The sequence below is a fragment of the Streptomyces sp. WM6386 genome, assembly GCF_000972385.1.
Taxonomy (GTDB): domain Bacteria; phylum Actinomycetota; class Actinomycetes; order Streptomycetales; family Streptomycetaceae; genus Streptomyces.
The window spans coordinates 1-56378 of record NZ_JXTE01000071.1 but is presented as its reverse complement, the minus strand read 5'-3'; the positions used below and the strand labels follow the sequence as shown (position 1 = coordinate 56378).

The following is a 56378-nucleotide window of genomic DNA, read 5'->3' as shown; positions in this document are numbered from 1 at the left end:
CGTCAGCGACCTCCGCATACCCCCCCCGCGGCAGCCCCCGCCCCATCTCCGGCCCCTCCTCCCGCCCCATGGCGATCCGCCCCGCCCGAGCCCCCGCCTCCGCCAACGGCAACCGCACCGTCGTCAACGCAGGCACCGCATCAATACTGAACGGCAGATCATCGAACCCGGCGACGGACACATCATCCGGAATCCGCAGCCCGGAGTCCCGCAGGGCAGCACACGCCCCCAGCGCGACGGAGTCGTTCGCCGCCACCACCGCCGTAAGAGACGGATCCCGCCGCAACAACTCCAGCGTCGCCTCGTACCCCGACCGCCGGTCGTAGCGCCCGTGCACAGTCCACCGCGGATCCTCGGAGATCCCCGCGTCCGCGAGCGCGGCCCGATGCCCCTCCAGCCGATCCCGGGTGGTCGTCCGCTCCTCCGGCCCCGCGATGTACCCGAGCCGCCGATGACCGAGCCCGAGCAGATGCTCCGTCAGCTCCCGCCCACCCCCACGGTTGTCGAAGGTCAGCGCGATCGCCCCGGTCTCCGGCGCCGGCGGCCGCCCGCACAGCACCACCCGCGTCCCGGCATCCTCCAGCCTCCGCAGCTTCGCGGCGACCGCCGCCGCGTGCGGCGCGTTCTCCACCGCACCGCCCGTCAGCACCACGGCCGCCGCCCGCTGTCTCTGCAGCAGGGTCAGATACGTCAGCTCACGCTCCGGAGAACCCCCGGTGTTGCAGGTCACCGCCAGCCGTTCACCGCCCGCGCGTCCGCCCGGACCGCCGATCTCGGACTGGATCGCGCTCGCCATGATCCCGAAGAAGGGGTCCGCGATGTCGTTGACGAGAATCCCGACGAGGTCGGACGTCGCCGCGGCCAGCGCACTCGCCGGCCCGTTCAGTACGTAGTCCAGTTCGTCCACGGCCCGCAGCACCCGCTCACGGGTGGTTGCGGCCACGGGATAGTTCCCGTTCAGCACGCGCGACACCGTCGCGGGCGAGACCTGCGCGCGCGCCGCCACGTCCGCCAGGGTCACCGTCATCTCGTCGTCCTCCGGTCGCGCATCGTCGTACCTCGTCGTACCCGGGCTCCGCGCCCGTCCCCGCTCAGTCAGCCACGCAGGACTGTGCGGCTGCACAGACGCAGCACAGTCAGTCATGGTTCCGAGCAGACCTTAAGGCCCCCACACCCCGTTGTTCGTCCCCTCGAACAACTCGAAGCGGTCACGGTCTTGTCCGAACCGCTGCTCAGAGGCTAGCTTCTCATCAGATAGAAAGCGCTTGCTGTGACGCTCATCAGTGGAGGCGTACGCGGCGCGCACAACCGCGTACGGAATGTGCAGGGAATGCTGCGCACGACGCCTACGAAGGGATCGACGTGACACGCAAGACGGTGCGTATCGCCATGAACGGTGTGACCGGGCGCATGGGCTACCGCCAGCACCTGGTCCGCTCCATCCTCGCGCTCCGCGAGCAGGGTGGCCTCGACCTCGGCGACGGCACCGTGCTGTGGCCGGAGCCGATCCTGGTCGGCCGCCGCGAGCACGCGCTGAAGGCGATGGCCGAGCAGCACGGCCTGGAGCACTGGGCCACGGACGTGGACGAGGTCCTCGCCGACGAGACCGTGGACATCTACTTCGACGCCCAGGTGACCTCGGCCCGCGAGGAGGCGCTCAAGAAGGCGATCGCGGCGGGCAAGCACATCTACACCGAGAAGCCGACCGCCACCGGCCTGGACGGCGCCCTGGAGCTGGCCAGGCTCGCCAGCGCCGCCGGCATCAAGCACGGCGTCGTCCAGGACAAGCTCTTCCTGCCCGGCCTGCTCAAGCTGAAGCGACTCATCGACGGCGGCTTCTTCGGCCGGATCCTCTCGATCCGCGGCGAGTTCGGCTACTGGGTCTTCGAGGGCGACTGGCAGAGCGCCCAGCGCCCCTCGTGGAACTACCGGGCCGAGGACGGCGGTGGCATCGTCGTCGACATGTTCCCGCACTGGGAGTACGTCCTGCACGAGCTGTTCGGCCGGGTGAAGTCCGTCCAGGCCCTCACCGCCACCCACATCCCGCAGCGCTGGGACGAGAACGACAAGCCGTACGACGCGACGGCCGACGACGCCGCCTACGGCATCTTCGAGCTCGACGGCGGCGCGATCGCCCAGATCAACTCCTCCTGGACCGTCCGCGTCAACCGCGACGAGCTCGTGGAGTTCCAGGTGGACGGCACCGAGGGCTCGGCCGTCGCCGGTCTGCGCAACTGTCGCGCCCAGCACCGCTCGGCCACCCCGAAGCCGGTCTGGAACCCGGACATCCCCGCCACCGAGGTCTTCCGCGACCAGTGGCAGGAGGTCCCGGACAACGCCGAGTTCGACAACGGCTTCAAGGCCCAGTGGGAGCTGTTCCTCCGGCACGTCTACGCCGACGCCCCCTACCACTGGGACCTCCTCGCCGGTGCCCGTGGCGTCCAGCTCGCCGAGCTGGGTCTGAAGTCCTCGGCCGAGGGCCGTCGCCTCGATGTCCCGGAGATCGCGCTGTGACCATCCAACTCCCCGACACCAGTGGGAGCTTGAGGGCGTACGAGCCCCGCCGGGAGCCGCTCGCCCTCACCACGGGTTCCCCCCTCACCTCTCGTACGGTGTTCTCGGCGGCCCATGTCGTCGCCGACCCGTTCGCCGACACCACCCCCGACTCGCCCGCCGCGATCGACTGGGACGCCACCCTCGCCTTCCGCCGCCACCTGTGGTCCCACGGGCTCGGCGTCGCCGAGGCGATGGACACCGCCCAGCGCGGGATGGGCCTGGACTGGGCGGGCGCGGCGGAGCTGATCCGCCGCAGCGCCGCCGAGGCCAAGGCGGTCGGCGGCCGGATCGCGTGCGGCGTCGGGACCGACCAGATCGCGGCCGGTTCCCTGGCCGAGGTCCGTGCGGCCTACGAGGAGCAGCTCGCCCTCGTGGAGGAGTCCGGCGCGCAGTCGATCCTCATGGCCTCCCGCGCCCTCGCCGCCGCGGCCCAGGGCCCCGAGGACTACCTCGAGGTCTACGGCCATCTGCTCCGCCAGGCCTCCGAGCCGGTCGTCCTGCACTGGCTGGGCCCGATGTTCGACCCGGCGCTGGAGGGCTACTGGGGCTCGTCCGACCTGGACACGGCGACCGACACCTTCCTGGAGGTCATCGCGGCCCACCCGGACAAGGTCGACGGCATCAAGGTCTCGCTGCTGGACGCCCAGCGCGAGATCGACATCCGCCGGCGCCTGCCGCAGGGCGTCCGCTGCTACACCGGCGACGACTTCAACTACCCCGAGCTGATCGCGGGCGACGAGAAGGGCTTCAGTCACGCCCTGCTCGGCATCTTCGACCCACTGGGCCCGCTGGCGGCCGAGGCGGTGCGCGTCCTGGACACCGGCGACACGGCGGGCTTCCGTGAACTGCTCGACCCCACCGTCGAGTTGTCCCGCCACCTCTTCCAGACGCCGACCCGCTTCTACAAGACCGGCGTGGTGTTCCTGGCCTGGCTCGCGGGCCACCAGAGCCACTTCACCATGGTCGGCGGACTCCAGTCGGCGCGCTCGCTGCCGCACTTCGCCCGCGCCTACGAACTCGCCGACGGACTGGGCCTGTTCCCGGACCCGAAGCTGGCGGAGGAGCGGATGAAGAACCTGCTGTCCCTGTACGGAGTGAACCAGTGACCGGCGACCTCTCCCGCTTCTCCATCAACCAGATGACGGTCAAGCAGCTGTCGATGCCGGAACTGGCCGACGCCTGCGGCCGGTTGGGCATCGTCAACGTCGGCCTGTGGCGGGAGCCCGTCCAGACGTACGGCCTGGAGGCGACGGCCAAGCTGGTCCGCGACGCGGGTCTGACCGTCACCACACTGTGCCGCGGCGGCTTCTTCACGGCCATCGACGCGGGGGAGCGCGCCGCGGCCCTGGACGACAACCGCCGTGCCGTCGACGAGGCGGCGACGCTCGGCACCGACACCCTGGTCCTGGTCTCCGGTGGCCTGCCGGCCGGTTCCAAGGACCTGCACGGCGCCCGTGAACGCATCGCGGACGCCCTCGCGGTCCTGGGCCCGTACGCGCAGGAGCGCGGCGTGAAGCTGGCCATCGAGCCGCTCCACCCGATGTACGCCTCCGACCGCTGCGTGGTCTCCACGCTCACGCAGGCGCTGGACCTCGCGGAACGCTTCCCCGCGCACCAGGTCGGCGTCACGGTCGACACGTACCACATCTGGTGGGACGACAACGCGCCCGCGCAGATCGCCCGCGCGGGCGCCTCCGGCCGTATCCACACCTTCCAGCTCGCCGACTGGACCACCCCGCTGCCCGAGGGTGTCCTCAACGGCCGCGGCCAGATCGGCGACGGCGCGATCGACATGCGCGAGTGGCAGGGCTACGTCGAGGCGGCCGGCTACACCGGCGCCATCGAGGTGGAGCTCTTCAACGACGAGCTGTGGGCACGGGACGGGCGAGAGGTGCTGGCGGAGACGGCGGCCCGGTTCGTGGAGCACACGGCCTGAGACCCGCCGGGGCGGCCCGGTAAAAATTTCTTGAGAAACCGTGCAACCCTTCCCGCACCTCGCGGGTCGTACTTGGCATCAGGACTTCTGGGGGAGGGATCTGGGGGGATCGCGGGGGTTCTGATACGGAGGGGAAAACCCGAGGGGGCCTGGTCGACGGACCAGGCCCCCTCGAAGTTTGTACGGCTAGAACGAAGCTTGTACGGCTAGAAGAACACCCCGCAGCGCAGCAGCACGTTCGCGTACGGCCGTGCTTCGCCGGTCCTCACGACCAGCCGGGCACCCGCCGACAGCTCCTTCAGCCGCTCATGCGAGACGAACTCCAGGCCGTCCTCGCCGAAGTGCCCGTCCAGCAGCTTCGCCGCCGCCGGATTGGCATCCCGCACCTCGGCCGCGGCCGTGGCGCCTTCCACGACCAGCTCCTCCAGCAGCCCCTGCACCACCTCGGCGAAGGACGGCACCCCGGCCCGGAAGGCGAGGTCGACGACCCTGGGGCCGTTCGGTATCGGCATACCGGCATCACAGACCAGCACCCCGTCGCCGTGCCCCAGCTCGGCGAGCGCGCCGCAGAGATGACGGTTCAGGATTCCCGTCTTCTTCACGGGGCGTCGACCTCCGCCGCGGTCGGGAAGGACGCCTGGGCGCCCTCCTTCGTGACGGCGGCCGCTCCCACCCGCGCCGCGTACGCCGCGGCCTCGGCCAGGGAGGCACCGGCACCGAGCCGGTACGCCAGCGCCGCCGTGAACGCGTCGCCCGCGCCGGTCGTGTCCACCGCGTCCACTTTGACCGGCGCCACCCGGGCCACGCCCTCCCTGGAGGCCACCAGCGCACCCCGCGACCCCAGCGTCACCACTACCGACCGCGGCCCCTTCGCCAGCAGGATCCGCGCCCAGTCCTCCGGCTCGTCCCCGACCCGGGAGTCACCGAGGATGACCTTCGCCTCGTGCTCGTTGACGATCAGCGGATCGCAGGCGGCCAGCAGCTCCGTCGGCAGTGGCCGCGGCGGCGACGGATTCAGCACGAAACGGCTGTCCGGCGCCAGATTCCGTACGACCTCCACGACCGTCTCCAGCGGGATCTCCAGCTGCACGGAGACCACCCGCGAGGCGTGGAAGAGGCTGCCCGCGGCCCGCACGTCCCCCGGCGTCAGCCGCCCGTTGGCACCCGGCGACACCACGATGCTGTTGTCCCCCGACGGATCCACCGTGATCAGCGCGACCCCGGTCGGCGCACCGCCGACGAGAACGCCCACCGTGTCGACCCCGGACGAGCGCTGCGAGTCCAGCAGCAGCCGGCCGTACGCGTCGTCGCCGACCCGGGCCAGCAGGGCCGTACGCGCGCCGAGGCGGGCGGCCGCGACCGCCTGGTTGGCGCCCTTGCCGCCCGGGTGGACGGCCAGGTCGGAGCCGAGCACGGTCTCGCCGGCGCCCGGCCTCCGCTCGACGCCGATGACCAGATCGGCATTGGCGGATCCCACGACCAGCAGGTCGTAGTCGTACATGAAAACGCTCCCCTATGAAGTGACGTGAGGCGGGTGGGTCCCCGTCAGGACGACCCACCCGCCTTGCGGTCTCAGCCCGTGAACCCGGCCACGTTCTCCTTCGTGACCACCTTCACCGGCACCATCACCGACTTCGCGACCTTCTCACCCTCGGCGGCCTTCACCGCGTTCTGCACGGCGATCCTGCCGAGTTCGGACGGCTGCTGCGCCACGGATGCGTACAGCGTGCCTGCCTTGACGGCCTTGAGACCGTCGTCGGTTCCGTCGAAGCCGATGACCTGGACGGACTTTCCAGCCTTGGAACCCAGCGCCTTGATCGCGCCGAGTGCCATCTCGTCGTTCTCCGCGAAGACACCGGAGACGCCGGGGTTGGCCTGCAGCAGGTTGGTCATGACGTCCAGGCCCTTGGTGCGGTCCCAGTCCGCCGGCTGCTTGGCGACGACCTCGATACCCGGGTAGGACTTCAGCCCCTCGGCGAAACCGGCGCCGCGCTCCCGGCTGGCGGAGGTGCCGGCCTGCCCCTGGAGGATCACGATCTTTCCCTTGCCGCCCAGCTTCTCGGCGAGCGACTTGGCGGCGAGCTTGCCGCCGGTGGTGTTGTCGGAGGCGACGAGCGCGGCGGTGGTCGCGTTGTTGACCGCGCGGTCGACGGCCACCAGCGGGATGTCCGCCTTGTTCACGGACTTCGCCGCCGGGGTCACCGCGTCGGAGTCCACCGGGTTGACGATGATCGTGCCGAGCCCCGAACTGGTGAAGTTCTCCAGCTGGTTGGCCTGCTGCGAGGCGTCGTTCTGCGCGTCCGTGACGGTCAGGTCCACGCCCAGCTTCTTCGCCTCGGCCTGCGCGCCGGCGCGGATCGACACGAAGAACGGGTTGTTGAGCGTCGAGAGGGAGAGCCCGATCTTCTGCGACTTCCCCGCGTCCGAGGAGCCGCTGTGCAGGAAGGACGTGGCACCGACGATCGCCGCCGCGACCACGGCGGCGAGAAGGTAGGTCGCCGCCTGCTTGCCCTTGTTGCCGGTGCCGCTCGCCGTGACCGGGGTCGCCCCGGCCTTGCGCCGCACGGTGTCCAGCAAGACGGCGAGCGCGATGACGACACCGATGACGACCTGCTGCCAGAAGGCGGACACGGAGAGCAGGTTGAGGCCGTTCCTGAGCACCGCAAGGATCAGCGCACCGATCAGCGTGCCGGACGCCTTGCCCGTACCACCGGCCAGCGAGGCACCGCCGATGACGACGGCGGCGATCGCGTCCAGCTCGTAGCCCTGCGCGGCCTGCGGCTGCGCGGAGGAGAGCCGGGAGGCGAGCACGATGCCCGCGGCGGCGGCGAACAGACCGGAGAGGGCGTAGATCGCGAGCTTCTGCTTCTTCACCCGCAGACCGGAGAGCCGGGCCGCCTCCTCGTTGCCGCCGATCGCGTACATCGAGCGTCCGATGTACGTCCGGCCCAGCACGAACGCGGTGATGAGACCCATGCCGACCATCACGAGCACCGGCACCGGCAGCCAGCCGCCGAGCGTGTCACCGAGGTGCGAGACCGAGTCGGGGAAGGCGATGGGGGAGCCCTGCGAGATCACCAGGGACAGACCGCGGGCCACCGACAGCATGGCGAGCGTCGCGATGAACGGCGGCAGTTTCCCGTACGAGATGAGGAAGCCGTTGACCAGGCCGCTCGCTATGCCGGTCGCGACGGCGAGCAGCACCGCCAGGAAGACCGGCACGCCCTGCGAGGTCGCGCTCCAGGCGAGGACGGTGGCGGAGAGGGCGGCGACGGACCCGACCGACAGGTCGATGCCGGCCGAGACGATCACGAAGGTCACACCGAAGGCGAGGATGGCGGTCACGGCCGCCTGGACGCCGACGTTGAGCAGGTTGTCCGTCGTCAGGAAGTCGCCGGACAGTGCCGACATCGCGATGACGAGGACGATCAGCGCGGTGAGCGCGCCGTTGTCGAGGAGCAGGCGGCGAAGCCCCGAGGCGCCACTCGCGCCCGTCGTGCTCTTGAGCGTGTCAGTGGCCACGGGTGGCCTCCGTTTCGGTCTTCTCGTTCGTGGGGTTGCTGACGGCGAGGGCCATCACGGCGTCCTGCGAGGCCTCGTCGGCGGAGAGTTCGCCGGCGATCCGGCCCTGGGCCATGACCAGGACCCGGTCGCTCATGCCGAGCACCTCGGGCAGATCGCTGGAGATCATGAGGACGGCGGCACCCGCGGCCGTCAGTTCGTTGATGAGCTGGTAGATCTCGACCTTGGCGCCGACGTCGATCCCGCGCGTCGGCTCGTCGAGGATCAGCACCTTGGTGTCGGCGAGCAGCCACTTGCCGATGACGACCTTCTGCTGGTTGCCGCCGGAGAGCGTGCGCACATGCTGCTGGAGCCCGGCCATCCGTACGCCCAGCTGCTCGGCGATCCGGGCGGCGGCCTCCCGCTGGCCCTTGAGATCGACGATCCCCGCGCGCGTGGCCGAACGCAGCGTCACCAGCCCGAGGTTCTCCTCCACGGAGGCGTCCAGGACGAGTCCCTGGCCCTTGCGGTCCTCGGGGATCAGCCCGATGCCGGCCGCCATGGCGGAGTTGACGTCGTGCCCCTTCAGGGGCGCTCCGGAGACCTTCACGGTGCCCTTGTCGTACGGGTCCGCGCCGAACACGGCCCGCACGACCTCGGTACGACCGGCGCCGACGAGCCCGGCGATGCCGACGACCTCACCGGCGTGCACCTCGAAGGTGACGTCGCGGAAGACCCCGTCGCGGGTGAGCCCTTCGACGGTGAGCAGCGCGGCGCCCTTCTCCGGCTGTTCGCGCGGGTACTGCTGCTCGATGGAGCGCCCCACCATGAGGCGTACGAGCTCGTCCTCGGGCGTGGAGGCGGGGACCTGCCCGACCGACCTGCCGTCGCGGATGACGGTGACACGGTCACCGAGGGCGGCGATCTCCTCGAGATGGTGGGTGATGAACACGATGCCCACGCCGTCCTCGCGCAGCTTCCGCACGATGGCGAAGAGCTTCTCGACCTCTTCCGAGGTGAGCACGGCGGTCGGCTCGTCCATGATCAGCACGCGTGTGTTCAGGCTCAGCGCCTTGGCGATCTCGACCATCTGGAGGCGAGCGATACCGAGTTCGCGGACACGCGCGCGTGGAGAGACGCTGACCCCGACGCGCTTCAGCAGCACCTCGGCGTCGGCCTCCATCCTCTTGCGGTCGATCATGCCGAGGCGGCGCGGCTGGCGGCCCAGGAAGATGTTCTCGGCGACCGTGAGGTCGGGCACGAGGTTGAACTCCTGGTAGATGGTGGCGATCCCGAGGCGCTCGGAGTCCTGCGCACCATGGATGCGCACCTCCTTGCCGCCGGCCAGGATCCGCCCGCCATCAGGAGTGTAGGCGCCGGAGAGCATCTTGATGAGGGTGCTCTTGCCCGCGCCGTTCTCACCGAGGAGGACGTGCACCTCGCCGCGGCGCAGATCGAAGTCGACGCCGTCGAGCGCGACCACGCCGGGGAAGGTCTTCCTGATGCCCTCGATGCGCAGCAACTCGTCCTGGTTGCTCACGACTGGCTCCTGTTCTGTACGGGTGCCGACTCGGGGGAAGCCGGCTGCTCGCCGCACGAGCGGCGTACGACGAGACGGGCGGGGAGGGTGACGGACCGCGGGGGCCGTCCCTCGATGCGGTCGACGAGTGCGCGCACGGCGGCGCGGCCCAGCTCGCCCGTGGGCTGGGCGACCGCGGTGATCGGCGGATCGGTGTGCACGAACCACGGGATGTCGTCGAACGCGGCGAGCGCGATGTCCTCGGGAACCCGCAGCCCGCGCGCGCGTACGGCGTCCAGGGCGCCGAGCGCCATCAGGTTGTCGGCCGCGAAGACGACCTCGGGCGGCTCGGGCAGATCGAGGAAACCCTCGGTGACCCGCCGTCCGCTTTCGGCCTGGAAGTCGCCCTGCCCTCTGTAGACGTCGGGGAGTTCGAGACCGTACGCCTGGAGTGCCTCCCTGAAGGCCTCCACACGCTCGCGACCGGTGGTGGTGGCGGCAGGCCCCGCGATGATGGCGAGCCGTCGGTGCCCGAGCGCGTGCAGATGCGCGACGAGATCGCGCACGGCGTCCCGCCCGTCGGATCGGACGACGGGCACATCGACGCCGGGGATCCACCGGTCCACGAAGACCATCGGTGTCCCCGCGCGCGCGGCGTCCAGCATCAGCGGGGAACCGCCGTCGGTGGGGGAGACGAGGAGGCCGTCGATACGGCGGTCCAGCAGGGTCCGTACGTGGTGATCCTGCAGGTCGGGCCGCTCGTCGGCGTTGCCGATGATGACGCTGTACCCCAGCGCGCGGGCCTCCTCCTCGACGGAGCGGGCCAGCTCGGTGAAGTACGGGTTCATCACGTCGCTGATGACCAGGCCGAGGGTGCGGGTCTGGTCGGTGCGCAGCGAACGGGCGACGGCGTTCGGGCGGTAGCCCAGCGCCTCGACAGCGGCCAGCACACGGGTGCGTGCGTCCTCGCTGACCGACGGATGGTCGTTCAGGACGCGCGACACCGTGGCGACGGAGACCCCTGCCTCGGCAGCGACATCCTTGATGCTCGCCATCGCCGCTCCACCTCCTCGTGGAATCGATTACATCGTCGTGTAGAGAGGATTGGAATCGATTACACGCAGGTTAATCAAGACCCTGCCGGCATCCCGAGATCCGATCGTGATGATCGGCGCTCAGATGTTGCGGCGGCCGCGGGGGTGTCACGCTGGAGGTACGGAGTGATCTCACCGGGCCCTCGCGAGGGCCGGAGACGGAGGAGTCATGACGTCGGCGACACGCAACGACGTCCCCGTGGCCGTGGAAGGCAACGGGGTCGAACTGCGCACGATGCCCATCGGCGGCGGCATGTCCGTCGGCTACATCCACCTTCCCCAGGGCACGGACATGGGCCCCGCCTTCAAGGGCCTGACCGACGACGCCTGCCAGTGCCCCCACTGGGGCTACCTCCTCAAGGGAAAGCTCCGGATGCGCACGGCCAAGGGCTCGCAGACCTACGAGGCGGGCCAGGCGTACTACTGGGCCCCCGGCCACATCCCGGAGGCGCTGGAGGACTGCGACTTCGTGGAGTTCTCCCCGACGGAGGACTTCGAGACGGTGCTGGCCCACGTGAGGTCCCAGTCGCCGTAGCCCTCGCCGCCAGCCGCCGCCGAGGAGATCGGTGATTGGCAGATGTGTACCAGGCCGGGGGCCGGCGACCTGCGCTTTTGCCGACCGGGGATGGGACGGATCTGCCAATCACCGCGGCGCACCGCGCGCCGGTGCGGCGGCGCCCGCCCCCACTGTCACAGGCCCCCGGTACCGTCGGATCATGGCTCAGGGGCTCGCCGTACTCGAAGGCGTACTGGAACGGATCACGTACGCCAACGAGGAGAACGGCTACACGGTCGCCCGTGTCGACACGGGCAGGGGCGGCGGCGACCTCCTCACCGTCGTCGGCGCGCTGCTCGGTGCCCAGGTCGGTGAGTCCCTCCGGATGGAGGGGCATTGGGGTTCGCACCCCCAGTACGGCAAGCAGTTCACCGTGGAGAACTACACGACCGTCCTGCCGGCCACCGTCCAGGGCATCCGCCGCTACCTCGGCTCGGGCCTCGTCAAAGGCATCGGGCCCGTCTTCGCCGACCGCATCACCCAGCACTTCGGCCTGGACACCCTGCAGATCATCGAGGAGGAGCCCAAGCGGCTCATCGAGGTCCCCGGCCTCGGCCCGAAGCGGACCAGGAAGATCGCCGACGCCTGGGAGGAACAGAAGGCGATCAAGGAGGTGATGCTCTTCCTCCAGACCGTGGAAGTCTCCACGTCCATCGCCGTGCGGATCTACAAGAAGTACGGCGACGCCTCCATCTCCGTCGTCAAGAACCAGCCCTACCGCCTCGCCTCCGACGTCTGGGGCATCGGCTTCCTCACCGCCGACAAGATCGCCCAGTCCGTCGGCATCCCGCACGACAGCCCGGAGCGCGTCAAGGCGGGCCTGCAGTACGCCCTTTCGCAGGCCACCGACCAGGGCAACTGCTACCTCCCCGAGGAGAAGCTGATCGCCGACGCGGTGAAGCTCCTCCAGGTCGACACCGGTCTCGTCATCGAGTGCCTCGCCGAACTGGCCGAGCCCTCCGAGGAAGGCGAGGACCCCGGTGTCGTACGGGAGAAGGTGCCCGGCGAACACGGCGAGCCGGTCACCGCGATCTACCTGGTCCCCTTCCACCGAGCCGAACTCTCCCTCTCCGCCCAGCTGCTGCGCCTCCTGCGCACCGACGAGGACCGCATGCCGGGCTTCCACGACGTGGCCTGGGACAAGGCGCTCGGCTGGCTGAAGGGCCGTACGGGCGCCGACCTCGCCCCCGAGCAGGAGGCCGCCGTCAAGCTCGCGCTCACCGAGAAGGTCGCCGTCCTCACCGGCGGCCCCGGCTGCGGCAAGTCCTTCACGGTCCGCTCGATCGTGGAGCTGGCCCGCGCCAGGAAGGCCAGGGTCGTCCTCGCCGCCCCCACGGGGCGTGCCGCCAAGCGCCTCGCCGAACTCACCGGCGCCGAGGCCTCCACCGTCCACCGCCTCCTGGAGCTGAAGCCGGGCGGGGACGCGGCGTACGACAAGGACCGTCCCCTCCAGGCGGACCTGGTGGTGGTGGACGAGGCGTCGATGCTGGACCTGCTGCTCGCCAACAAGCTGGTGAAGGCGGTACCCCCCGGCGCGCACCTCCTCTTCGTCGGAGACGTCGACCAACTCCCCAGCGTCGGAGCGGGGGAGGTCCTGCGCGACCTGCTCGCCGACGGCAGTCCCCTCCCCGCCGTACGCCTCACGCGCGTGTTCCGTCAGGCCCAGCAGTCCGGTGTGGTCACCAACGCCCACCGGATCAACTCCGGGCAGCACCCCGTCACCGACGGCATGAAGGACTTCTTCCTCTTCGTCGAGGACGACACGGAGGAGGCGGGCCGGCTCACGGTCGACGTCGCGGCCCGGCGAATTCCGGCCAAATTCGGACTCGACCCGCGCCGCGACGTCCAGGTCCTCGCCCCCATGCACCGGGGCCCCGCCGGCGCCGGAAACCTCAACGCCCTGTTGCAGCAGGCCATCACGCCAGGCCGCCCCGACGTGGCGGAGAAGCGGTTCGGCGGGAGGGTCTTCCGCGTCGGCGACAAGGTCACCCAGATTCGCAACAATTACGAGAAGGGCGAGAACGGTGTCTTCAACGGCACCGTGGGCGTCGTCACCTCGCTCGACCCGGTCGAACAGCGCCTCACGGTGCTGACGGACGAGGATGAGGAGGTTCCGTACGAATTCGATGAACTGGACGAACTGGCCCATGCGTACGCGGTGACCATTCACCGTTCCCAGGGCAGTGAATATCCCGCCGTGGTGATCCCCGTCACCACGGGAGCATGGATGATGCTTCAACGGAATCTGCTCTACACGGCGGTCACCCGGGCCAAGAAGCTGGTCGTCCTCGTCGGTTCGCGCAAGGCGATCGGTCAGGCGGTGCGCACGGTGTCGGCGGGGCGGCGTTGTACGGCCCTCGATTTCCGCCTCTCACCGGGCCCCTTCCGGGAGTGAGGCGGGACAGCGGGTGACGCACCGCGAAAAATGATCGATCAAATGAGTCACGAAGGTCACAGAGCCCTTCCGGAACCTTGCGAGGAGGGGCAGGATGGGCAAGCTGGCGGCACTGAGTGCCGCCAATTAGCCCAATGGCCGACCCCGAGTGCACTCTCCTGCGCCAAATGGGGGATGGTAGAGACAGTCAGGGCAACCTCGAAGATGAGGCACAACGTCGGGTGAGGGAAGACGTGAGCGACAACTCTGTAGTACTGCGGTACGGCGACGGCGAGTACACCTACCCGGTGATCGACAGCACCGTCGGCGACAAGGGCTTCGACATCGGCAAGCTCCGCGCCCAGACCGGTCTGGTGACACTGGACAGTGGTTACGGGAACACCGCGGCCTATAAATCCGCCGTCACCTACCTCGACGGCGAGGCGGGCATCCTCCGCTACCGCGGCTACCCGATCGAGCAGCTGGCCGAGCGCTCCACCTTCCTGGAGGTGGCCTACCTGCTGATCAACGGCGAGCTGCCGACCGTCGACGAGCTCTCCGTGTTCAAGAACGAGATCACGCAGCACACCCTGCTGCACGAGGACGTCAAGAACTTCTACCGTGGCTTTCCGCGCGACGCCCATCCGATGGCCATGCTGTCGTCGGTCGTCAGCGCCCTGTCGACGTTCTACCAGGACAGCCACAACCCCTTCGACGAGAACCAGCGCAACCTCTCGACGATCCGCCTCCTCGCCAAGCTTCCGACGATCGCGGCGTACGCGTACAAGAAGTCGATCGGTCACCCGTTCGTCTACCCGCGCAACGACCTCGGTTACGTCGAGAACTTCCTGCGGATGACCTTCTCGGTCCCGGCGCAGGAGTACGAGCTCGACCCGGTCGTCGTCTCGGCCCTGGACAAGCTCCTCATCCTGCACGCCGACCACGAGCAGAACTGTTCGACGTCGACGGTCCGCCTGGTCGGTTCCTCGCAGGCGAACATGTTCGCGTCGATCTCCGCCGGCATCTCCGCCCTGTGGGGCCCGCTGCACGGTGGCGCCAACCAGTCCGTCCTGGAGATGCTCGAGGGCATCCAGGCTTCCGGCGGCGATGTCGACTCCTTCATCCGCAAGGTGAAGAACAAGGAGGACGGCGTCCGCCTGATGGGCTTCGGCCACCGGGTGTACAAGAACTTCGACCCGCGCGCCAAGATCATCAAGGCCGCGGCCCACGACGTTCTCTCGGCGCTGGGCAAGTCCGACGAACTGCTGGACATCGCCCTGAAGCTGGAGGAGCACGCGCTCTCCGACGACTACTTCGTCTCGCGCAGCCTCTACCCGAACGTCGACTTCTACACGGGCCTCATCTACCGCGCCATGGGCTTCCCGACCGAGATGTTCACGGTCCTCTTCGCCCTCGGCCGCCTCCCCGGCTGGATCGCCCAGTGGCACGAAATGATCAAGGAGCCCGGCTCCCGCATCGGCCGCCCCCGCCAGATCTACACCGGCGTCGTCGAGCGCGACTTCGTCCCGGTCGAGGAGCGCTGACACCTGCCGGTGGGGGCGCCGCTTCGGTGAGCGCCCCCGTCGCTGGAGTCGTATCCGTCGGCTGTGCAGTCACCGCCTGGGCCCGTTGACATTCAGGGCCGGGTGAGTGCCCCGCTGTGCTGAGACGTGACGTCGCAGGGCCCCGTACGCCTGAGGGTGTGCGGGGCCTTCGTGTGTGCGGTGTCCGTGTGTGAGCGCACATAGGAGAAGGCGCCCCAGCGCCAGTCCCCCCACGGGCCGACGACCAGGGCGCCTTCCCATGTCCCGGTGCGGATTCCCCCCACGGGATCCGGCCGGGCGTCTGAGAGACCAGCGCCTGAATTCGCTGTCTTTCGGTATTGCCAGGTACTGCCGTTGAGCAGAACGAGCAAAACTCGCCGTACTACTCCAGTGTGCGATCTGCCGGGACAGCGCACGGTCGGGAGGGCCGCTCAAAGCTTCCCGAAGTGCGTGCCCCGGCAACGCATCTCTGAGGAAGTCCCCCAAGACATCCTCAGATGCCAGGATGCGCCCCCCAAGACGCGGCCTGACATCGTCAACTTAGACCTTCGAACCCCTTCGATGGTTACCTTCACATCACTGTGATCTGCGTCTCTTGCATATGTCCGTTAGGTACGCAAGAGGGCCGATACGTCGATCGAGGCCCAAGCGTAAGGATGATGCGCGAGCCTTGTGAAGAGCTTATGTGAGTGACGCGCCGGACTCCAGAGGGGCCCCTCAACGGAATGCGCGCAGACGCAGGCTGTTCGTCAGCACGAAGACCGAGGAGAACGCCATGGCGGCACCCGCGATCATCGGATTCAGAAGCCCCGCGGCGGCCAACGGCAGCGCCGCCACGTTGTAGCCGAACGCCCACACGAGATTGCCCTTGATCGTGGCCAGCGTCCGCCGCGACAGCCTGATCGCGTCGACGGCCACCCGAAGATCCCCGCGCACCAGCGTCAGATCACTCGCCTCGATCGCCGCGTCCGTCCCCGTCCCCATGGCGAGCCCCAGATCCGCGGTGGCGAGCGCGGCCGCGTCGTTGACCCCGTCCCCGACCATGGCCACGACCCGTCCCTCGGCCCGCAGCTGCCGTACGACGTCGACCTTGTCCTCGGGCAGCACCTCGGCGACGACCCGCTCGATCCCGACCTGCCCGGCCACCGCCTCCGCCACCGTCCGGTTGTCCCCGGTCAGCAGCACCGGCGTCAGCCCCAGCGCCCGCAACTCCCGCACCGCCTCGGCGCTGGTCTCCTTCACCGCGTCCGCGACGGCCACGACGCCCCGTGCCACCCCGTCCCAGCCGACCACCACGGCCGTACGCCCGCCGCTCTCGGCCTCTTCCTTGATCCGGGCCAACTCCTGCGGCAGGACGTCGTGGAGACGCCCCACGGCCACGTCACGGCCCTCCACGCGCCCACGCACGCCCCGCCCGGGCACGTTCTGGAACCCCTCGACCTCCGGCAGCGGCCCGACCCGCTCCTCGGCACCGGCCGCGACCGCCCGGGCGACGGGGTGTTCGGAGGCGTGCTCCAGGGCGCCCGCGAGCCGCAGCACCTGCTTCTCGTCCGTGCCCTCGACGGCGTAGACCTCCTGGAAGGTCATGCGTCCGGTGGTCACCGTGCCGGTCTTGTCGAGCACGACGGTGTCGACCCGGCGCGTGGACTCCAGCACCTCGGGCCCCTTGATGAGGATGCCCAGCTGCGCCCCGCGCCCCGTTCCGACCATCAGCGCGGTCGGCGTGGCCAGTCCCAGCGCGCACGGGCAGGCGATGATCAGCACGGCGACGGCCGCGGTGAACGCGGCGACCGTGTCCCCGGTGAGGCCCAGCCAGGCCCCGAAGGTGGCGACGGCGATCAGGATGACGGCCGGTACGAACACGGCGGAGATCCGGTCGGCGAGCCGCTGCACCTCGGCCTTGCCGTGCTGTGCCTCCTCGACGAGCTTCGCCATCCGCGCGAGCTGGGTGTCGGCGCCCACGCGCGTGGCCGCCACGACGAGCCGTCCGCCGACGTTCACGGTCGCGCCCGCGACGGCGGACCCCACCGCCACGTCCACCGGCACCGACTCCCCGGTCAGCATCGACGCGTCCACCGCGGAGGCCCCCTCGACGACGGTGCCGTCGGTGGCGACCTTCTCCCCGGGCCGTACGACGAACCGGTCCCCGACCGCCAGCCGGCCCACCGCGATCCGCACCTCGCGCCCGTCCCGCAGCACGGCCACGTCCTTGGCGCCCAGCTCCATCAGTGCCCGCAGCGCCGCCCCCGCGCGCCGCTTGGAACGGGCCTCCAGATAGCGCCCGAGCAGGATGAACACGGTGACCCCGGCGGCCACTTCGAGATAGATGGTCGAGGCGCCCTGCGCGCGGGAGACGGTGAAGGCGAACTCGTCCTTCATGCCCGCCATGCCCGCGTCCCCGAAGAACAGCGCCCACAGCGACCAGCCGAACGCGGCCAGCGTGCCCAGCGAGACCAGGGTGTCCATGGTGGCCGCGGCGTGCCGGGCGTTCGTCCAGGCGGCCTGGTGGAAGGGCAGCCCTCCCCAGACGACGACGGGGGAGGCGAGGGTGAGCGCGAGCCACTGCCAATTGTCGAACTGCAGGGCCGGGACCATCGAGAGCAGGACGACGGGGACGGCGAGCAGGGCGGCGACGACGAGACGCTGCCGTAGCGACGTCAACTCCGGGTCCTCGTCCGCCGCTTCCTCCCGGGGCGGCGCCGGCTCCTGGGCCGTGTACCCGGTCTTCACCACCGTGGCGATCAGATCGGCGACCCCGACGCCCTCGGCGAAGGTGACCTTCGCCTTCTCGGTGGCGTAGTTCACCGTGGCGGTGACCCCGCCCATCCGGTTGAGCTTCTTCTCCACACGAGCCGCGCAGGAGGCGCAGGTCATCCCGCCGATGAGGAGCTCGACTTCGGAGCCGGTCGGCGTTATCGGGGTCTCGGTGGCGGTCATGCCGTACTCCAGGAAACGGGCCGGGCCGTGCGGGACCAGTCTCGACCGGTCGGCACGGCCCGTGGTGAGGGGGGTGGGGTCAGGCCTTGCCGACGAGCTCGAATCCTGCCTCGTCCACGGCCGCACGCACCACCTCCTCGTCGAGTGAGGCCTCCGAAACGACCGTGACCTCACCGGTCGACGCGACGGCCTTCACCGAGGTCACCCCCGCGATCTCGGAGATCTCGCCGGACACGGAGCCCTCGCAGTGTCCACAGCTCATCCCGCTCACCTTGTAGACGGTGGTGACGGAACCCTGGGTGTCGGTCTGGGCGCTCATGTCGTTCTCCTCGTCGAGGGATGTGGTCCGTTACCCACACTATACCCCTAGGGGGTATTTTTCCAAGAAGGATCCGGCTGCTAGGGCATCCTGGTCGGCCCCGACGTACTGGGCTGGGCCGGGGACGGGGAGGTCATCGACACCCTGTCCAGCCTCGGGCTGACGATGCTGATCTTCCTTGCCGGGTACGAGATCGAGTTCGACAAGGTCCGCGGGGACACCCTCAAACGTTCGCTGTGGGCGTGGGGGATCTCGCTCGCGGTCGGGCTCGGCGTGGCCTCGGCGCTGTCCGGCTGGTCGAAGGCCGTCTACATCGGTACGGCCCTCACCAGCACCACGCGCCTGGTGCTGCACGGGGCGGCGCCGGAGAGTGCCGGGCCCGTGCTGGAGAAGGTCGAGGCGATGGGGTTCGGATTCCTGGTGCCGGTGTTCTTCGTGGTCACCGGCATCGAGTTCGACCTGGCCGCCCTGCTGTCCGGCGGCCGCGCGCTGCTGCTCCTGCCGGTCTTCCTGCTGCTGTTCCTCGCCGTCCGCGGCCTTCCGGTGTACGTCGTGGCGCCGCGCGATCTTCCGCGACGCGACCGGCGCGCTCTCACCCTCTTCGCCTCCACCGCGCTGCCGCTGGTCGTCGCCATCACCACGATCGGCGTCGAGGACAAGGTCCTGAGGACGGAGGAGGCGGCGGCGCTGGTGGGCGCGGGCATGCTGTCGGTGCTGCTGTTCCCGCTGGCGGGGCTGCGGTTGCGGCGGATGGGGAGGGTGGGGCCGCAGGAGGCGGTCAGGGGGTCGGAGTCGTGGTGAGTCCTTCCGGCAGGCCGAGCCCGGCTCCCACGAGTGGGTCGAGGCAGCGGACCAGGGCGTTCTTCAACTCCTGGACGTACGCGTCGCGTTCGGCGCCCTCGTGGGCGAGGACGAGTTCCAGGCCGGCCGTGTACATCCCCAGCCCCATGCGCGCGACACGGGTGATCGCGGCCTGGGGCGCCTCGGGCATGAACGAGCGGAGCAGGTTCTCGATGCGGGTGACGAGGGCCGTGTGCAGGGCGTCGTGCTGCTCGGCGACCCGGCCGGGGATGTCGGGGCCGTGCATCAGCGCGAAGAACACCGGGTGCTGGCAGTTGAAGTCGATGAACCGGTCGACGCTGGTTCCGACCGCCTGCTCCAGTGGGGTCGCCGGGTCGCCGGGCGCGAGCGCCTCGCCGTAGGTCTCCTGCATCTCGTGCATGAGCCGGCCGCCGAGCTCGACGGCGATCGCTTCCTTGTTCGGGAAGAACTGGTAGAGCGTGCCCGGTGAGACGCCCGCCTCGCGGGCGATGGCGTGGGTGCTTGCGGCTGTGTAGCCGGTCGTGCAGAAGACGGAGGCCGCGGCTTCGAGCGGCTGTGCGATACGGCGTTCGCCGCGGGCCTGACGGCGGCGCGGCTGGTCCTTCTCCTGGTGCATCTGAGCCTGGCGAGGATGCCCCGGCGTTCACGCCGGGTAGGAATCGCTTCCCGTGATCGCGGTGACCGCCTGGATCGGTATCAGCACGCTGCCGGTCAGGAGGAAGACCAGGAGCGGGGTGACGATCACCATGAAGGCGGCCGCCCAGGGTGCTCAACGCGCTCAGCCTGACGGCCATGTTCGGCGCGGTGGTCTGGGTCTTCCCGGACGGCCACCTCTCCGGCCCACTGGGCTTCACCAGCCCCGGCTCGATCGAAACGACCCTCCCGGCCCTGATGTTCTGCGTGGCCTTCGGCCTCTCCATGGACTACGGCGGCTTCCTCCTCTCCCGCATCAAGAGAGGAGTACGACACGACAGGCGACCACAACGAGGCGGTCCGCCACGGCCTCCAGCGCACGGACGGCCTGATCACGGCGGCGGCGGTGATCCTGGCGGTGGTGATGGTCGCGATGATCGTACGGAGCGTCTCTAGAACTCTGTGTGTGCCTGTGGTTTCCAGGCTTTTCGGGCGCGGCGTGGCCGTCTGCGGTCGCCGTCCGATGGTCCGAACCTCGGAGTGAGGGGGTGGACTTCGGTGGTGTGCAGGTGGTGGAAGCCGGTCCGCTCGGCGGCGCGGGCGCGCCGTCGACAGGTTCTGCGTGAGAGCCGCATCCGGTCGGATGCGGGTACTCCATGACCTGGCACCGGCCCGAATGCTGCTGGTGTCGTGGTGTCATGCCCCGCCGGACGCTGGACTGCCCCCGAGGCGGGGGTGGTGGCGGGGACCGTACGCACATCGGGCATACGGCGGGAAGTCTTTTGGTCCGGGGCCTGTTCGACGGCGCGCCGGGTGCCTCGGCCACGAGGGTCGACGGGCCTGCCGGGGGTGGGGTGCCCCTTGCCTTCGGTGGCCTTCGGCCCGCGCGGTCGCGGGGCTGTCTCTGTTTGGCGCTGGCGGCGCAGGCGGCGGGTGGTCTTCCTGGGGCGGCGGGCCAGGGCCACGGTGCCCTCTACTGTGGTGCGGATGGTCCGGGTGCCGGTGGCGCGTTCGGTGACGGTGTGGGCCTGGGCGAGCAGGCCGCGGGAGACGATCCGGCGGGCGGCGGCGTGATCACGGTCCATGGACAGCCCGCAACCGGTGCACTGCGCCCATTTCCAGCCACGCTCGGCCAGCCGGTCGGGGGCCGGATGGTGGGTGAGCGTGCCGAGACAGCCGGGGCACAGCCGGGAGGTGCCCCGGGCCGGGACGGTGACCACCGCGATACCTGCCTTCGCGGCCAGGTGCCGGATCGCTTCGGTGACGGTGCCGCGCACCTGTCCGGACAGCCGGGCGTTGCCCCGCCGGTGGCCGCGGGCTTCCAGGGTGGCGAGGTCTTCGAGGTAGATGACGCTTGCGCCGAGGGCTGCCGCCTGGTCGACGGCCCAGCGGGCCGCCGACCAGGCCAGCGCGGTATTCAGATGCCGGATCCGGGCACACACCCGCCGGTGCTCGGCCTCCAGCACCCGCGCCCGGTCGAGGCGTTCGCCCCAGGCCAGGTGCGGGGAGCCGAGCCCGTCGGCCAGCGCCCGGCAGTGATCGCGCTTGGCCGCGAGGTGCTCGCGGACGTCGCGCAGCCGGTGCAGGGCGGCACTCGCCGTGGTGGCGTCGAAGACCAGGGGCCGCCCGTCGGTGAGCACCCGGCGGGTGGGGCCGCGTCCGGTCAGACGGCCCAGGGTTCCGGTGAGCAGGGTGTTGACACCCCAGTCGAAGCCGAGGGCCACGGTATGGCCGCTCGCCTGGGTGGCCGGGACGGGCCGGGAGTGCGGCAGGTCGACGGCGATCCTCCCGGCCGGGGTGGGGCGCAGGGTCGGCGTGTGCAGCATCGCGTCCGGCGCAATGGTCCCGGGCAGCCGGATGTCGATCACGTGCCAGGCCCAGTCACGCCCCGCGGCGGGGGCCGCGCACAGGGGGAGTTTGACCCGCAACCGGGCACTCGCCTCGTCTACCCGGGCCAGGGTGACCTGCTGGCGGTCCATCGCTGCCAAGAGCACTTGAGGGGCCACCTGCGGCGGGCCCTCCAGGACACACAGCCCGGCGGGCAACTGCTGGTGCTCGGCCATGAACTGGCGGATTTGCCGGGTGCGGTTTCGGATCTCCGCTCCGCTCACTCCGGCGGGCAGCGCCGCCCGCAGCGCCACCCATTCCGCACCGGTGCGCCGGCTCGGATCCGCGGGCCAGGTCGCCAGCACGCCGGTCACGACGGTCCGCCGGTGCAGGGCCAGGCGCAGGGTGCGGGCCGCGTACTCCTCCACACCTCGGCGCACCCGGTCCGGGACATATACCCCCGCCGGGGACGGCACGTCCTGCGGCCAGTTCAGGCGGCGCAGCGCCATCCACCCCTTGGACGGCAGCGTCTCACCCCGCGCATCAATCCCGGCGGCCAGCACGTCCAGGGACTCCTCATCCCACCGGGCGGCCACCAGAGCACCGGTCAGCTCCTGGCTCAACTCCGCCAGAAACACCACCCGTTCCAGCAAGACCCGCCGCCCAACCCGCTCGCCCGTGCCCTCCAGCGCGCCGCGGAAAGCGGTACACGTCGCCGTCGCCATCAACCTAGCCACGGCCGTCACCCGCAACCCCGGCTCCGGCTCCGGCTCCGGCTCCGAGGACAGGTTTTTCCACGCGGCCCCCGGCCTCGGCCAGAAGCCGCCGACGCGCCTCACGTGAGCGCATCCCGTACATGCGACCGGCGAAGGTGGCCACCAGGGACATGAAATCGTCCAGCAACTCCTCCATCCCCCCGGCCACCCCCTGGGCATGCAACACCTCGACCGTGACCCGGTGATGGTCCAGAACCTGGATCAACCAGCCCGCACCGAAACGGGCCAGCCGGTCGCCGTGCGTAACCCGCACATGGGTGAACTCACCCTTCGCGGCCCGTTTCAACAGCCGGTCAAGCCCCGGCCGTGACTCCCTCAGCCCCGAGGCACGGTCCCTGAAAACCGCGACCACCACCCCCGAAGCCGACGCCCGCAACTCGGCCTCCTGCGCGGTCAGTGACGACTCCTGCCCGCTGGTGCCCGAAACTCGCACATACAGCGCCTCACGGCGCCCGGCCACAACCGGGCCGCCGGTCAGAGCATCCAACGCCTCGCTGGAAAAGCGCCGCTCACGCCCCACCCACACCACCGGAACCCTGCCCTCGTTCGCCCACAACCGCAGCGTGCCCGGATGCACACCCGCCGCGCAGCCACCGCCAACCGAAGAAGTTCCATGCCGAAGAACCTACGACCCCAGCCGCACCCACCACCCCAAACCGGCATGAACATCACACCATTGCAGGGAGCAGGACGGAATTGCCCACAGATCCACACGCGTTCTGCTACGCAGCATCCAAAAGGATCCCTAAGCAAAACCCTCAACAGTTGAAGACCCTGCTGGTACCGGCGGTGATGAGGCTGACGGGACGGGCGACATGGTGGGCGCCGGGACCGCTGCGGAGGTTCCACGAACGGTTCGGCTTGAGCGAGGGGGAGCAGGAGCGCCCCGACAGGGGCGCGGGGCTGTACCGGCATGCGGCTCCGCCGCGGGGCGCGACCAGCGACGATGTACCCGCAGACGAAAACGGCGATGGGAGCGCACATGCGGGCAGTGGTGTTCGAGCAATACGGTGAACCGGCCGACGTACGGGAACTGCCCGACCCCCACCCAGCCCCCCACGGCGTCGTCGTACGAGTCGAAGCCACCGGCCTCTGCCGAAGCGACTGGCACGGCTGGCAGGGCCACGACCCGGACATCACCCTCCCCCACGTACCCGGCCACGAACTCGCCGGTGTCGTAGAAGCAGTCGGCACCGCAGTCACCGCCTGGCGCCCCGGCGAAAGAGTGACCGTCCCCTTCGTCTGCGCCTGCGGCACCTGCGCGACCTGCGCCGCCGGCGACCACCAGATCTGCCCGCACCAGACCCAGCCCGGCTTCACCCACTGGGGTTCGTTCGCCCAGTACGTAGCCCTGGACCACGCCGACGTGAACCTCGTGGCGATCCCCGACGACCTCTCCTACGCCACCGCCGCAGCGCTCGGCTGCCGTTTCGCCACGGCGTTCCGCGCGGTCGTGCAACAGGGAAGGGTCGCCGCGGGGGAGTGGGTCGCGGTGCACGGCTGTGGCGGGGTGGGGCTGTCGGCGGTGATGATCGCGGCGGCGTCGGGAGCGAGGGTGGTGGCGGTGGACGTGTTCCCGCAGGCGCTGGACCTGGCACGGAGGTTCGGCGCGGCGGAGTGCGTGGACGCGTCGAAGGCCGGGGACACGGGGGCGGCGATCCGCGAGCTGACCGGCGGCGGCGCCCAGCTGTCGCTGGACGCCCTCGGTTCGCCCGTCACCTGCGCGGCCTCGGTCGACTCGCTGCGCCGCCGGGGCCGGCACGTCCAGGTCGGCCTGCTCCCCTCGCCCACCGGCACGACCCCGGTTCCGATGGCCCGCGCGATCGCCCTGGAGCTCGAACTCCTCGGCAGCCACGGCATGGCCGCGCACACCTACCCGCCGATGCTGGAGCTGGTCAGGTCGGGCGTGCTGCGGCCCGATCTGCTGGTGACGTCCTCGATCGACCTGGACGCGACACCTGCCGCGCTGGCCGCGATGGGCACGGCGCCGGGGGCGGGGGTGACGGTCATCGAGCCGTGGCGGTGAGGGCGGCCCAGTCGCGGTCGAGGATGCCCATGACGACTTCGTCGACCCATGCGCCGTGCCTGAACTCGGTCTCCCGCCGGAGTCCCTCGCGTACGAACCCGACCTTCTCGTACACGCGCAGGGCCCGGTGGTTGTAGGCGTATGCCTCCAACTGGATCCGGTGCAGGTCGAGTTGCTCGAAGCCGTACCCGACGATGAGGCGGGTCGCCTCCGTGCCGATGCCCCTGCCCCGTCCCCGCGGGCCGATCAGCGTGCGGAAGGTGCAGCTGCGGGCCTCAGGGGCCCACTCGTAGAGCACGACCTCGCCGACGAGTTCACCGGTGGCGGGGTCGGTGACGGCGAGGTCGAGGCGGTCCGGCTGTGCGCTGCGGGAGCCGTACCAGTCCCGCAGCCGCTCCGGGGTGAGTTCGTCGGGCGGGTCGCCCGTGAAGTGGGTGACCTCAGCGTCGCCGATGATTTCCCACATGCCCTCAGCGTCCGCCTCCGTGAACGGACGCAGCACGGTCTTCTCGCCGGTGAGGACAGGTTTGACAGGGAAGTCGCTCATGGGGTGACTGTGCCAGAGGCGACCTCCTTCCGGCCCGCGGTTTTCGAGGCCGCCGACGCCACGAAAAGGGGTGCCCGCGAGCCGTACGCAGGCACCCTTCGACACGACGGGAGGTGTCTCAGTCCTCTCTGCGACCGCGGTTGCCCGGGCGCGCGGCGACCCACTTGCGGACGGTGTCCGCGTACCAGAACGGCTTGCCGCCCTCGACATGGTCGGGCGGCGGCAGCAGCCCGTGCTTGCGGTACGACCGCACGGTGTCGGGCTGCACCCGGATGTGCGCCGCGATCTCCTTGTACGACCAGAGCCTTCGGTCGGTCATGAGTTGCACCTCCCCGCGCGCACCGCGGCGGCGGCCGGGAACGGCCGTCGGGGGTACCGGGCGCTGCGCTGGCGATCACAAAGCCTGTGCCCCGTGAACGACGCTGAGTGACCGCAAGTCAGGGGCTGTGTACCGCGTGTGACGCAAGACCCGCGTACACGCGACATGTGTGACACGAAGGGGGCGTTTGTGACGGGAGTGCAGCAAAGACGTACGCGGGCCTATGGGCGGGGCGCGTTGACATCGGCACGCGGACCGCCCTTCACGGCGTGCCGCACCCGAGGATGAGGCGCGCCAACGGCGAACTCCCAGGCCCCAGAGGGTGCATGTCCGTTAAGGACATGCACGGCACGACTCATCGCCCCATGGTGCAACGCCCTCAGGGGCGCGGGACAGTGTCGATTCGCGGCTCCGTCGCGTGGGCGCGACCAGCCCCCACGCCCCCGCGGACGAAAAACCACTTACGCCCCGCAGGACCTCAAGAACGCCCGAGTCCGCTGAGCAATGGGCAACGGCTTGTCCGGCTCACACGGATACATGTCCTGCTCGACGATCGCGAACAGATCCACATCCAGCTTCCCCGCCGCCTCCAGCACCGGCCCGAGCGCGGGCACACCGGTCGGCGGCTCACACATCACACCCTGCGCCACGGCGGGCCCGAACGGTGTCCCCTTGGCCCGCACGTCCGCGAGGATCTCCGGATCCACCTGCTTGAGATGCAGATACCCGATCCGCGATCCGTACGTCTCGATCAGCTTGACGCTGTCCCCACCGCAGTACGCGTAGTGCCCGGTGTCCAGACACAGCGACACGAGCGAGGAGTCGGTCCCATCCAGGAACCGGACGACATTCGACTCACTGTCGATGTGCGTGTCGGCGTGCGGATGGACGACGATCTGCAGCCCGTACTCCTCCCGCACCCGCTGCCCCAGACGCTCGGTCAGCGAGGTGAGGTTGCGCCACTGCTCGGGCGTCAGGGTGTCGGACTCCAGCACCTCACCGGTCTTGTCGTCCCGCCAGAAGGACGGGATGACCACGAGGTGCTTCGCCCCCATCGCCTGCGCGAGCACCGCGTTGTCCGCGACATGCGCCCAGGTCTTCTCCCACACGGCCTCGCCATGATGCAGGCCGGTGAAGACGGTGCCGGCGGACACCTTGAGGCCCCGACGGTTCACCTCCTCGGTGAGGACCGCGGGATCGGTCGGCAGATACCCGTACGGGCCCAGCTCGATCCACTCGTAACCGGAGCCGGCGACCTCGTCGAGGAAGCGCTGCCAGGGGACCTGCTGGGGGTCGTCGGGGAACCACACACCCCAGGAGTCGGGAGCCGACCCGATCCGGATGCGCGACAGTGAGGGCTGAGGTGACAACGACGTCATGCCGGTCAGCTTCTGTTCGGACAGTAAGCGCTGTCAAGGTCTCGTCCGAATGTCTGGACAAAACATTGACAGGGCTCGGGATCCGGGGCTAGAAATCCGGGGGAGAGTCGATACGAAGGGAACTCGATGGCGTACGACCTGATCACCATGGGGCGGATCGGAGTAGACATCTATCCGCTGCAGACGGGCGTCCCACTGCCGCAGGTGGAGACCTTCGGCAAGTTCCTCGGCGGCTCGGCCACCAACGTCGCGGTCGCCGCCGCCCGCCTGGGACGCCGCACCGCGGTGATCACACGCACCGGCGACGACCCCTTCGGCACCTACCTCCACCAGGCACTGAAGGACTTCGGCGTCGACGACCGCTGGGTCACCCCGGTCCCCGGCCTGCCCACCCCGGTCGTCTTCTGCGAGATCTTCCCGCCGGACGACTTCCCGCTGTACTTCTACCGGGAGCCCAAGGCCCCGGACCTGGAGATCGACGCCCACGAGCTCGACCTCGACGCCATCCGTGACGCCCGCATCTTCTGGGTCACCGGCACCGGCCTGAGCGAGGAGCCCAGCCGTACGGCGACACTGGCGGCCCTCGCCCACCGGGCCAAGGCGGGCCTCACGGTCTTCGACCTCGACTGGCGCCCCATGTTCTGGAGCGACACGGCCGGGAAGGACCCCGCTGACAGGGCCCGCCCCTTCTACGAGGAGGCCCTGCGCCACACCACCGTCGCGGTCGGCAACCTCGACGAGGTGGAGGTCGCGACAGGCGTCCGTGAACCCCGCGCGGCGGCCCAGGCACTGCTGGACGCCGGTGTCGAGATCGCCGTGGTCAAGCAGGGCCCCAAGGGTGTCCTCGCCGTCAACAGCAAGGGCGAGGAAGCCGAGGTCCCGCCCCTGCCCGTCACCGTCCTCAACGGCCTCGGCGCCGGCGACGCCTTCGGCGGCTCGCTCTGCCACGGCCTCCTCGAAGGCTGGGACCTGGAGAAGATCATGCGGCACGCCAACGCGGCCGGCGCCATCGTCGCCTCCCGCCTGGAGTGCAGCTCGGCGATGCCGACGCCGGAAGAGATCGAGAACGCGATCGCGGCGGGAGCGGTGCTGTGAGCGCGAATCATCAGGAGGCCGGGGCTGTGAGCGCGGGCCATCTCGCCCCCGGCAACCCGGTCCCCGGCAACCCGACCCCTGGCAACCCCGCCCCCGGCGGCAGCCGTCCCGTCGCCGTCGACGTCGGCGAGATCGTCCGGCTCCGCACCGAGCGCCCGGAAGCCATCGCCGAGGCCGCCGTCCGGCGTGTCCGCCGGCCTCTGCTGAACGACAGCGGCCGCCTGATGATCGTCGCCGCCGACCACCCGGCCCGCGGCGCGCTCGGCGTCGGCGACCGCAAGTTCGCCATGGCCAACCGCGCCGACCTGCTCGAACGCCTGGTCCTGGCGCTGTCCCGCCCCGGCGTCGACGGCGTCCTCGCCACCGCCGACATCCTCGACGACCTGCTGCTGCTCGGCGCCCTCGACGGCAAGGTCGTCATGGGCTCGATGAACCGCGGCGGCCTCCAGGGCGCCAGCTTCGAACTCGACGACCGCTTCACCGGCCACCGCGCCGAGGACATACAGCGGCTCGGCTTCGACGCCGGCAAGCTGCTCCTGCGGATCGACTACGCCGACGCGGGCTCCCTCACCACCCTGGAGTCCACCGCCCGTGCGATCGACGACATGGCCGCACGGCAACTCCCGGTCTTCGTCGAGCCGTTCATCAGCAGCCGCACGGACGAGGGCAAGGTCAGGAACGACCTCTCCGCCGAGGCCGTCACCAAGTCCATCGCCATAGCCTCGGGCCTGGGCGGCAGTTCGGCCTACACCTGGCTGAAGGTCCCCGTCACCGAGAACCCCGACGACATGGCCGAGGTCATGGCCACCTCCACGCTGCCCGCCGTCCTCCTGGGCGGCGAGGTGGGCGACGACCAGGACGGGGCGTACGAGAAGTGGCGCGGGGCGCTGCAACTCCCCACCGTCCGGGGCCTGGTGGTCGGCCGTTCGCTGCTCTACCCGGCGGACGGGGACGTGGCCGCCGCCGTGGACACCGCCGTAGGACTGCTGTGAGGGCCGCATGAGCAACGATCTGTACGTTCCCGAGGGATCCTCGGCCAACGCCCTGTACACCGTGGACATCAATCCCAAGCGGGCCGGCTGGACCTACTGCAGTCTGCGGATCGTCACGCTGGAGCCGGGTGGCAAGCACACCTTCACCACCGGCGACAGCGAGTGGATCATCCTTCCGCTGGAAGGCGGATGTACCGTACAAACAGAAGAAAACGAGTTCCAACTCCTGGGCAGGGAAAGCGTGTTCGCGTCGGTCTCCGACTTCGCGTACGTTCCCCGCGACGCCCGGGCAACGATCGCCTCCGGCGCGGGAGGCCGCTTCGCCCTGGCAGGAGCGAAGTGCGAGCGACGACTCCCCGCCCGCTACGGCCCCGCGCCGGAGGTCCCCACCGAAGAACGCGGCAGCGGCAACCGGCTGCGCCACGTCCGCAACTTCGCCTCCGCCGACGCCTTCGACTGCGACAAGCTCATCGCCGTCGAGGTCATCACCCCCGGCGGCAACTGGTCCTCGTACCCGCCCCACAAGCACGACGAGAACCGGCCCGGCGAGGAAGCGGAGCTGGAGGAGATCTACTACTTCGAGATCGACGGCCCGAACGGGTTCGGCTATCAGCGCGTATCTCCCTCCCGTGAGGGCGGATCGGACGTCCTCACGGAGGTCCGCTCCGGCGACGCCGTCCTCGTCCCCGACGGATGGCACGGCCCGTCCATCGCCCAGCCCGACCACGACATGTACTACCTGAACGTCATGGCGGGACCGGGTCAGACGCGGGAGTGGCGGATCTGCTTCCATCCGGCCCACGTAGAAGGCACAGGGGGTTACCGATGACCTCAACGACGAGGCTCACGGTCGCGCAGGCACTCGTACGCTTCCTCGCCGCCCAGTACACGGAGCGCGACGGCGTACGGCAGCGGCTGATCGGCGCCACCTGGGGCATCTTCGGCCACGGCAACGTGGCCGGACTCGGCCAGGCGCTCATCGAGTACGGCGACGACATGCCCTACCACCAGGGCCGCAACGAGCAGTCGATGGTCCACGCGGCCATCGGCTACGCCCGCCAGTCGAACCGCCTGTCCACGCACGCCGTGACGACGTCGATCGGCCCCGGCGCGACCAACCTGGTCACCGGCGCCGCGCTCGCCACGATCAACCACCTCCCGGTCCTGCTCCTGCCCGGCGACATCTTCGCCACCCGGGTCGCCGACCCGGTCCTCCAGCAGCTCGAAGTCCCCTACGCGGGAGACATCAGCGTCAACGACAGCCTGCGCCCGGTGTCGAGGTACTTCGACCGTGTCATGCGGCCGGAGGCCCTGATCCCGGCGGCCCTCCAGGCGATGCGCGTCCTCACCGACCCGGTGGAGACGGGCGCGGTGACCCTCGCGCTCCCGCAGGACGTCCAGGCGGAGGCCTACGACTGGCCCGAGGAGTTCTTCGCCGAGCGCACCTGGGTCGTACGACGGCCGGGCGCGGACCCCACCGAACTCGCCGAGGCGGTCAGGGCGATCCGCGCCGCTCGGCGCCCGCTGATCATCGCGGGCGGCGGCGTCCACCACAGCCGCGCGGAGGAGGCCCTCGCCGAGTTCGCGGAGACCACGGGCATCCCCGTCGCCTCCACCCAGGCCGGCAAGGGCTCCCTGCGCTGGGACCACCCCCAGGACGTCGGCGCCATCGGCCACACCGGCACCGCCACCGCCAACGAACTCGCCCGCCAGGCCGACCTGGTGATAGGCGTCGGCACCCGCTACACCGACTTCACGACCGCCTCCCACACCCTGTTCTCGGGTGACGGCGTGCGCTTCCTCAACCTCAACATCGCCCCGTTCGACGGCCACAAGCTCGCCGGGCAGCCGCTCATCGCGGACGCGAGCAGCGGCCTGGCCGAGCTGACCGCGTCCCTGCGGACGCACGACCACCGGGTCACGGAGTCGTACCTCGGCGAGTACACGCTCGACAAGGACCGCTGGGAGTACCGCGTCGACGCCGCCTACGAGGCCGACGAACCCGATGTACGCCCGACCCAGCCGCAGGTCCTGGGCGCGCTGGACGCGATCGTCGACGAGTCGGACGTGATCATCAACGCGGCAGGCTCGCTCCCCGGCGATCTGCACAAGCTGTGGCGGGCGCGCTCCCGGGACCAGTACCACCTGGAGTACGGCTACTCCTGCATGGGCTACGAGATCCCGGCGGCGATCGGCGTGAAGATGGCCGACCCCGAGCGCAACGTCTGGGCGCTGGTCGGCGACGGCACGTACCTGATGATGCCGACCGAGATCGTGACCGCCGTCCAGGAGGGCGTCGCGATCAAGATGCTGCTCATCCAGAACCACGGGTACGCGTCGATCGGCGGGCTCTCCGAGTCGGTGGGCGGTGAGCGGTTCGGTACCGCCTACCGGTACCGGTCCGAGGACGGTACCTACACCGGGGCGCCGCTCCCGGTGGATCTGGCCGCCAACGCGGCCAGCCTGGGCATGCGCGTGCTGCGCGCGAAGACCGTGGGTGACCTGCGCGAGGCCCTCGCTCAGGCACGTGCGGCGGACACTCCCACATGTGTCTACGTCGAGACCGAAACGGCAGACACAGTGTCGGGCGCGCCTCCGGCGCAAGCCTGGTGGGATGTACCTGTGGCCGAGACCGCGACCCGACCGTCGGCGGTCAAGGCACGAGAGCTGTACGACCGGCACGTCTCTACCCGACGCCGCCATCTGTGAAGGAGCAACTGGGCATGACGAAGATCGTCAACCACTGGATCGGCGGCAAGACCGTCGAAGGCGCGTCGGGCAACTACGGGCCGGTCACCGACCCGGCGACCGGCGCGGTCACCACCAAGGTCGCGTTCGCCTCCGTGGAGGAGGTGGACTCCGCCGTCGCCGCCGCCAAGGACGCGTTCCAGACCTGGGGCACGTCCTCGCTGGCCAAGCGGACGACCATCCTGTTCAGGTTCCGGGCGCTCCTCGAGGCGAACCGGGACGCGATCGCGGAGCTGATCACCGCCGAGCACGGCAAGGTGCACAGCGACGCGCTGGGCGAGGTCGCGCGCGGTCTGGAGATCGTGGACCTGGCGTGCGGGATCACCGTGCAGCTGAAGGGCGAGCTGTCGACCGAGGTCGCCAGCCGCGTGGACGTGGCCTCGATCCGGCAGCCGCTGGGTGTCGTGGCCGGCATCACGCCGTTCAACTTCCCGGCGATGGTCCCGATGTGGATGTTCCCGATCGCCATCGCGACCGGCAACACCTTCGTGCTGAAGCCGTCGGAGAAGGACCCGTCGGCCTCCCTGAAGATCGCCGAGCTGCTGGCCGAGGCCGGTCTGCCCGACGGTGTCTTCAACGTCGTGCACGGCGACAAGGTGGCCGTGGACCGTCTCCTGGAGCACCCGGACGTCAAGGCCGTCTCCTTCGTCGGCTCGACCCCGATCGCCCGCTACATCCACACCACGGCCTCCGCGAACGGCAAGCGCGTCCAGGCCCTGGGCGGCGCCAAGAACCACATGCTGGTCCTGCCGGACGCCGACCTCGACGCGGCGGCGGACGCCGCGGTGAGCGCGGCCTACGGTTCGGCGGGCGAGCGCTGCATGGCCATCTCGGCCGTGGTCGCGGTCGGTGCGATCGGCGACGAGCTGGTGGAGAAGATCCGCGAGCGCGCCGAGAAGATCAAGATCGGCCCCGGCAACGACCCGGCCTCCGAGATGGGCCCGCTCATCACCAAGGTCCACCGCGACAAGGTGGCGTCCTACGTCACCGGCGCCGCGGCCGAGGGCTGCGAGGTCGTCCTGGACGGCTCCGGCTTCACGGTCGAGGGCTTCGAGGACGGTCACTGGATCGGCATCTCGCTCCTCGACAAGGTGCCCACCACGGCGAAGGCGTACCAGGACGAGATCTTCGGTCCGGTCCTGACCGTGCTGCGCGTGGACACCTACGACGACGGCATCGCCCTCATCAACGCCTCGCCGTTCGGCAACGGCACCGCGATCTTCACCCGGGACGGCGGCGCCGCCCGCCGCTTCCAGCTGGAGGTCGAGGCCGGCATGGTCGGCGTGAACGTCCCGATCCCGGTCCCCGTCGGCTACCACAGCTTCGGTGGCTGGAAGGACTCGCTCTTCGGCGACCACCACATCTACGGCAACGACGGCACGCACTTCTACACCCGCGGCAAGGTCGTCACCACCCGCTGGCCCGACCCGGCCGACGGCCCGACGGGCGTGGACCTGGGCTTCCCGCGCAACCACTGAGTGAGTGACAGCTGAGCCCGGGCACCTTGACGGAGGTGCCCGGGCTCAGTCATGTCCGTGTCCTACTGCCCCTGGGCTTCCTTGAGCGCCTCGGACATGTCGGCGGTCTGGGCGGCCGGGGGAGCCTTGACCTCGGCGGTGGCGCCGAACTTGGCGAAGTCCATGGTGACCTTGAGCCCGCCCATCTCCTGCTCCAGACGGACGGGCAGATCCTTGTCGTTCACCCAGATGTCGAAGGTGAACTTGTAGGCACCCCCGGTCGCCTGGTTGAGGAGGCTGTCTTCGTCGGTGTAGGCGTCCTTGAGCTTGCCCATGTCGGACTTACCGACGACGGCCCGGTAGTGGGTCGCCTTCTGGCCGTCGACCGTCTCCGAGCCGAGGTCCTTGACGTTCTTGGCGTACTTGATGGTCTTCAGGGAGGCGATCGGATTGGCGTTGCCGCCGCTCATCGCCTTGGCTCCGGCCTCACCGAACACGGCGGAGGCGTCGACCTTCATCCACTCCTTGCCCTTGAGCGGACCGGAGGCCTGCGGGTCGACGTCGTAGTAGTAGACGCCGTCGACGAACAGAGTCTGGATCGTCGGGTCGTCCTGCACCGTCTGCATCTGCGCGGCCGCGGTGTCCATCTGGACGTCGTACGCCATGCCGTCGCCCCACGAGTACGTGCCGTTCATGGCGATGGGCGTGCCGGTGCCCAGGTCGGTCGACACCTTCACCTCGGCCGACCCGAGCTCCTCGCTCCGATCCGTGGCCCGGCTGAGCGCCGCCATGATCGCGTCGGTCTTGTCGACCGCGTCGGCCGTCTGCTTCACGGACTCCGCGCTGCACGCCGACGTCGCGACGAGCGCCGCCGCCGTGAACCCCACCCAGGCAGCGGTGTGCCTCAGCTTCATGTTCCCCACCCGTAGCTGTGATTCGTATGTGAGTTCTGTGAGAAATGACTTTAGCGGGCCGTACCGACATCCCCGCGACGGGATTTTTTCGCCGTCGGCGCTGCGGTTCCCGTACACCCCAAGGGCGGGGAGGGGACAGCGTTTGACTGCCGTATCCGTATGTCAAAGGGTAGTTGATCTACTGATTCCGTAGCAGGCAACCCATTGACGCAATGGTTTTCGTCGGGGTTCCATCAGCGCCATCTGCTGCACGAGTCGATCGGAAGCCGCCGTATGACCGACACGCTCCGCCCTGCCGAGGTCGCCCTCCCCGAGGCGCCCGACAGTCCCCAGAAGCTCAAGCGCTCCATCGGAGTCGTCGGCGGCACCCTCCTCACCCTCTCCTGTGTGACCCCCGCGTCCACACTCTTCGTGGTGGTCCCGGACCTCTTCGGCTCGCTCGGCACCGCGACCGCCCTGACCATCGCCATCGGCTCCCTCCTCTGTATCGCCGTGGCGTTCTGCTACTCCGAGCTGGGCACCCTCATCCCCAGCGCGGGCGGCGAGTACGCGATGGTCTCGACGATGGCGGGCCGGCTGGCGGGCTGGCTCGTCTTCGTGCTGTCCCTCCTGGTCGTGATGATCGTCCCGCCGGTGATCGCGATGGGCACGGCGGACTACCTGGCCCCGATCGTCCACCTCGACCCGTCGATGGCGGGCGCCGGCGTCATGCTCCTGGCAACCCTCGCCGGCCTGCTGGACCTGCGCGCCAACGCGTGGATCACCGGTGTCTTCCTGGTCCTCGAGGTGATCGCGGCGGCCGTGGTCGCGGTCCTGGGCTTCGCGCACAGCGAGCGGGGCGCGGACAGCCTGGTGTCGCTCCAGGTGGCCGGCGCGGACGGCCACGCGGACACCGTGACGGCGATGCTGATCGTGTCCGGCCTGGCGATCGCCCTGTTCATCACCCAGGGCTTCTCCACCGCCGTCTACCTCTCCGAGGAGATGGAGAACCCGCGCCGCAACGTGGCCCGCACGGTCCTCGCCACCCTCGCGATCTCCTCCGTGATCATCCTGGTCCCGGTGATCGCGATCACGCTGGGCGCCAAGGACCTCTCCGCACTCACGGGCGGCGACATCGGCACGATGGTCACCACCTGGTCCAACTCCGCCGTCGGCACCTTCGTCAGCCTCTGCGTGGCCCTCGCGATCATCAACGCGGGCATCGTCATGGTCATCCAGAACTCCCGCGTCCTCTTCGCCTCGGCCCGCGACAAGGCCTGGCCCACCCCGGTCAACGACGTCTTCGCCAGACTGGGCCGCTTCGGCTCCCCGTGGGTCGCCACCCTCGCGGTCGGCGTCCCGGGCGCGATCCTCTGCTTCGTGAACCTGGACACCCTGTACGGCATCACCGGCGTCTCGGTGACCGCCATGTACCTGCTGGTGGCGGTAGCGGCGCTGCTGTCCCGCAAGGTCCCCCACAAGCACACCCCGGCTTGGCGCATGCCCCTGTGGCCGGCGGTACCGATCCTGCTGATAGCGGTCCTCGCGTACATCCTGAGCCAACAGGAAACGACGTACTTGCTCTGGACGGGCGGGACAACGGCGGCGGCCACTCTGTACTGGGCCCTGTACCTCCGCCCGCGCAAGGACACACGGTGGCTCGTATCCATACCCGAGGACGGACACGCCTAGGGGCGCGGGGCTGTATCGATTTGCGGCTCCGCCGCGTGGGCACCACCAGCCACGAACAACCCCGCACCCGGCAACTCACGGACTGGACCGAGCTCGTAGCCATACAGCGAACGCGGTATACGAGAACGACCGCGTACCCCCGTGGAAGGTCCCCGAGTTCAGCCCTCGGTCGATAACGATCCGACAGTTTCACCCCGTACCGTTGAACCATGGATCTTCGACCCCCCGGACTGCGAGGGCGCCTTCGGAGGCCGCGACGGTGGATCGCCGCCGCGGCCTCCGTCGTCGTGCTCGCCGGTGCCGGTACATGGACGGCCGTCGCGGACGACGACGCGCCCCCGGTGCACCAGTCCGACCGGGTCATGGCGGTGAACGGCGTACGCATAGACACCTCGTACTTCACCCCCGAAGCCGCCGGCAGACACCCCGCCGTCCTCCTCGGCCACGGCTTCGGCGGCAGCAAGAACGACGTACGCGAACAGGCCGAAGCCCTCGCCCGGGACGGCTACGCGGTTCTCACCTGGTCCGCCCGCGGCTTCGGGAAGTCGACGGGCAAGGTCGGCCTCAACGGCCCGAAGGCCGAGGTGGCCGACGTCGAGAAACTGATCGACTGGCTCGCGGAGCAGCCGACGGTCCAGCTCGACAAGAAGGGCGACCCCCGCGTGGGCATGGCGGGCGGCTCGTACGGCGGCGCGATCGCCCTTCTCATCGCCGGCCACGACGACCGCGTCGACGCCATCGCCCCGGCGATCACCTACTGGAACCTCTCGGACGCCCTCTTCCCGAACGGCGTCTTCAAGAAGCTCTGGGCCGGCATCTTCGTCAACACCGGCGGCGGCTGCGACAAGTTCGAACCGCGGATCTGCGAGATGTACCAGCGCGTCGCCGAGTCCGGCACCCCGGACGCCGCGGCCGAGAAGATGCTGGAGGAACGCTCGCCCTCCGCGGTCGGCGACCGGATCAAGGTCCCGACCCTGCTCATCCAGGGCCAGAGCGACTCCCTCTTCCCGCTGGACCAGGCCGACGCCGCCGAGAAGGCGATCAAGGCCAACGGCGCCCCCGTGGACGTCGACTGGATCGCGGGCGGCCATGACGGCGGCGACATGGAGACGAGCCGCGTCCAGTCCCGTGTGCGGTCCTGGTTCGACCGCTATCTCAAGGACCAGAAGACCACCGACACCGGCCCGGCCTTCCGCGTCACCCGCACCGGCGGCGTCGACTCCACCGACGGCGCGGCGCAGCTGCGGGGCGCGAGCGACGACACCTACCCCGGCCTGGAGAGCGGCCGGAAGTCCATCGCCCTGACCGGCCGCGAGCAGGACTTCGCCAACCCGGCCGGCGCCAACCCGCCCGCCGTCTCCGCCCTCCCCGGCCTCGGCGGCTCCGGCCTCACCCAGCTCTCCTCGCTGGGCGTCGGGGTCTCCCTGGACTTCCCGGGCCAGTTCGCCCGGTTCGACTCCAAGCCGGTCACCGACGACCTCCGCATCACCGGCGCCCCGACGGCCACCGTCCACGTGAAGTCCACGTCCGACGACGCCGTCCTGTTCGCCAAGGTCTACGACGTGAGCCCGAACGGCACCCGGCAGGTACTGCCGTCCCAGCTGGTCTCACCCGTCCGTGTCGAGGGCGCCAAGTCCGGCAAGGACGTGACGATCACCCTCCCGGCGATCGACCACAAGATCGACACGGGGCACCGCCTGCGCCTGGTCCTCGCCTCCACGGACCTCGGCTACGCCTCCCCGGCCGCCCCGGCGACGTACACCGTCTCCCTGAAGGGCGACCTCGAGGTCCCCACGGCCCCCGGTGTCTCCACCGCGGCCGCCCCACTGCCCTCCTGGGTCTGGTGGCTGCCCCTCGGGGGCGCCGTGCTCGCGCTGCTCCTGCTTCTGACGGGCCGCCGCCGCACGGCCATGCCCGACCCGGACCCGGAGCTGGCCGAAGTCCCGCTCCAGATCACCGACCTGAGCAAGAAGTACGCGGGCGGCGACCGTTACAGCGTCCGTGACCTGTCCTTCCGCGTCGAGAAGGGCCAGGTGCTGGGCCTCCTCGGCCCCAACGGCGCCGGCAAGACGACCAGCCTCCGCATGCTGATGGGCCTGATCAAGCCGGACGGCGGCGAGATCCGGGTCTTCGGTCACGCGATCCGCCCCGGCGCCCCGGTCCTGTCCCGGGTCGGCTCGTTCGTCGAGGGCGCGGGCTTCCTGCCGCACCTCTCGGGCCGCGAGAACCTGGAGCTGTACTGGCAGGCGACGGGCCGCCCGGCCGAGGACTCCCACCTGGACGAGGCGCTGGAGATCGCCGGCCTCGGCGACGCACTGGCCCGCGCGGTCCGCACGTACTCCCAGGGCATGCGCCAGCGCCTGGCCATCGCCCAGGCCATGCTCGGCCTGCCGGACCTGCTCATCCTCGACGAGCCGACCAACGGCCTGGACCCGCCACAGATCCGCGAGATGCGCGAGGTGATGATCCGCTACGCGGCGGCCGGCCGCACGGTCATCGTCTCCAGCCATCTGCTGGCGGAGGTCGAGCAGACCTGCACCCATCTCGTGGTCATGGACCGCGGCCGCCTCGTCCAGGCCGGCCCGGTCGCCGAGATCATCGGCTCCGGCGACACCCTGCTGGTCGGCACGGCCTCGCCCGTCGAGGAGCCGATCGTCGAGAAGGTGGCGGCCCTGCCCGGCATCGCCTCGGCGCTCCGCACCGACGAGGGCATCCTGATCCGCCTCGACACCGACGGCAGCGCCGAGCGCCTGGTCGCCGAACTCGTCCGGCTCGAGGTGCCCGTCCAGTCGGTGGGCCCGCACCGCCGCCTGGAGGACGCCTTCCTCACCCTGATCGGAGGTGCCGCGTGAGCACGCTGACCGAGACGGCCTCCGGCTACAAAGCGGGCCGTACGCTCCCCCTGCGCGTGGAGCTGGTCCGCCAGCTCAAGCGCCGCCGCACGATCGTCATGGGCGGCATCCTCGCCGCCCTGCCCTTCGTCCTGCTCGTCGCCTTCGCCATCGGCGGCGAGCCGGGCGGCCGCAACAACACGGTCTCCCTGATGGACACGGCGACCGCGTCCGGCGCCAACTTCGCCGCGGTCAACCTGTTCGTGTCGGCGGGCTTCCTGCTGGTCATCCCGGTCGCCCTGTTCTGCGGGGACACGGTCGCCTCGGAGGCCGGCTGGTCCTCCCTGCGCTACCTCCTCGCGGCCCCGGTACCCCGGGCCCGGCTCCTGTGGTCCAAGCTCATGGTCGGCCTCGGCCTCAGCCTGGCCGCGATGATCCTGCTGCCCGTCGTCGCGCTGGCCGTCGGCACGGCGGCCTACGGCTGGGGCCCGCTGGAGCTCCCCACCGGGGGTTCACTCGACCCGGGAACGGCGGCACAGCGGCTCGTCGTCGTCGTGGGATTCATCTTCGTCTCCCAACTGGTCACCGCGGGGCTCGCGTTCTGGCTCTCGACCAAGACCGACGCCCCCCTCGGCGCGGTCGGCGGCGCCGTCGGCCTGACCATCGTCGGCAACGTCCTGGACGCCGTGACCGCCCTCGGCGACTGGCGCCACTTCCTGCCCGCGCACTGGCAGTTCGCCTGGGCGGACGCCGTCCAGCCCACTCCCGAGTGGTCCGGCATGATCCAGGGCACCGCGGTCTCGATAACGTACGCCCTCGTGCTGTTCGCGCTGGCCTTCCGCGGTTTCGCCCGCAAGGACGTGGTGTCCTAGGTCACCGGAGGATCACCTACCGGTCTCAACGGCCCTGCTCCGTGGCCTCTTCGAGACGCTTCCGCAACGCTCCGTAGCGCACGTTGTGGCCCCCTGGCCCGTCACAGTCACAAAGGTCGACGTCAACGGACCAAGGGGGCACGGAACATGGAGCAGTATCGAATACGACGCGTGCGCGCCGCGTTGCTCGCGCTCACCGCGGCGGGCGGCCTGCTGCTGACGGGGTGCAGCGCGAGCGGCGACGGCGCGAACGGATCCTCGTACGACGGCGGCAACAAGGGCGGCGGCTACGCACCCGCGCCGGAGGGGGAGCAACAGGGAAGCAGCCCGGACAGCCCGGACAGTGACTCCCGCGACGTCGCCCCCGAGCCCGACTACCTCTCCACCTTCGCCCTCGACGTCGACACCGCCTCCTACGGCTACGCACGCCGCACCCTCGCCGAGGGCAGCTTGCCCGACCCCTCGACGGTCCGCCCGGAGGAGTTCGTCAACAGCTTCCGCCAGGACTACGACCGTCCGGACGGCAACGGCTTCACGGTGACCGTCGACGGTGCCCGCACCGACAAGGACGACTGGTCCCTGGTCCGCGTCGGCCTCGCCACCCGCGCCGCAGAGGACGGCGAGGAACGCCCGCCGGCCGCCCTGACCTTCGTCATCGACATCTCCGGCTCCATGGCCGAGCCGGGCCGCCTCGACCTCGCCAAGGACTCCCTGGACACGATGACGGACCAGCTCCGCGACGACGACTCGGTCGCCATCGTCACCTTCAGCGACGAGGCCGAGCGGGTCCTGCCGATGACCCGCCTGGACGGCAACCGCGACGAGGTCCACGACGCGATCGACGGCCTGGAACCCACCGACTCCACCAACCTCGGCGCCGGCGTCGACACCGGCTACGAGACCGCCGAGGACGGCCTGCGCGAGGGCGCCACCAACCGCGTCGTCCTCATCTCGGACGCCCTCGCCAACACCGGCGACACCGACGCCGACACCATCCTCGAACGCATCGCGAGCGAACGCCGCGAGCACGGCATCACCCTCTTCGGCGTCGGAGTCGGCAGCGACTACGGCGACCAGCTCATGGAGCAGCTCGCCGACAAGGGCGACGGCCACACCGCCTACGTCTCCGACGAGGACGACGCCCGAAAGGTCTTCGTCGAGCAACTCCCGCGGAACATCGACCTGACCGCCCGCGACGCAAAGGCCCAGGTCGCCTTCGACCCCGAAACGGTCAAGGAGTTCCGTCTCGTCGGCTACGACAACCGCCGGGTCGACGACGAGGACTTCCGCGACGACAGCGTCGACGGCGGCGAGATCGGCCCCGGCCACACCGTCACCGCCCTCTACGCCGTCCGCCACAAATCCGGCACCGACGGCCACCTCGCCACCGCGAGCGTCCGCTGGCTCGACCCCGAGTCCCGCACCCCGCACGAGGAGTCCGGCCAGTTGGAGAGCGAGGACCTCGACGGCGACCTCTGGGAAGCGGGCCCCCGCCTCCAAGTCACCGCTGTCGCCGCCTACTTCGCCGACACTCTGCGCTCCTACGGCGCCGAGTTCAGCCCCCTGCCCGGCACCCCGTCCCTCGGCGAACTGAGCGAACGCGCCCACGACTTGGCCGAGAGCACCGAGGACGAGGACGTGACACAGCTCGCCGAGGCCATCGACCAGGCGAACCGCCACGGGGATTGACCTTTCCTTACGCATGAGTAAGTTACCCCCCAGTCAGAGCCGACTGGGGGCCGTCATGGGCGTACGCAAGGATCTGAAGAGGGCAAAACAACGCACCGACCTGGCCATCCGCGCCAAGGTCGAGATCACTCGGGACGAGCGGGGCGTGGTGCGAGAGGCCCGCACCACGCCCCTCGCCCCGCCCGCACCGACCGGCAGCACCGCCGATCTCCCGTTCACCAACGCCACCGAGGCGCCGGACGCGGTGGTCCTGCGCCGAAAGCAAGGGGACACCTGGCACCCGGTCACCGCGACCGCCTTCGCCCGCGAAGTCACCGCCACCGCCAAGGGGTTGATCGCCGCCGGTCTCGAACCGGGCGGCCGCGTCGCGGTGATGTCCCGCACCCGCTACGAGTGGACGGTCCTGGACTTCGCGATCTGGGCGGCGGGCGGCCAGACCGTCCCGGTCTACGCCACCTCCTCCGCCGAGCAGGTGGAGTGGATCATCCGGGACTCCGGCGCCCGCTTCGTCGTCACCGAGACCGCGGAGAACGCCGACACGGTGACGACGGGCACGGCCGGCCACCAGGAGCGGCCGCGGGTCTGGCAGTTGGACGCCCAGGCACTCACCGAACTCAGGACCCTCGGCGCGGACCTCCCCGACGAGGAGGTCACCAAGCGCCGCGCGAGCCTGACCCCCGACACCGTCGCGACGATCTGCTACACCTCCGGCACCACCGGAAAACCCAAGGGCTGCGTCCTCACCCACGCCAACCTCCACGCCGAGGCCGCCAACACGGTCGAGCTGCTCCACCCGATCTTCAAGGAGGTCACCCGCCAGGTCGCCTCCACCCTCCTCTTCCTCCCCCTCGCCCACATCCTCGGCCGCACCCTCCAGATCGCCTGTCTGATGGCCCGCATCGAGATCGGCCACTGCCCGAGCATCAAGCCGGACGAACTCCGCCCGGCGCTCAAGGAGTTCCGCCCGACCTTCCTCGTCGGTGTGCCGTACCTCTTCGAGAAGATCCACGACACCGGCCGCGCCACCGCCGAGAAGCTCGGCCGCGGCGCCTCCTTCGACCGCGCAGACCGCATCGCCGTCCGCTTCGGCGAGCAGTACCTGGACAAGTTCCTCGACCGCGGCAAGGGCCCGGGTCCGGGTCTCTACGCCGCCTGGGCCCTGTACGACCTGCTGGTCTACCGCCGGGTCCGCAAGGAGCTCGGCGGCCGGATGCGCTACGCCATCAGCGGCGGCTCCCCGCTCGACCGCAACCTCAACCTGTTCTTCTACGCGGCAGGGATCATCGTCTACGAGGGCTACGGACTGACCGAGACCACGGCCGCCGCCACCATCGTCCCGCCCCTGAAACCCCGCCCCGGCACGGTCGGCCCGCCCGTCCCCGGCACCGCCGTCCGCATCGCCGACGACGGGGAGGTCCTCATCAAGGGCGGCATCGTCTTCGGCGCCTACTGGAACAACCCGGCCGCCACCGACGCCGTACTCACCGACGACTGGTTCGCCACCGGCGACCTCGGCTCCCTGGACGAGGACGGCTATCTCACCATCACCGGCCGCAAGAAGGACATCATCGTCACCTCAGGCGGCAAGAACGTCTCCCCGGCCGTCCTGGAGGACCGGCTGCGCAGCCGCCCCCCGGTCGGCCAGTGCCTCGTGGTCGGCGACAACCGCCCCTTCGTCGCCGCCCTCATCACCCTCGAACCCGAGGCGATCAGCCACTGGCTGTCGGTCCGCAGGATGCCGGCCGACACCCCGCTGTCCGAGCTGGTGAAGGACCCGAGGCTGCGCGCCGACGTCCAGAAGGCCGTGGACTACGCCAACGAGGCCGTCTCCCGCGCCGAGTCGATCCGTGCCTTCACCCTGGTCGAGGGCGAGTTCACCGAGGACAACGGCATGCTCACGCCGTCCCTGAAGGTCAAACGGCACGCGGTGCTGTCGGCGTACGCGCAGGACATCGAGGCGATCTACCGCAAGTGAGACGCCGAACGGCGGGCCACCGGTGGAACCGGTGACCCGCCGTGGCGCAGATCCGAGAATCAGCCGTTGTGCTGGTCGTCCAGGATGTGCGACAGGGGCTCGTCGCCCTTGGCCTGGGTGGAGTTCTCGACACACTGCTGGTTCTGCGGGGCCGACAGGATCGGCACGTCCTGGGCGATACCGAGGGCGAGGAGACCGACGATCCCCTGCGCGTTCAGCTTCGCCGGCAGGCCGACACAGGGCTTGTTCAGCGAACCCTGGACCAGCGAGAGCTGCGGGCTCATGTCGCCGAACGTCGCCGAGTTGCCGAACTCCTGCGAGGCGTGGTTGCCGCTGGCGGAGGTGGTGCCGTCGCCGTCACCGATGGCAAGAGCCTGGGGCGCGCCCGCGGCCGTGACACCGGCGACGGAGGCGGCGATAGCCGCGGAAGCCCACAGCTTCTTCATGTTCATTCCCTTCGAAAAGCGGACTCCGGTGAGGAGCTGCATGATCGTCAACTGCCGCACCCCGGCCGGGGTTGCGCTCTTTGCCCCGATTGGCCCAGCGCACCCGCGAACCACGCGGGCGCCCCGGTCGTACGAGCTCATTTGCAGGTCAGAGAGCTGCCCCGCACCGGACCGTAGCCCTTCAGGCCCGGCGGGTCCTTGAGCCCGGGGTTCGCGTCGGCCTTGAGCAGCGGCCGGTCCGCGCGCAGCTTGGCGAACATCGCGTCCGCCCGCTTCATGTCCCAGGCCAGCGTCGAACCGATGTCCGGGCGGGTCTCGTTGAAGCCGGCGATCGGCACCGTCGTGAACTCGATCGCCTTGGCCGGCACCTTCTGCAGCGCCGCCGCCAGCTGCACCATTTCCCTGGCGTCGAAGCCCTGCTCGACCTGCCCCTTGCCGAGCAGCGTGCCCGTCACGCGCGCCATGCCCACCGGATCGGTGAGCGCCTTCTTGGCCCGGAGCCCGCGCAGCGCGTTCACCAGGAACCGGTGCTGGCGCTGGATCCGCCCGAGATCGGCGCTGGTGTCGACATGCCGGGAGCGGACGTACTGCAGCGAGGGACCGCCGTCCAGCCGGTGCTTGCCGGGCTTGAGGTTCAGCTTGGTGGCCGAGTCCTTCAAGGTCCGCGAGGTGCACACCTCGACGCCGCCGACGTCGTTCACGGCGTCGATGAAGCGCCGGAAGTCCACCTGGACATACCGGTCGATCCGCATCCCGGTCATCGACTCGACGGTACTGATGGTGAGCGCCGGCCCGCCCTCGTCGTACGCGCCGTTGATCTTCAAGGGATGCGGCCCGCGTTCCTCGCCGGTCGACTCCTCGCGGTACGGCGGGATGTCCGCGTAGGAGTCCCGCGGCATGCTGACCACGCTGACGCGGTCCCGGCGTGCGGAGACGTGGACGAGCATCAGGACGTCGGTGCAGTTGCAGGCGATGCCGCCGGCGTGGAACTTCCGCTTCTCGGCGGCGGAGATGGTGTCCCGGCCGTCCGTGCCCATGAGCAGGATGTTCAGGGCCTTGGGCGCCTGTCGTTCGGGGAGTGCGGAACTGGCGAGGAGCGTCGCGGTCGTCGCGAGGACGAGTCCGGGGACTGCGAGGGAAGAAAGGGTTCTCTTCATCGTCACGCGCCGAACGCTAAAACAGCGGGCCGCCGAGAAGTCGGCGGCCCGCTGACGGGGACTCAGAATGCGGCCCCAATGCTCAGGAACTTCAGTCCCCGAGGGTGGTTCAGCGGTTGCCCGTGCCGTTGCCGGCCAGGACCGAGATGTCGTCCAGGATGTGCGACAGGTCGTCCAGGATGTGCGACAGGGGCTCGTCGCCCTTGGCCTGGGTGGAGTTCTCGACACACTGCTGGTTCTGCGGGGCCGACAGGATCGGCACGTCCTGGAGGACGCCGATGGCGCCGAGGCCGACGATTCCCTGCAGGTTCGCCTTCGCGGGCAGGCCGATGCAGGGCTTGTTGAGCGAGCCCTGGATGAGTGCCATCTGCGGGCTCATCTTGCCGTAGGTGGCCGAGTTGCCGAACGACTGGTGCGCACCGTTGCCGCTGGCGGACTTGGTGCCGTCGTCGTTGCCGATAGCCATGGCGGGGGAGGCGGCGCCCACGACGGAGGCGGCGACCGCGGCGGTAGCCAGAACCTTCTTGATCACTTGCTAGTCCCTTCTGGAGAAACCCCGTCCACCGGAGCGTTCTGGTCAACTGTCCGGCGGCTGCTTGGTTCCTCCGCTTCACTCCGATGGCCCATTCCGCGATTCCGTGAATTCCGGGGGAGCCGCGGCCCGATCGAGTGAAGTGCCGAAACCAAACCCCGCGGGGTTGGTTGATGCGAGGGCAGGAGCGTGCGTCTCGGTGATGCACCCAGGAAAGGAACTGAAATGCTGAAGAAGGCAATGGCCGCCACGGCGGTCGCCGCTTCCGTCGTAGGTGCGGCGTCGCCGGCCATGGCCATCGGGAACGACGACGGCACCAAGTCCGCCAGCGGCAACCACGCCGATTCGAAGTTCGGCAACTCCATCACCAAGGGTGACATGAGCCCGCAGGCCACGCTGGTGCAGAGCACGGCCAACAAGCTCTGTGTCGGCCTGCCGGTGAAGGCGAACGCCCAGGGCATCGTCGGTCTCATCGCCGCCGTCGGCGTGGCCCAGGACATCCCGGTCCTGTCGGCCGCGCAGAACCAGCAGTGCGCCGACAACTCGACGCAGGCCAAGGGTGACGAGCCCGCCTCGCACATCCTCAGCGACATCTCCGCCCTCGCGGGTAACGGTCAGGGCAACCGCTGATCCGTCGGATTCTGAAATCGCTCGGGCGGCTCGTGAATTCACGTGGGCTGCCCGAGCGTTTTGCGTCACTCAGGTGAACCGTTCCTCCTCGGTTGGGCTTCTCGTGTCAATTCTGTGAAGGCGTTCGAGTGAATTACCAGGCGACTCACGTTCCGTAGTTTCTTCGGCTGTCTATCCCTCGTTTACAGCCTGCAGGTCACGTCATAGGGGCATGACCGCAGAGAAGGGAAAGCTCATGAAGAAGACCGCTGCTGTCGTCGCGGGCGCGATCATGGCCCTGGGCATGGCCGCCCCCGCTTTTGCCGACGCGGGCGCCGAGGCTGCCGCTGTCCACTCGCCGGGCGTCCTCTCCGGCAACGTGGTCCAGGTTCCCATCCACATCCCGATCAACGTGTGCGGCAACACCGTCAACATCATCGCCCTGCTGAACCCGGCGTTCGGCAACACCTGCATCAACAAGTGACGCCGTAACGTCCCCAGCCACTCCGGCTGTGTGAGCCGGCCTTGGAAACAGCCTCTGTTGCCTTCCAAGGCCGGCTTTTCCCACTTCTTCAAGCAGGAAGACAACGAGATTGCGACAGACCCTGAGTAGGGGAATGGTCGCGGCCGCCGCCGCGACGAGCATCCTGTCCCTGTGCGGCAGCAGCCCCGCCCTCGCCGACTCGGACGCGAACGGCGGCGCCAAGGGCTCGCCCGGCGTCCTGTCCGGCAACGACGTCCAGGTCCCGGTCGACGCGCCGGTCAACGCCTGCGGCAACTCCGTCGATGTCATCGCCCTGTTGAACCCGGCGTTCGGCAACTCCTGTGCAAACGACTCGGGTTCGCACAGGGGCGGCGCCTCGTACGGCGACGACTCCGGCTACGGCGACGAGTCCGGCTACGGCGGGGGCAGCCACGGCCCCTCCGGGCACGCGACGCACGGCCGCACCGAGGGTTCGCCCGGGGTGCTGTCCGGCAACAACACGCAGGCGCCGGTCGAGGTGCCGGTGAACGCGTGCGGGAACACGGCGGACGTCATCAGCGGGCTCAACCCCGCCTACGGCGACGACTGCGGCTCCGGCGGCCACGGGGACACCCCGGGGTACGGCGACACGCCGACGCCGACGCCGCCCGGCCACGGTGACGAGACGCCCACGCCCACGCCGACGCCGCCCGGTCACGGTGACGAGACGCCGACTCCGACGCCGTCGCCGCCCGGCCACGGTGACGAGACGCCGACCCCGTCACCCACGCCGCCCGGCCACGGTGACGAAACCCCCACCCCCACACCGCCGACCAACACAGACAGCACGCCCCCCGGCCCCCACGGTCCGCCGCCCCAGCTGCCCGACACCGGAAGCAACGAGGCCCTGCTGGCCGCTTCCGTCGGCAGTGCGGCGATGATCGCGGCCGGGGCCGTGCTGTACCGGCGGGGCCGTAGGCAGGCCGGGGCCCACCAGTAGGCGTGCCGGGTGCCGGACGACCTCCGTCCGGCACCCGCGCCCCTCAACGCCGTACCCGCTCCGGCGTGCCGTGCCGCCCCGGCGCCGGGACGATCCCCTCGCGCGGACCGGTGTGCAGACGGCGCCGCACCCCTCGTACCAGCGCACCGGCCGTGTAGGTCGCACCGTGCACGAAACGCATCGCCGGGCCGAAGGCGGAGGCCGTCACCAGGCCCGCCAGGAACAGACCGGAATGTGACGGGGACTCGAAGTCCCGGCCGGCCTGCGGGGCGCCGTCCGCGCCCGTGGCCAGGGTCGAGCGCAGGCCGTCGGAGAGCAGGCCGAGACGGTCGATGCTCGCCCTGAATCCCGTGGCCGCGACGACGTGTTCGGTCTCCAGGGTGCGCAGGGTCCCCGCCCCGTCCGCCCGGTCCAGCACATCGAGCCGCACCCCGCCCGGCACCGCCCGGGCCGCCGCCACCTCGTGGGCGAGGAGCACCTCCACGGCCGGCTCCACCCGGTCCCGCACCCACCAGGCGCCCGCCGGACCGAGTGCCGTCGCCGCGATCCGGGCCCGCGTCGGCTCCGGGAGCCGGCGGAAGAGGCCGGCGCGCTCGGCGTAGAACCAGTTGCGCCAGCCGCAGCCCAGGCCGCTGTGCGGGGAGCGGGCCGACTGCCACCAGGGGCGTTGCCACGGCGGCGGCACATCGTTCCAGCACAGCTCGTCGGCGCGCGCCAGGACCCGGACCCGGGTGCCCTGTTCCGCGAGGAGGGCCGCGGTCTCCAGAGCCGCCTGGCCGCCACCGATCACCGTGACGTCCTTGCCGCGGAAGCGGTCGAGATCGCCGTGGTGGCTGCTGTGCGAGACGAGGGAGGGGGAGATGCCGTCGAAGACCGAGGGGATCTCCACGAACGGCAGCACGCCCACGGCCAGCGCGAGGGTGCGGGAGGGCAGCACCTCGCCGTCCTCGGTGACCGTCTCGAAGCCACCGGGGCGCAGGGCCACCACCCGGGACACCGTGCGCTCGTCGACCTTCGGTACGGCGTTGCGGGCGAACCACAGGCCGTACTCGGCGAACATCTCCACCGGGATCGGCTCCCCGTGACGGGCCGTCACGCCCTGCCCCTCGCAGTAGACGTCGAGGCGCCAGCGGCGCTCCGGGTCCGAGAGGTTGGAGGCCCGCGGCTCCGACTTGAGGAACATCCCGCGCGGCATGTGATCGCGCCAGGACGCCATGGGCCGGCCGAAGACGCGCACGTTCAGTCCGGCGGCCGCGGCGTGGGACGCGATGGACAGGCCGTACGGGCCCGCGCCCACCACCAGCAGGTCGTACATCAGCGGCTGCTCGCTTTCTCGTCGTCGGTCAGGTCGGTCGTCAGCGGAGAGGCGGTCGCCTGGCGCACCAGGCGCACGCGCGCCCGGTCGCCGGCCGGGGTGCACAGCCTGCGCAACCGTTCCAGCAGGCGGCGGGACACATGCCGGCCCCACAGCCACCACATCGCCCAGCCGGGCGCCCGGTCGTCGCGGGCACCCCAGGCCCGTTCGCGCCCGGCGCGCGTCGGGCCCAGCGCGGTCAGCGGGGCGTAGTTCTCCACCACGAACTGCCGCCCGGCCCGCGGCACCCCGTCCGGCAGTGGACGGTGCGTCAGGTCCAGGTGCAGAGCGCGTACGACGTCCAGGTCCGCGGTGTCGCTGAAGAGCCGGAACTGGGCGCCGGGGCGCGGGTTGAAGTCGAGGAGATGGTGGCGGCCCTCGGCGTCGCAGCGGAAGTCGAGGTCGAAGATGCCGCGGTAGCCCAGCTCGCCGGTGATCCGCTCGGCCAGCGCCTGCACACGCGGGTCCGGTGTCCAGCGGCCCACCGCCGTCAGGCCCGCCCCGCGCGGCCAGGCCTGCAGCTTGACGCCGACGCCCCCGCCGCGCACGGCACCCGAGCGGTCGACGTATCCGTGGAAGAACCAGTCGCGGTCGGTGCCGGGCGGCAGACACGCCTGGAGCAGCAGCCGGCTGCCCGCCTCCGCCGAGCGCAGATACAGCTCCCGCGCCTCCTGCGGGGACCGCACCACCACCGTGCTGCGCAGCCCGCTCTCCGTCGGCAGCAGCCAGGGCCTGCTCCACTTCGCGATCACCGGAAGGCCCAGCCGCCAGGCGGCGCCCGCGGCCTCGGCCGCGCTCTGCGGGATCAGCGTGAGCGGATGCGGTACGTCAACGGCGGCGCACAGGGCGGCCAGTTCCGCCTTGTCGGCGACGCGCTCGGCCAGCGGGCCCGTCGCGGCGGGCAGCAGATAGGCGGGCGCCAGTTCCTCGCGCAGCCCGTCCACGGCGACCGCGCTCGCGTCGTCCATCGGGATCAGCACCGCCGGGCGCGCGACACCGGCGGCGATACGGCGCAGGGCCACGGCGATGTCGGGGGCGGAGGCCCGCGGTGGCGGCGGGGGGTGGATCTGACGTACAAAACGCGACCGGGCCACCGGACTTCCGGCGGAATCCGCGATCACATGCACCTCCACTCCGGCTCTGCCGAGCGAGCGCACAGCGCCCAGCGTTCCGTGGTGAAAGGGATTTCGGTCGATCCGCAGCAGTACGGCGGGGACGCGGGTGTCGAACAGCGACACGGACTCAATTCCTTCGGTCGTTTCACCCGTGCGGGCGACAGGGCCACTCGAAAGCCGCAAGCACGGTGGCGGAGTTCGTCGTCACATGACTGAGTGTCAGTTATCGGATTAGCGCGAGAGTGAGAAAGGAGCAGGCATGGACTCACAGCAGCGACGGGCCCGGACCAGAAGGCTGGCGTTCATTGCGGCGTCGGTCGCCGCGTCCGCCGCCCTGGCCTCGGGGCCCGGATTCGCAGCGGGGGTGGTACAGGCCGGCGATCCTCCCGCTCCCACGCCGGCGGTGCCCGCGGTACCTGCCGTTCCGTCCGCGTCCGCTCAGCCGCCGGCGGCCACCCCGTCCGCCGACCCGGTGATCGTGCCCGAGCCGAAGCCCGTCCCCGAGCTCCCCGCCTTCGGCGCCTACCTCGACTACGGCCCGCGCGGAGTGAACCGTATCTCCGAGCTCAGCCGCTGGCTGGGCGGCGCCGATCTGCGCGTCGGCCACACCTATCTGCCCGGCGACCGCTGGAGCAACATCGAGGGCGCCCCCGACTTCCTCGACTCCTGGGCCGACTGGCGCAACGAGCGCGACGACCGCATGTTCGTCCTCAACGTCCCCATGCAGGAGCGCAACGAGGGCCGGGTCCCCGACTACCAGGTCCGGCGGCTGATCCAGCAGGGTGCGCGGGGCGACTTCGATCACCACTTCCGCCGCCTCGCCGAACGGCTGGTCGAGCTGAAGGTGCCGGACACGGTCATCGTGCTCGGCTGGGAGATGAACGGCATCACGTACACCCATCGCTGTGGGCCGGACCCGGAGGCCTGGAAGAAGTACTGGAACAGGATCGTCACCACCATGCGTTCGGTGCCGGGCCAGAAATTCCGCTTCGATTTCACGCCGAGCCGCGGTCAGGACGCCATCGGCTGGACGAAGTGCTATCCCGGTGACGACACCGTCGACATCATCGGCATGGACTCGTACGACCAGCCGGAAGGCATCTCATTCGACCAGCAGGTGAAAGAGCCGTACGGGCTTCAGGAGCACGTGGATTTCGCCAAATCCCACGGCAAGGCAATTTCCTATCCTGAATGGGGACTCTTCCGCAACGGAGACAACGCCGAGTACATGCGGCGCATGCTCGCGTGGATGGACGAGCACAAGCCGCTGTACAACACGCTCACGGACTACTGTCCGCACGGCGTCTGGCAGTGCGACGACAACCCCGCGGCGTCGGAGATCTACCGGTCCGTGCTCTTCGGACGCACCGACGAACCGACACCGGCGCCCACCGAGCCCACGCCTGACCCGACGCCCGACCCCACTCCGACGAACCCGCCCAACTGTTCGCCGATGGACCTGGGCGAGTGGGTGGAGTACTGGATCGGCGGGAAGCTGTGCATGCGCTTCGACTGGTGGTCGCGCAGCCGGTGAGGACCGGGTGGCGGCGGGTCGGTCAGGGCCCGCCGCCACCGCGCTCCCTCCACGTGCGCACCAGCTCCTTGCCCCGGCTGCGAGCGGTGACGTCGCACAGCGCCGCCGCCAGCAGCGGGGCGGTGCGCCGCCGGGCCAGCAGCAGCCGCTGGTTGACGACCGGTTCGGGCTTCCAGTGGTGCTTGTACGGCTCGTTGCCGCGCAGCAGGCTCAGCGTGCCCCGCGCGTGGTCGCCGGCCGCGTCGAGCAGCATCACCGCCACATCCGCCTTGCGCTCGCGCAGACACGGATGGGCGCCGTACAGATAGCCGCCCGCGAGCCGCCGCGACAGCAGCGTCAGATCGACGGCCACCACATCGTCGTCCAGCCGGAACTCGGTGACGACCGCGTCCCCGGACCGCACCATCGCAGCGACCGAGCGCACCAGGTGCTCGCGGAACCGCGGCCGCAGATGCTCGCTCGTCACCTTCCGCCCCTGCCACTGGAGTTGGTGCAGCTCCAGCAGCCGCCGCAGCGCCTTGTCGACCTCGTCGGGCTCCACGACATGCCGTTCGATGCCGAGCGAGGTCAGCTTGCGCAGCTTGGCACGCACCCGCTGCTGGGCCTTGGCCGACGGCAGCCGGGCCACCAGCTCGTCCATCGGCACGGCGGGCAGCTCCAGGCACAGTGAGTCGCCGACCCGGCGCCGCGGCCCGGGCCAGTGGTCGTAGATCCGCTGCGCCGCGCCGCCCGGCCGCACCTCACGCAGGTCGACCAGTGCGGTGCGGGCCGCCGCGGCCAGCGCCTCGGTGAGCGCGGCGACCGGCTTCTCGCCCCGCTCGTCGTCGAGGAGGACGTCCCCGTAGTCGGAGATCGCCCCGCCGAGCGGCACGAGGGAGGGCACGGGACGCAGAACGCGCATCAGAGGCGCGGCGGCGACGAGGTCGCGCCCGTCGCGGACCACCAGAACACGGAGCCGTCCGTCACGGCCGTACGACAGCCACCACGAGCGCAGCCAGGCGTGGCTCTGGAACGGGGTCGCGGTGGAGGAACGGCCGTACAGACGCGCCCAGTCGAGGGCCAGTGCGGCGAAGACGGTGTCGTCGGTGACGAGTTCCGTCGTGTACGTCACAGCTGGCCGTGGGCGTCGGCGGCGACGGCCGGGCCGGGCACCTGGGCCGGGCGCCCCGGCTCTTCGGCGGTCCGTCGCGGCCGCACCAGCAGCACCAGGCCGCCGAGCAGCCCGCCCGCGCTCGCGCCGACCAGCCCCGTCACCGCGGGCGAGGCCGAGGACGGCTCGGTGGGCTTGGTGGCGCGGGCGAACTGCTGGAGCTCGACGTTGGTGGCGCTCTGGGCGGTGTCCGCGTGCCGGGTCAGGGCGCGGGCGACCGCGTTGGCCATGTCGGCGGCGAGGTCGGGGCGCGAGGAGGTCGCCGTGATCGCGACCATCGGGGCGTCCGGCGAGGTCGCCGTCTGCACGCTCGACTTCAGAGTCCTGACCGGGACGCCCGCCCACACCTGCGCGTCCCCGAGCACCGCGAGCTGGGTCGCGACCCGGCCGTAGGCCTGCGCGAAGCCGAGTGCGGAGGCGGGGTCGGACTTCTCGGTGGGAACGGCGACGACATAGCTGGTCGCCGTGTACGTCGGTGCCTGGGTCAGGCTGTACGCACCGCCCAGCATTCCGCCCGCGACGGCACCGGCCGCGAGCAGGGACCAGGCCGGGAGCGTCCTGGCGCGGGTGAGGACCGTGGCGGGGCGGCGCGGTCCGGTGGGGTTCTCGGTCATGAGGAACTGACTCCCTGGGGTGACGTGGGCGACGAGGCTGCGGCGGCGTAGACATCCATCAGCTGTGCGGCGCTGCGGGTGATGCAGTAGTGGTGGGCGGCGTCCGGGGCGGTGCGGGTGCGGGGGCCCTCGGTGCGGGCCGTCGCGATCGCGCGGGCGAACTCGTCGGGGCCGCCCAGGACCTGGCGGCTGCCGGGGGCCGCCTGCGAGGGCAGGTCCTCGACCGCCGGGCAGGAGCTGTAGAGCACCGGCAGCCCGGACGCCAGCGCCTCGACGACCGCAAGGCCGAAGGCCTCCTCGGGCGACGGGGAGACGAGCAGGTCCATCGCGGAGGTGAGGGACGGCAGATCGGGGCCGGGGGAGCCGTCGGGGACGTAGGGGCGTTCGCCGGTGAACAGGACCCGGTCGGTGACCCCGGCCGCACGGGCGACCTGGCGCAGCCGGTGCTCGTCCGGGCCGCCGCCGACCAGCAACAGCCGGCAGTTGTCCGGCAGCTGGGCCAGCGCGCGGATGACGGTGTCGAAGCGTTTGCCCGCCGTGAGCCGGCCGATGCCGCCGATGACGTATGCCTCCTCGGGCAGGCCGAGGCGGCGGCGGGTGTGCAGACGCTGGAGGGCGTCGAAGCGGAAGCGGGGCAGGTCGATGCCGTTCGGGACGACCTCGATACGGGGGGCGGGCACACCCCAGCGCTTCAGACGGGCGGCGACGGTGGGGGAGACGGCGACCGTCGCGCGGCCCAGGCGTTCGCTGGCCAGGTAGAGGCCACGGACGCCGGCGGTGAGCCTGCGGCCCTCCATCTGCGAGTCGCCGAGGGAGTGTTCGGTGGCGACGACCGCGCGGACGCCCGCGAGACGCGCGGCGAGCCGGCCGTAGACGCAGGCGCGGTACAGGTGCGTGTGCACGAGGTCGTAGCCGCCGGCCCGGATGTGGCGGACCAGGCGGGGCAGGGCGGCCAGGTCGCGGTTGCCGGCCATCCCGAGATGGGTGACGCGCACTCCGTCGGCGACCAGTCCGTCGGCGACCGCGCCCGGGTTGGTGAGCGTCACGACGTCGCAGTCGACGGGCAGATGCCTGAGCAGCAGCCGCAGTTGCTGCTCGGCGCCGCCGACCCCGAGGCCGGTGATGACGTGGAGGGCCTTCACCTCAGATCCCCTTCACGGGACGGCGGCGCAGCCGGTGCAGCCGGTGCTTGAGGAAGAGGCGTACGGCGGTGTCGTTCTGGCCGATGTGCAGACGGGGGAGGGCGTACGGGCCGGTGAGGGGGCCGGGGTCGATGGCGCAGGCGTACGCGTATCCGGCTTCTCGTACGGCGTCGACGACGCGCTCGTCGAGCGTCCCGTACGGGTAGCAGAAGCCCTTCACGGACGCACCGGTCAACTCCTCCAGCGCGGTCCGGCTCTCGACGACCTCGGACTTGAGCCGCAGGTCGTCGGTCTTGGTCAGGTCGACGTGGGTGAGACCGTGCGAGCCGATCTCCACGCCCGCCTCGCAGGCCCGGCGGAGACCGTCGGCGGTGAGCAGCGGCTTGCGCGGGCCGAGCGGGTCCCAGGCGTTGTCGCCGCCGAGACGGCCGGGGAGGACGAAGAGGGTGGCCCCGAAGTCGTGCTTGCGCAGTACGGGCAGGGCGTGGTCGAGGAAGTCGGCGTACCCGTCGTCGAAGGTGAGGCCGACGAGGTCCCTGCGGGTGGGGGCGGCCAGCAGCGCGGCCATGGACACGCCCCGCAGACCGCGGCGACGGAGCCAGTCCAGCTGGCGGTCGAGTCGGTCGGGTGTGACCGTGATGCGGTACGGGTCGTCGGAGCAGTCGCCGACCGAGTGGTACATCGCGATCCACGGGACGGGGGCGGAATCAACGGCAGCGGCCATGCGTGAGCCTTCGTGTGACGGAGCGTAGGGATCTCAGTGCGGGTACGACGCCCTGGGCGTCCAGCGCCCGGGCGAGCAGGACGAAGACGGCGGCGACGGTCACGCCGCCCGCGGCGAGCCCGGGCACGGCGGCCGGCACCTGCGTGGCGACGAAGGTCCCGGCGATCGTCGCGACCACCGCGGCGCGTACGGGCCTGCTCAGCTCGCGCAGCGCGCCCCGCTTGCGGATCGGGACGCTTCTGGGACCCATGCCGGCCAGCAGCAGTACGGCGGTCACGGTGATGCCGACGGCGTTGGCGGCGGCGATGCCGCAGACACCCCAGGGGCCCACCGCCCAGGCGCCGATCCAGGAGGTGGCGACGATGCCCGCGGCCATCGCGGCGACCGGGTACCAGCTGGGGCGGGCGGCGGAGAAGTACGACCGTACGAGCACGCCGGTCAGGGTCTGGCCGAGCAGACCGAGGGCGTACACGCGCATGACCCCCGCCGTGGCCGCGGTGTCCCGGGCGGTGAACGCGCCTCGCTGGAAGAGGAGTTCGATGATCTGCGGGGCGCAGGCGATCACCGTGGCGGCGCCGAGCAGCACCATGCAGGTGGCCAGCGCCAGGTCCCGTTCCACGCGGGCGCGGGCCCGCTCGATGTCGCCGTCGGCGAGGGCTCGCGCGACCACCGGGAAGGTGACCGTGCACAGCATCATCGACAGGGTCATCGGGATCTGGGCGACCTTCTGCGCGTAGTTCAGGTGCGAGATGGCGCCGGCGTCGAGGGTGGAGGCGAGGTAGCGCTCGATGAGGGTCTGGGACTGCCTGCACAGGGCGAAGAGGAGGACGGTCGTGACGAGGGCGGCGGTGACGGCACGGTCGCCGCTCGTACCCGACTCCGGCTGAGCGACCTGCTTGCGGAACAACTGCCTTACAAAGGAGGGCAGTTGAACCAGGACCATCAACCCGCCGCCGATCGCGACCCCGATCGCCGCAGACCGCACGCCCCACTGCCCGCCCAGGACGAACATCGCCGTGATGATGCCGGTGTTGTACGCCACGTAGATCGAGGCCGGCGCGAGAAACCTGCGGTGGGCGCGGAGTGCGGCGCTGCAGTACCCGGCGAGTCCGAAGCCCAGCACACAGACCGCGGCGAGCCGGGTGCAGTCGACGGCGAGAGCAGGGTCGGGCAGGCCCGGTGCCAGCGCCTCGACGAGGTAGGGGGCGGCGGCGACGATCAGCGCGGACACGGCGACGAAGGCCAGGGAGAGGCGAGGCAGCGTGGAGGCGACCAGGGAGCGCACCGGATCCCCGGGAGCGCCCTGCGCCCGCCGCGCCAACGCCAGGCTGAACGCCGGGACCAGCGCGAAGGCCAGCCCGTCCTCGATGAGCAGCGTCGACGCGAACTCCGGGATCGTCCACGCCACCAGGAAGGCGTCGGTCTCGCTCCCGGCCCCGAAGAGCCGCGCGAGCGCCTGATCCCGCGCGAGCCCGAGCAGCGCCCCGGCGACGGAGAGGACCGCGGTGACGAGGGTGGCTTTGGCCAGGAAGCCGCGGGAGACGGGAGCGAGGTCGAGGTTGTCCTCGGGTCTAGTGGCGGGAGTCGCGATGGGGGGACCCGCGGGGCGGGCTGATGGGAGGGCGGGGG

At 70.4% G+C, this 56378-nt stretch carries 46 protein-coding genes and 2 pseudogenes; 23 read left to right on the top strand and 25 right to left on the bottom strand.

What is annotated here, in order from left to right; all coding sequences use genetic code 11:
* Window positions 1-1027 (bottom strand): LacI family DNA-binding transcriptional regulator (locus tag TN53_RS33225; protein ID WP_046262486.1); only part of this gene is annotated, 1027 nt, incomplete at its 3' end.
* A gap of 335 nt (window positions 1028-1362) precedes the next feature.
* Between TN53_RS33225 and TN53_RS33220 the strand changes: the two genes are divergently transcribed.
* The 3 genes from TN53_RS33220 to TN53_RS33210 are packed head-to-tail and all read left to right on the top strand — an operon-like array spanning window position 1363 to window position 4492.
* Window positions 1363-2514 (top strand): Gfo/Idh/MocA family protein, encoded by a 1152-nt coding sequence (locus tag TN53_RS33220; RefSeq protein WP_046262485.1) that lies wholly within the window; start codon window positions 1363-1365, stop codon window positions 2512-2514.
* Complete coding sequence (locus tag TN53_RS33215; protein WP_046262484.1) at window positions 2511-3662, top strand: dihydrodipicolinate synthase family protein; 1152 nt, start codon at window positions 2511-2513, stop codon at window positions 3660-3662. The genes TN53_RS33220 and TN53_RS33215 overlap by 4 nt, the downstream gene beginning before the upstream one ends.
* Window positions 3663-3694: 32 nt before the next feature.
* A complete protein-coding gene (locus TN53_RS33210; RefSeq protein ID WP_046262491.1) occupies window positions 3695-4492 on the top strand; it encodes a sugar phosphate isomerase/epimerase family protein in 798 nt (265 codons plus the stop codon).
* Between the two features lie 206 nt (window positions 4493-4698).
* Here TN53_RS33210 and rbsD read toward each other — a convergent pair whose 3' ends face one another.
* The 5 genes from rbsD to TN53_RS33185 all read right to left on the bottom strand — a co-directional run bounded on the left by rbsD (window position 4699) and on the right by TN53_RS33185 (window position 10567).
* Entirely contained in the window at window positions 4699-5094 is a 396-nt protein-coding gene (gene rbsD, locus TN53_RS33205) for a D-ribose pyranase (RefSeq protein ID WP_046262483.1), read from the bottom strand.
* Window positions 5091-5993, bottom strand: a complete 903-nt coding sequence (locus TN53_RS33200) for a ribokinase (RefSeq protein WP_046262482.1) — start codon at window positions 5991-5993, stop codon at window positions 5091-5093. Before TN53_RS33200 ends, rbsD begins: the two co-directional genes overlap by 4 nt.
* Before the next feature lie 71 nt (window positions 5994-6064).
* Window positions 6065-8014 (bottom strand): substrate-binding domain-containing protein, encoded by a 1950-nt coding sequence (locus tag TN53_RS33195; RefSeq protein ID WP_046262481.1) that lies wholly within the window; start codon window positions 8012-8014, stop codon window positions 6065-6067.
* Window positions 8004-9533, bottom strand: coding sequence for a sugar ABC transporter ATP-binding protein (locus tag TN53_RS33190; protein ID WP_046262480.1), 1530 nt, complete (start codon window positions 9531-9533; stop codon window positions 8004-8006). The genes TN53_RS33195 and TN53_RS33190 overlap by 11 nt, the downstream gene beginning before the upstream one ends.
* On the bottom strand, window positions 9530-10567 hold the full coding sequence (locus tag TN53_RS33185) for a LacI family DNA-binding transcriptional regulator (RefSeq protein ID WP_046262479.1): 1038 nt from the start codon (window positions 10565-10567) through the stop codon (window positions 9530-9532). The genes TN53_RS33190 and TN53_RS33185 overlap by 4 nt, the downstream gene beginning before the upstream one ends.
* Window positions 10568-10775: 208 nt before the next feature.
* Between TN53_RS33185 and TN53_RS33180 the strand changes: the two genes are divergently transcribed.
* The 3 genes from TN53_RS33180 (at window position 10776) to TN53_RS33170 (ending at window position 15080) form a co-directional block, all read left to right on the top strand.
* Window positions 10776-11141 (top strand): hypothetical protein, encoded by a 366-nt coding sequence (locus TN53_RS33180; RefSeq protein ID WP_046262478.1) that lies wholly within the window; start codon window positions 10776-10778, stop codon window positions 11139-11141.
* A 181-nt stretch (window positions 11142-11322) separates the two neighbouring features.
* The gene (locus tag TN53_RS33175; protein WP_046262477.1) at window positions 11323-13557 is read left to right on the top strand and encodes an ATP-dependent RecD-like DNA helicase; all 2235 of its coding nucleotides are present in this window, start codon (window positions 11323-11325) and stop codon (window positions 13555-13557) included.
* A gap of 233 nt (window positions 13558-13790) precedes the next feature.
* A complete protein-coding gene (locus tag TN53_RS33170) occupies window positions 13791-15080 on the top strand; it encodes a citrate synthase (protein WP_046262476.1) in 1290 nt (429 codons plus the stop codon).
* A gap of 717 nt (window positions 15081-15797) precedes the next feature.
* On the opposite strand, the gene TN53_RS33165 is transcribed toward TN53_RS33170, so the two are convergent.
* Complete coding sequence (locus TN53_RS33165) at window positions 15798-18017, bottom strand: heavy metal translocating P-type ATPase (RefSeq protein WP_046262475.1); 2220 nt, start codon at window positions 18015-18017, stop codon at window positions 15798-15800.
* A 79-nt stretch (window positions 18018-18096) separates the two neighbouring features.
* Window positions 18097-18336 carry a heavy-metal-associated domain-containing protein gene (locus TN53_RS33160; protein WP_046262474.1) on the bottom strand — a complete coding sequence of 80 codons (240 nt, stop codon included), beginning with the start codon at window positions 18334-18336 and terminating at the stop codon, window positions 18097-18099.
* A gap of 84 nt (window positions 18337-18420) precedes the next feature.
* Here TN53_RS33160 and TN53_RS33155 point away from each other — a divergent pair.
* Window positions 18421-19137, top strand: a pseudogene (locus TN53_RS33155) (cation:proton antiporter); the annotation flags it as partial.
* On the opposite strand, the gene TN53_RS33150 reads toward TN53_RS33155, so the two are convergent.
* Window positions 19115-19774: a TetR/AcrR family transcriptional regulator gene (locus TN53_RS33150; protein WP_046262473.1), complete on the bottom strand. Its 660-nt coding sequence runs from the start codon at window positions 19772-19774 to the stop codon at window positions 19115-19117. The pseudogene TN53_RS33155 and the gene TN53_RS33150 sit on opposite strands and share 23 nt — an antisense overlap.
* A 149-nt stretch (window positions 19775-19923) precedes the next feature.
* Here TN53_RS33150 and TN53_RS48570 point away from each other — a divergent pair.
* Window positions 19924-20228, top strand: a pseudogene (locus tag TN53_RS48570) (MMPL family transporter); the annotation flags it as partial.
* A 15-nt stretch (window positions 20229-20243) separates the two neighbouring features.
* On the opposite strand, the gene TN53_RS33145 reads toward TN53_RS48570, so the two are convergent.
* Both TN53_RS33145 and TN53_RS44485 read right to left on the bottom strand, forming a co-directional pair.
* Entirely contained in the window at window positions 20244-22343 is a 2100-nt protein-coding gene (locus TN53_RS33145) for a zinc ribbon domain-containing protein (RefSeq protein WP_095046870.1), read from the bottom strand.
* Between the two features lie 4 nt (window positions 22344-22347).
* Window positions 22348-22971, bottom strand: a complete 624-nt coding sequence (locus TN53_RS44485) for a recombinase family protein (RefSeq protein ID WP_063776283.1) — start codon at window positions 22969-22971, stop codon at window positions 22348-22350.
* Window positions 22972-23376: 405 nt separating this feature from the next.
* Between TN53_RS44485 and TN53_RS33135 the strand changes: the two genes are divergently transcribed.
* Window positions 23377-24420 (top strand): zinc-dependent alcohol dehydrogenase family protein, encoded by a 1044-nt coding sequence (locus TN53_RS33135; RefSeq protein WP_046262472.1) that lies wholly within the window; start codon window positions 23377-23379, stop codon window positions 24418-24420.
* Here the strand turns inward: TN53_RS33135 and TN53_RS33130 are convergent.
* The 3 genes from TN53_RS33130 to TN53_RS33120 all read right to left on the bottom strand — a co-directional run bounded on the left by TN53_RS33130 (window position 24401) and on the right by TN53_RS33120 (window position 26665).
* Window positions 24401-24967, bottom strand: coding sequence for a GNAT family N-acetyltransferase (locus TN53_RS33130; RefSeq protein ID WP_046262471.1), 567 nt, complete (start codon window positions 24965-24967; stop codon window positions 24401-24403). The genes TN53_RS33135 and TN53_RS33130 overlap by 20 nt on opposite strands.
* Before the next feature lie 118 nt (window positions 24968-25085).
* The gene (locus TN53_RS33125) at window positions 25086-25286 is read right to left on the bottom strand and encodes a helix-turn-helix transcriptional regulator (protein ID WP_046262470.1); all 201 of its coding nucleotides are present in this window, start codon (window positions 25284-25286) and stop codon (window positions 25086-25088) included.
* A gap of 461 nt (window positions 25287-25747) precedes the next feature.
* Window positions 25748-26665: a sugar phosphate isomerase/epimerase family protein gene (locus tag TN53_RS33120; protein WP_046262469.1), complete on the bottom strand. Its 918-nt coding sequence runs from the start codon at window positions 26663-26665 to the stop codon at window positions 25748-25750.
* A 126-nt stretch (window positions 26666-26791) separates the two neighbouring features.
* Between TN53_RS33120 and iolC the strand changes: the two genes are divergently transcribed.
* The 5 genes from iolC to mmsA all read left to right on the top strand — a co-directional run bounded on the left by iolC (window position 26792) and on the right by mmsA (window position 32978).
* The gene (iolC, locus tag TN53_RS33115; RefSeq protein ID WP_046262468.1) at window positions 26792-27760 is read left to right on the top strand and encodes a 5-dehydro-2-deoxygluconokinase; all 969 of its coding nucleotides are present in this window, start codon (window positions 26792-26794) and stop codon (window positions 27758-27760) included.
* A 131-nt stretch (window positions 27761-27891) separates the two neighbouring features.
* The gene (locus tag TN53_RS33110) at window positions 27892-28752 is read left to right on the top strand and encodes a Cgl0159 family (beta/alpha)8-fold protein (protein WP_046262488.1); all 861 of its coding nucleotides are present in this window, start codon (window positions 27892-27894) and stop codon (window positions 28750-28752) included.
* Window positions 28753-28759: 7 nt separating this feature from the next.
* On the top strand, window positions 28760-29581 hold the full coding sequence (gene iolB, locus TN53_RS33105; RefSeq protein ID WP_046262467.1) for a 5-deoxy-glucuronate isomerase: 822 nt from the start codon (window positions 28760-28762) through the stop codon (window positions 29579-29581).
* The gene (gene iolD, locus TN53_RS33100) at window positions 29578-31461 is read left to right on the top strand and encodes a 3D-(3,5/4)-trihydroxycyclohexane-1,2-dione acylhydrolase (decyclizing) (RefSeq protein WP_046262466.1); all 1884 of its coding nucleotides are present in this window, start codon (window positions 29578-29580) and stop codon (window positions 31459-31461) included. The genes iolB and iolD overlap by 4 nt, the downstream gene beginning before the upstream one ends.
* Before the next feature lie 14 nt (window positions 31462-31475).
* On the top strand, window positions 31476-32978 hold the full coding sequence (mmsA, locus tag TN53_RS33095; protein ID WP_046262465.1) for a CoA-acylating methylmalonate-semialdehyde dehydrogenase: 1503 nt from the start codon (window positions 31476-31478) through the stop codon (window positions 32976-32978).
* A 62-nt stretch (window positions 32979-33040) separates the two neighbouring features.
* Here the strand turns inward: mmsA and TN53_RS33090 are convergent, their stop codons facing one another.
* Window positions 33041-33871 carry a lipoprotein gene (locus TN53_RS33090; protein WP_046262464.1) on the bottom strand — a complete coding sequence of 277 codons (831 nt, stop codon included), beginning with the start codon at window positions 33869-33871 and terminating at the stop codon, window positions 33041-33043.
* A gap of 273 nt (window positions 33872-34144) precedes the next feature.
* Between TN53_RS33090 and TN53_RS33085 the strand changes: the two genes are divergently transcribed.
* The 5 genes from TN53_RS33085 (at window position 34145) to TN53_RS33065 (ending at window position 42909) form a co-directional block, all read left to right on the top strand.
* Window positions 34145-35542 carry an APC family permease gene (locus tag TN53_RS33085; protein ID WP_046262463.1) on the top strand — a complete coding sequence of 466 codons (1398 nt, stop codon included), beginning with the start codon at window positions 34145-34147 and terminating at the stop codon, window positions 35540-35542.
* A gap of 209 nt (window positions 35543-35751) precedes the next feature.
* On the top strand, window positions 35752-38394 hold the full coding sequence (locus TN53_RS33080; protein ID WP_046262462.1) for a CocE/NonD family hydrolase: 2643 nt from the start codon (window positions 35752-35754) through the stop codon (window positions 38392-38394).
* A complete protein-coding gene (locus TN53_RS33075; protein ID WP_046262461.1) occupies window positions 38391-39245 on the top strand; it encodes an ABC transporter permease in 855 nt (284 codons plus the stop codon). The genes TN53_RS33080 and TN53_RS33075 overlap by 4 nt, the downstream gene beginning before the upstream one ends.
* Window positions 39246-39392: 147 nt before the next feature.
* Complete coding sequence (locus TN53_RS33070) at window positions 39393-40934, top strand: vWA domain-containing protein (RefSeq protein WP_046262460.1); 1542 nt, start codon at window positions 39393-39395, stop codon at window positions 40932-40934.
* Window positions 40935-40989: 55 nt separating this feature from the next.
* Window positions 40990-42909: an AMP-dependent synthetase/ligase gene (locus tag TN53_RS33065; protein ID WP_046262459.1), complete on the top strand. Its 1920-nt coding sequence runs from the start codon at window positions 40990-40992 to the stop codon at window positions 42907-42909.
* Window positions 42910-42968: 59 nt separating this feature from the next.
* On the opposite strand, the gene TN53_RS33060 is transcribed toward TN53_RS33065, so the two are convergent.
* The 3 genes from TN53_RS33060 to TN53_RS33050 form a co-directional block, all read right to left on the bottom strand.
* Complete coding sequence (locus tag TN53_RS33060; protein ID WP_046262487.1) at window positions 42969-43355, bottom strand: rodlin; 387 nt, start codon at window positions 43353-43355, stop codon at window positions 42969-42971.
* Between the two features lie 137 nt (window positions 43356-43492).
* Entirely contained in the window at window positions 43493-44512 is a 1020-nt protein-coding gene (locus TN53_RS33055) for an LCP family protein (protein WP_234441757.1), read from the bottom strand.
* A 109-nt stretch (window positions 44513-44621) separates the two neighbouring features.
* The gene (locus TN53_RS33050) at window positions 44622-45044 is read right to left on the bottom strand and encodes a rodlin (RefSeq protein ID WP_046262457.1); all 423 of its coding nucleotides are present in this window, start codon (window positions 45042-45044) and stop codon (window positions 44622-44624) included.
* A 225-nt stretch (window positions 45045-45269) separates the two neighbouring features.
* Here TN53_RS33050 and TN53_RS33045 point away from each other — a divergent pair, with 225 nt between their 5' ends.
* The 3 genes from TN53_RS33045 (at window position 45270) to TN53_RS49380 (ending at window position 47116) form a co-directional block, all read left to right on the top strand.
* The gene (locus tag TN53_RS33045; protein ID WP_046262456.1) at window positions 45270-45674 is read left to right on the top strand and encodes a rodlin; all 405 of its coding nucleotides are present in this window, start codon (window positions 45270-45272) and stop codon (window positions 45672-45674) included.
* Window positions 45675-45909: 235 nt separating this feature from the next.
* The gene (locus TN53_RS33040) at window positions 45910-46137 is read left to right on the top strand and encodes a chaplin (protein ID WP_046262455.1); all 228 of its coding nucleotides are present in this window, start codon (window positions 45910-45912) and stop codon (window positions 46135-46137) included.
* Window positions 46138-46270: 133 nt separating this feature from the next.
* On the top strand, window positions 46271-47116 hold the full coding sequence (locus tag TN53_RS49380; RefSeq protein ID WP_046262454.1) for a chaplin: 846 nt from the start codon (window positions 46271-46273) through the stop codon (window positions 47114-47116).
* 43 nt (window positions 47117-47159) lie between these two features.
* Here TN53_RS49380 and TN53_RS33030 read toward each other — a convergent pair whose 3' ends face one another.
* Complete coding sequence (locus tag TN53_RS33030) at window positions 47160-48431, bottom strand: NAD(P)-binding domain-containing protein (RefSeq protein WP_046262453.1); 1272 nt, start codon at window positions 48429-48431, stop codon at window positions 47160-47162.
* Entirely contained in the window at window positions 48431-49708 is a 1278-nt protein-coding gene (locus TN53_RS33025; protein ID WP_046262452.1) for a hypothetical protein, read from the bottom strand. The genes TN53_RS33030 and TN53_RS33025 overlap by 1 nt, the downstream gene beginning before the upstream one ends.
* Before the next feature lie 136 nt (window positions 49709-49844).
* Between TN53_RS33025 and TN53_RS33020 the strand changes: the two genes are divergently transcribed.
* Window positions 49845-51119 carry a glycoside hydrolase family 26 protein gene (locus tag TN53_RS33020; RefSeq protein ID WP_046262451.1) on the top strand — a complete coding sequence of 425 codons (1275 nt, stop codon included), beginning with the start codon at window positions 49845-49847 and terminating at the stop codon, window positions 51117-51119.
* 22 nt (window positions 51120-51141) lie between these two features.
* Here TN53_RS33020 and TN53_RS33015 read toward each other — a convergent pair whose 3' ends face one another.
* From TN53_RS33015 to murJ, 5 genes are read right to left on the bottom strand one after another with little or no spacing between them, the layout of a single operon-like run.
* Complete coding sequence (locus TN53_RS33015; RefSeq protein ID WP_046262450.1) at window positions 51142-52230, bottom strand: GNAT family N-acetyltransferase; 1089 nt, start codon at window positions 52228-52230, stop codon at window positions 51142-51144.
* Complete coding sequence (locus tag TN53_RS33010) at window positions 52227-52883, bottom strand: LPS biosynthesis protein (protein ID WP_046262449.1); 657 nt, start codon at window positions 52881-52883, stop codon at window positions 52227-52229. Before TN53_RS33010 ends, TN53_RS33015 begins: the two co-directional genes overlap by 4 nt.
* A complete protein-coding gene (locus TN53_RS33005) occupies window positions 52880-54025 on the bottom strand; it encodes a glycosyltransferase (RefSeq protein WP_046262448.1) in 1146 nt (381 codons plus the stop codon). Before TN53_RS33005 ends, TN53_RS33010 begins: the two co-directional genes overlap by 4 nt.
* 1 nt (window position 54026) lies before the next feature.
* Window positions 54027-54749 (bottom strand): polysaccharide deacetylase family protein, encoded by a 723-nt coding sequence (locus TN53_RS33000; protein ID WP_046262447.1) that lies wholly within the window; start codon window positions 54747-54749, stop codon window positions 54027-54029.
* Window positions 54733-56340: a lipid II flippase MurJ gene (murJ, locus tag TN53_RS32995; RefSeq protein ID WP_063776284.1), complete on the bottom strand. Its 1608-nt coding sequence runs from the start codon at window positions 56338-56340 to the stop codon at window positions 54733-54735. The genes TN53_RS33000 and murJ overlap by 17 nt, the downstream gene beginning before the upstream one ends.
* Window positions 56341-56378: the final 38 nt, after the last annotated feature.

Bases quoted from the DNA above. Each gene is read 5' to 3' on its own strand.
- TN53_RS33210 (WP_046262491.1), top strand. From the start codon at position 3,695: ATGACGGTCAAGCAGCTGTCGATGCCGGAACTGGCCGACGCCTGCGGC.
- TN53_RS33200 (WP_046262482.1), bottom strand. From the start codon at position 5,993: ATGTACGACTACGACCTGCTGGTCGTGGGATCCGCCAATGCCGATCTG.
- TN53_RS33185 (WP_046262479.1), bottom strand. From the start codon at position 10,567: ATGGCGAGCATCAAGGATGTCGCTGCCGAGGCAGGGGTCTCCGTCGCC.
- TN53_RS33180 (WP_046262478.1), top strand. From the start codon at position 10,776: ATGACGTCGGCGACACGCAACGACGTCCCCGTGGCCGTGGAAGGCAAC.
- TN53_RS33175 (WP_046262477.1), top strand. From the start codon at position 11,323: ATGGCTCAGGGGCTCGCCGTACTCGAAGGCGTACTGGAACGGATCACG.
- TN53_RS33165 (WP_046262475.1), bottom strand. From the start codon at position 18,017: ATGACCGCCACCGAGACCCCGATAACGCCGACCGGCTCCGAAGTCGAG.
- TN53_RS33160 (WP_046262474.1), bottom strand. From the start codon at position 18,336: ATGAGCGCCCAGACCGACACCCAGGGTTCCGTCACCACCGTCTACAAG.
- TN53_RS33150 (WP_046262473.1), bottom strand. From the start codon at position 19,774: ATGCACCAGGAGAAGGACCAGCCGCGCCGCCGTCAGGCCCGCGGCGAA.
- TN53_RS33145 (WP_095046870.1), bottom strand. From the start codon at position 22,343: ATGGCGACGGCGACGTGTACCGCTTTCCGCGGCGCGCTGGAGGGCACG.
- TN53_RS33135 (WP_046262472.1), top strand. From the start codon at position 23,377: ATGCGGGCAGTGGTGTTCGAGCAATACGGTGAACCGGCCGACGTACGG.
- TN53_RS33130 (WP_046262471.1), bottom strand. From the start codon at position 24,967: ATGAGCGACTTCCCTGTCAAACCTGTCCTCACCGGCGAGAAGACCGTG.
- TN53_RS33125 (WP_046262470.1), bottom strand. From the start codon at position 25,286: ATGACCGACCGAAGGCTCTGGTCGTACAAGGAGATCGCGGCGCACATC.
- TN53_RS33120 (WP_046262469.1), bottom strand. From the start codon at position 26,665: ATGACGTCGTTGTCACCTCAGCCCTCACTGTCGCGCATCCGGATCGGG.
- iolC (WP_046262468.1), top strand. From the start codon at position 26,792: ATGGCGTACGACCTGATCACCATGGGGCGGATCGGAGTAGACATCTAT.
- iolB (WP_046262467.1), top strand. From the start codon at position 28,760: ATGAGCAACGATCTGTACGTTCCCGAGGGATCCTCGGCCAACGCCCTG.
- iolD (WP_046262466.1), top strand. From the start codon at position 29,578: ATGACCTCAACGACGAGGCTCACGGTCGCGCAGGCACTCGTACGCTTC.
- mmsA (WP_046262465.1), top strand. From the start codon at position 31,476: ATGACGAAGATCGTCAACCACTGGATCGGCGGCAAGACCGTCGAAGGC.
- TN53_RS33090 (WP_046262464.1), bottom strand. From the start codon at position 33,871: ATGAAGCTGAGGCACACCGCTGCCTGGGTGGGGTTCACGGCGGCGGCG.
- TN53_RS33085 (WP_046262463.1), top strand. From the start codon at position 34,145: ATGACCGACACGCTCCGCCCTGCCGAGGTCGCCCTCCCCGAGGCGCCC.
- TN53_RS33080 (WP_046262462.1), top strand. From the start codon at position 35,752: ATGGATCTTCGACCCCCCGGACTGCGAGGGCGCCTTCGGAGGCCGCGA.
- TN53_RS33070 (WP_046262460.1), top strand. From the start codon at position 39,393: ATGGAGCAGTATCGAATACGACGCGTGCGCGCCGCGTTGCTCGCGCTC.
- TN53_RS33065 (WP_046262459.1), top strand. From the start codon at position 40,990: ATGGGCGTACGCAAGGATCTGAAGAGGGCAAAACAACGCACCGACCTG.
- TN53_RS33060 (WP_046262487.1), bottom strand. From the start codon at position 43,355: ATGAAGAAGCTGTGGGCTTCCGCGGCTATCGCCGCCTCCGTCGCCGGT.
- TN53_RS33055 (WP_234441757.1), bottom strand. From the start codon at position 44,512: ATGAAGAGAACCCTTTCTTCCCTCGCAGTCCCCGGACTCGTCCTCGCG.
- TN53_RS33045 (WP_046262456.1), top strand. From the start codon at position 45,270: ATGCTGAAGAAGGCAATGGCCGCCACGGCGGTCGCCGCTTCCGTCGTA.
- TN53_RS33040 (WP_046262455.1), top strand. From the start codon at position 45,910: ATGAAGAAGACCGCTGCTGTCGTCGCGGGCGCGATCATGGCCCTGGGC.
- TN53_RS49380 (WP_046262454.1), top strand. From the start codon at position 46,271: ATGGTCGCGGCCGCCGCCGCGACGAGCATCCTGTCCCTGTGCGGCAGC.
- TN53_RS33030 (WP_046262453.1), bottom strand. From the start codon at position 48,431: ATGTACGACCTGCTGGTGGTGGGCGCGGGCCCGTACGGCCTGTCCATC.
- TN53_RS33020 (WP_046262451.1), top strand. From the start codon at position 49,845: ATGGACTCACAGCAGCGACGGGCCCGGACCAGAAGGCTGGCGTTCATT.
- TN53_RS33010 (WP_046262449.1), bottom strand. From the start codon at position 52,883: ATGACCGAGAACCCCACCGGACCGCGCCGCCCCGCCACGGTCCTCACC.
- TN53_RS33000 (WP_046262447.1), bottom strand. From the start codon at position 54,749: ATGGCCGCTGCCGTTGATTCCGCCCCCGTCCCGTGGATCGCGATGTAC.